The 43,377-nt window shown below is 64.8% G+C and carries 45 protein-coding genes; 21 read left to right on the forward strand and 24 right to left on the reverse strand.

All coding sequences use genetic code 11. The features are described from left to right. The 7 genes from AB0H36_RS39790 to AB0H36_RS39820 all read left to right on the forward strand — a co-directional run. Positions 1-795: citrate synthase 2 (locus tag AB0H36_RS39790; protein WP_360535772.1), on the forward strand; the 795-nt coding region annotated here is incomplete at its 5' end. A 144-nt stretch (positions 796-939) separates the two neighbouring features. Further along, positions 940-2,019, forward strand: coding sequence for a Gfo/Idh/MocA family oxidoreductase (locus AB0H36_RS39795; protein ID WP_360535774.1), 1,080 nt, complete (start codon positions 940-942; stop codon positions 2,017-2,019). A gap of 159 nt (positions 2,020-2,178) precedes the next feature. Next, on the forward strand, positions 2,179-3,162 hold the full coding sequence (locus AB0H36_RS39800; protein WP_360535776.1) for a PmoA family protein: 984 nt from the start codon (positions 2,179-2,181) through the stop codon (positions 3,160-3,162). Positions 3,163-3,317: 155 nt separating this feature from the next. Beyond that, positions 3,318-4,340, forward strand: coding sequence for a hypothetical protein (locus AB0H36_RS39805; protein ID WP_360535778.1), 1,023 nt, complete (start codon positions 3,318-3,320; stop codon positions 4,338-4,340). A 280-nt stretch (positions 4,341-4,620) separates the two neighbouring features. After that, on the forward strand, positions 4,621-4,749 hold the full coding sequence (locus tag AB0H36_RS39810; protein WP_360535780.1) for a hypothetical protein: 129 nt from the start codon (positions 4,621-4,623) through the stop codon (positions 4,747-4,749). Further along, positions 4,712-4,873, forward strand: a complete 162-nt coding sequence (locus AB0H36_RS39815) for a hypothetical protein (RefSeq protein ID WP_360535782.1) — start codon at positions 4,712-4,714, stop codon at positions 4,871-4,873. The genes AB0H36_RS39810 and AB0H36_RS39815 overlap by 38 nt, the downstream gene beginning before the upstream one ends. Positions 4,874-5,029: 156 nt before the next feature. Then, entirely contained in the window at positions 5,030-5,296 is a 267-nt protein-coding gene (locus tag AB0H36_RS39820; protein ID WP_360535784.1) for a hypothetical protein, read from the forward strand. 432 nt (positions 5,297-5,728) lie between these two features. On the opposite strand, the gene AB0H36_RS39825 is transcribed toward AB0H36_RS39820, so the two are convergent. The 4 genes from AB0H36_RS39825 to kduD all read right to left on the reverse strand — a co-directional run bounded on the left by AB0H36_RS39825 (position 5,729) and on the right by kduD (position 10,042). After that, the gene (locus AB0H36_RS39825; protein WP_360535786.1) at positions 5,729-6,076 is read right to left on the reverse strand and encodes a helix-turn-helix transcriptional regulator; all 348 of its coding nucleotides are present in this window, start codon (positions 6,074-6,076) and stop codon (positions 5,729-5,731) included. Then, the gene (locus AB0H36_RS39830) at positions 6,069-6,269 is read right to left on the reverse strand and encodes a hypothetical protein (protein ID WP_360535788.1); all 201 of its coding nucleotides are present in this window, start codon (positions 6,267-6,269) and stop codon (positions 6,069-6,071) included. The genes AB0H36_RS39825 and AB0H36_RS39830 overlap by 8 nt, the downstream gene beginning before the upstream one ends. A 1,343-nt stretch (positions 6,270-7,612) precedes the next feature. After that, entirely contained in the window at positions 7,613-8,830 is a 1,218-nt protein-coding gene (locus AB0H36_RS39835; RefSeq protein WP_360535790.1) for an alpha-hydroxy acid oxidase, read from the reverse strand. Between the two features lie 354 nt (positions 8,831-9,184). Further along, on the reverse strand, positions 9,185-10,042 hold the full coding sequence (gene kduD / locus AB0H36_RS39840; RefSeq protein WP_360535792.1) for a 2-dehydro-3-deoxy-D-gluconate 5-dehydrogenase KduD: 858 nt from the start codon (positions 10,040-10,042) through the stop codon (positions 9,185-9,187). A gap of 40 nt (positions 10,043-10,082) precedes the next feature. Here kduD and AB0H36_RS39845 point away from each other — a divergent pair, with 40 nt between their 5' ends. The 4 genes from AB0H36_RS39845 (at position 10,083) to AB0H36_RS39860 (ending at position 13,835) form a co-directional block, all read left to right on the forward strand. After that, positions 10,083-10,853: a FadR/GntR family transcriptional regulator gene (locus tag AB0H36_RS39845; RefSeq protein WP_360535794.1), complete on the forward strand. Its 771-nt coding sequence runs from the start codon at positions 10,083-10,085 to the stop codon at positions 10,851-10,853. Positions 10,854-10,897: 44 nt separating this feature from the next. After that, positions 10,898-11,731, forward strand: a complete 834-nt coding sequence (locus AB0H36_RS39850) for a 5-deoxy-glucuronate isomerase (RefSeq protein WP_360535796.1) — start codon at positions 10,898-10,900, stop codon at positions 11,729-11,731. A 28-nt stretch (positions 11,732-11,759) separates the two neighbouring features. After that, positions 11,760-12,491: an RraA family protein gene (locus AB0H36_RS39855; RefSeq protein WP_360535798.1), complete on the forward strand. Its 732-nt coding sequence runs from the start codon at positions 11,760-11,762 to the stop codon at positions 12,489-12,491. Positions 12,492-12,974: 483 nt separating this feature from the next. After that, the gene (locus AB0H36_RS39860; protein ID WP_360535800.1) at positions 12,975-13,835 is read left to right on the forward strand and encodes a LysR family transcriptional regulator; all 861 of its coding nucleotides are present in this window, start codon (positions 12,975-12,977) and stop codon (positions 13,833-13,835) included. Here AB0H36_RS39860 and AB0H36_RS39865 read toward each other — a convergent pair. The 10 genes from AB0H36_RS39865 to AB0H36_RS39910 form a co-directional block, all read right to left on the reverse strand. Then, entirely contained in the window at positions 13,825-14,307 is a 483-nt protein-coding gene (locus AB0H36_RS39865) for a 2,4'-dihydroxyacetophenone dioxygenase family protein (RefSeq protein WP_360535802.1), read from the reverse strand. The two genes, AB0H36_RS39860 and AB0H36_RS39865, sit on opposite strands and share 11 nt — an antisense overlap. Before the next feature lie 11 nt (positions 14,308-14,318). Continuing rightward, positions 14,319-15,023 (reverse strand): SDR family oxidoreductase, encoded by a 705-nt coding sequence (locus tag AB0H36_RS39870; RefSeq protein WP_360535804.1) that lies wholly within the window; start codon positions 15,021-15,023, stop codon positions 14,319-14,321. Positions 15,024-15,084: 61 nt separating this feature from the next. Beyond that, positions 15,085-15,480, reverse strand: coding sequence for a hypothetical protein (locus tag AB0H36_RS39875; RefSeq protein WP_360535806.1), 396 nt, complete (start codon positions 15,478-15,480; stop codon positions 15,085-15,087). Positions 15,481-15,937: 457 nt separating this feature from the next. After that, positions 15,938-17,044, reverse strand: a complete 1,107-nt coding sequence (locus AB0H36_RS39880; RefSeq protein WP_360535808.1) for an alcohol dehydrogenase catalytic domain-containing protein — start codon at positions 17,042-17,044, stop codon at positions 15,938-15,940. Between the two features lie 281 nt (positions 17,045-17,325). Continuing rightward, the gene (locus tag AB0H36_RS39885) at positions 17,326-18,519 is read right to left on the reverse strand and encodes a mandelate racemase/muconate lactonizing enzyme family protein (RefSeq protein WP_360535810.1); all 1,194 of its coding nucleotides are present in this window, start codon (positions 18,517-18,519) and stop codon (positions 17,326-17,328) included. Positions 18,520-18,625: 106 nt separating this feature from the next. Beyond that, entirely contained in the window at positions 18,626-20,779 is a 2,154-nt protein-coding gene (locus AB0H36_RS39890) for a glycosyl hydrolase 115 family protein (protein ID WP_360535812.1), read from the reverse strand. Between the two features lie 54 nt (positions 20,780-20,833). Next, a complete protein-coding gene (locus AB0H36_RS39895; protein ID WP_360535814.1) occupies positions 20,834-21,910 on the reverse strand; it encodes a hypothetical protein in 1,077 nt (358 codons plus the stop codon). A 207-nt stretch (positions 21,911-22,117) separates the two neighbouring features. Continuing rightward, positions 22,118-22,933, reverse strand: a complete 816-nt coding sequence (locus AB0H36_RS39900) for a carbohydrate ABC transporter permease (RefSeq protein ID WP_360535816.1) — start codon at positions 22,931-22,933, stop codon at positions 22,118-22,120. Then, positions 22,930-24,027, reverse strand: coding sequence for a sugar ABC transporter permease (locus tag AB0H36_RS39905; protein ID WP_360535818.1), 1,098 nt, complete (start codon positions 24,025-24,027; stop codon positions 22,930-22,932). Before AB0H36_RS39905 ends, AB0H36_RS39900 begins: the two co-directional genes overlap by 4 nt. After that, complete coding sequence (locus AB0H36_RS39910) at positions 23,961-25,301, reverse strand: extracellular solute-binding protein (protein WP_360535820.1); 1,341 nt, start codon at positions 25,299-25,301, stop codon at positions 23,961-23,963. Before AB0H36_RS39910 ends, AB0H36_RS39905 begins: the two co-directional genes overlap by 67 nt. A gap of 600 nt (positions 25,302-25,901) precedes the next feature. Between AB0H36_RS39910 and AB0H36_RS39915 the strand changes: the two genes are divergently transcribed. Genes AB0H36_RS39915 through AB0H36_RS39925 form a run of 3 tightly spaced genes read left to right on the forward strand, consistent with a single transcriptional unit; the run spans position 25,902 to position 27,816 of the window. Continuing rightward, complete coding sequence (locus AB0H36_RS39915; protein ID WP_360535822.1) at positions 25,902-26,798, forward strand: MurR/RpiR family transcriptional regulator; 897 nt, start codon at positions 25,902-25,904, stop codon at positions 26,796-26,798. Further along, complete coding sequence (locus tag AB0H36_RS39920) at positions 26,795-27,484, forward strand: HAD family hydrolase (protein WP_360535824.1); 690 nt, start codon at positions 26,795-26,797, stop codon at positions 27,482-27,484. Before AB0H36_RS39915 ends, AB0H36_RS39920 begins: the two co-directional genes overlap by 4 nt. Then, entirely contained in the window at positions 27,481-27,816 is a 336-nt protein-coding gene (locus AB0H36_RS39925; RefSeq protein ID WP_360535826.1) for a hypothetical protein, read from the forward strand. The genes AB0H36_RS39920 and AB0H36_RS39925 overlap by 4 nt, the downstream gene beginning before the upstream one ends. Before the next feature lie 11 nt (positions 27,817-27,827). Here the strand turns inward: AB0H36_RS39925 and AB0H36_RS39930 are convergent, their stop codons facing one another. Then, a complete protein-coding gene (locus tag AB0H36_RS39930) occupies positions 27,828-29,081 on the reverse strand; it encodes an IS110 family transposase (protein ID WP_360535828.1) in 1,254 nt (417 codons plus the stop codon). Between the two features lie 266 nt (positions 29,082-29,347). Between AB0H36_RS39930 and AB0H36_RS39935 the strand changes: the two genes are divergently transcribed. The 3 genes from AB0H36_RS39935 (at position 29,348) to AB0H36_RS39945 (ending at position 33,884) form a co-directional block, all read left to right on the forward strand. Next, on the forward strand, positions 29,348-30,016 hold the full coding sequence (locus tag AB0H36_RS39935) for an MgtC/SapB family protein (RefSeq protein WP_360535830.1): 669 nt from the start codon (positions 29,348-29,350) through the stop codon (positions 30,014-30,016). A 58-nt stretch (positions 30,017-30,074) separates the two neighbouring features. Continuing rightward, positions 30,075-32,426, forward strand: a complete 2,352-nt coding sequence (locus tag AB0H36_RS39940; RefSeq protein ID WP_360535832.1) for a pyruvate dehydrogenase — start codon at positions 30,075-30,077, stop codon at positions 32,424-32,426. Between the two features lie 528 nt (positions 32,427-32,954). Beyond that, a complete protein-coding gene (locus tag AB0H36_RS39945) occupies positions 32,955-33,884 on the forward strand; it encodes a MurR/RpiR family transcriptional regulator (RefSeq protein ID WP_360535834.1) in 930 nt (309 codons plus the stop codon). A 74-nt stretch (positions 33,885-33,958) separates the two neighbouring features. Here AB0H36_RS39945 and AB0H36_RS39950 read toward each other — a convergent pair whose 3' ends face one another. From AB0H36_RS39950 to AB0H36_RS39975, 6 genes are all read right to left on the reverse strand, one after another. Continuing rightward, the gene (locus tag AB0H36_RS39950) at positions 33,959-35,086 is read right to left on the reverse strand and encodes a PLP-dependent aminotransferase family protein (RefSeq protein ID WP_360535836.1); all 1,128 of its coding nucleotides are present in this window, start codon (positions 35,084-35,086) and stop codon (positions 33,959-33,961) included. Positions 35,087-35,128: 42 nt separating this feature from the next. Further along, entirely contained in the window at positions 35,129-35,572 is a 444-nt protein-coding gene (locus AB0H36_RS39955; RefSeq protein WP_360535838.1) for a hypothetical protein, read from the reverse strand. A gap of 97 nt (positions 35,573-35,669) precedes the next feature. Then, positions 35,670-35,795 (reverse strand): hypothetical protein, encoded by a 126-nt coding sequence (locus AB0H36_RS39960; protein ID WP_360535840.1) that lies wholly within the window; start codon positions 35,793-35,795, stop codon positions 35,670-35,672. A gap of 4 nt (positions 35,796-35,799) precedes the next feature. After that, the gene (locus tag AB0H36_RS39965; RefSeq protein ID WP_360535842.1) at positions 35,800-36,252 is read right to left on the reverse strand and encodes a hypothetical protein; all 453 of its coding nucleotides are present in this window, start codon (positions 36,250-36,252) and stop codon (positions 35,800-35,802) included. 2 nt (positions 36,253-36,254) lie between these two features. Next, positions 36,255-36,476, reverse strand: coding sequence for a hypothetical protein (locus AB0H36_RS39970; RefSeq protein WP_360535844.1), 222 nt, complete (start codon positions 36,474-36,476; stop codon positions 36,255-36,257). Between the two features lie 188 nt (positions 36,477-36,664). After that, positions 36,665-36,910 carry a hypothetical protein gene (locus AB0H36_RS39975; protein WP_360535846.1) on the reverse strand — a complete coding sequence of 82 codons (246 nt, stop codon included), beginning with the start codon at positions 36,908-36,910 and terminating at the stop codon, positions 36,665-36,667. A gap of 90 nt (positions 36,911-37,000) precedes the next feature. Between AB0H36_RS39975 and AB0H36_RS39980 the strand changes: the two genes are divergently transcribed. The 3 genes from AB0H36_RS39980 to AB0H36_RS39990 all read left to right on the forward strand — a co-directional run bounded on the left by AB0H36_RS39980 (position 37,001) and on the right by AB0H36_RS39990 (position 38,903). Beyond that, positions 37,001-37,309, forward strand: a complete 309-nt coding sequence (locus AB0H36_RS39980) for a recombinase family protein (protein ID WP_360535848.1) — start codon at positions 37,001-37,003, stop codon at positions 37,307-37,309. Next, the gene (locus tag AB0H36_RS39985) at positions 37,216-37,440 is read left to right on the forward strand and encodes a recombinase family protein (protein WP_360535850.1); all 225 of its coding nucleotides are present in this window, start codon (positions 37,216-37,218) and stop codon (positions 37,438-37,440) included. Before AB0H36_RS39980 ends, AB0H36_RS39985 begins: the two co-directional genes overlap by 94 nt. 30 nt (positions 37,441-37,470) lie before the next feature. After that, a protein-coding gene (locus AB0H36_RS39990; protein ID WP_360535852.1) for an IS3 family transposase occupies positions 37,471-38,903 on the forward strand; the annotation gives its coding sequence in 2 pieces (ribosomal slippage) (positions 37,471-37,804 and positions 37,804-38,903; 1,434 coding nt in all). Positions 38,904-39,018: 115 nt separating this feature from the next. Here AB0H36_RS39990 and AB0H36_RS39995 read toward each other — a convergent pair. From AB0H36_RS39995 to AB0H36_RS40005, 3 genes are read right to left on the reverse strand one after another with little or no spacing between them, the layout of a single operon-like run. Beyond that, complete coding sequence (locus AB0H36_RS39995) at positions 39,019-39,723, reverse strand: GntR family transcriptional regulator (RefSeq protein ID WP_360535854.1); 705 nt, start codon at positions 39,721-39,723, stop codon at positions 39,019-39,021. 7 nt (positions 39,724-39,730) lie between these two features. Then, positions 39,731-40,870, reverse strand: coding sequence for a mandelate racemase/muconate lactonizing enzyme family protein (locus AB0H36_RS40000; RefSeq protein WP_360535856.1), 1,140 nt, complete (start codon positions 40,868-40,870; stop codon positions 39,731-39,733). After that, positions 40,867-41,226 carry a nuclear transport factor 2 family protein gene (locus tag AB0H36_RS40005; RefSeq protein ID WP_360535858.1) on the reverse strand — a complete coding sequence of 120 codons (360 nt, stop codon included), beginning with the start codon at positions 41,224-41,226 and terminating at the stop codon, positions 40,867-40,869. The genes AB0H36_RS40000 and AB0H36_RS40005 overlap by 4 nt, the downstream gene beginning before the upstream one ends. Before the next feature lie 886 nt (positions 41,227-42,112). Here AB0H36_RS40005 and AB0H36_RS40010 point away from each other — a divergent pair. Continuing rightward, positions 42,113-43,234, forward strand: coding sequence for a DUF2961 domain-containing protein (locus AB0H36_RS40010; RefSeq protein WP_360535860.1), 1,122 nt, complete (start codon positions 42,113-42,115; stop codon positions 43,232-43,234). Positions 43,235-43,377: the final 143 nt, after the last annotated feature.

The following is a 43,377-nucleotide window of genomic DNA, read 5'->3' on the forward strand; positions in this document are numbered from 1 at the left end:
GCCCAGGCGGCTCGTGGCATCGGGCAACCGATGGTGCCGCAACGCGAGGTGGACAAGGCGAAGACGATCACCGAGCGGTTCATGATCCGCTGGCGGGGCGAGCCTGATCCGAAGCACGTGAAGGCGGTTGACGCGTACTGGACCTCAGCCGCCGAGCACGGCATGAACGCTTCCACGTTCACCGCCCGTGTGATCGCATCGACCGGTGCGGACGTGGCAGCTGCGCTGTCCGGTGCGATCGGCGCGATGTCCGGGCCGTTGCACGGTGGGGCACCGGCGCGGGTGCTGACGATGATCGAGGGTGTGGAGCGCAGCGGCGACGCCCGCGCGTACGTGAAGGGTCTGCTGGACGCTGGTGAGCGCTTGATGGGCTTCGGGCACCGCGTGTACCGCGCGGAGGACCCGCGGGCTCGCGTGCTTCGTCGTACGGCGCGAGAGCTCGCGGCACCGCGCTACGAGGTCGCGGAGGCGTTGGAGCAGGCGGCGCTGACCGAGCTGCGTGAGCGGCGGCCGGACCGGGTGCTGGAGACCAATGTGGAGTTCTGGGCGGCGATCGTCCTGGACTTCGCGGAGGTGCCGCCGCCGCTGTTCACCTCCATGTTCACCTGCGCACGGACCGCCGGGTGGAGTGCGCACGTCCTCGAGCAGAAGCGCATCGGCCGGCTGATCCGCCCGTCCGCGATCTACTCCGGCCCGAGCACCCGCCCGGCCGACTCCATCGAGGGCTGGAACCCGCACAGAGGCACGATGACCCCCCGACGCGGGACTGCAATTGCTGCTGGTCGGATTCGGTGACGATGCCCCGTGTTAGCACAGATTGTACTTACAGTAATTCAATCAATTCCCTTTTTGGAATGATCGCAGCAACGCGAGGATAGCGGCACATCCCACTCTGGAAAGCGCTATCCATACAGTGATACGTGAGAAAGGTGCGTAGCAGTGGAACCAATCCGCGTCGCCATCATCGGTACCGGAAGCGTCGCCCGAAGCCATGTTCAGTCGTTGCAGTCACGGGGAGACGAAGTGGAGGTCGTGGGCGCCGTCGATATTGATGGCGACCGTCTCTCCGCATTCTGCGAGCAGCACGGCATCCCGAATGGTTACGACAACGTTGCGGATCTCCTCGAGAAGGAGCAGCCTCAGCTCGTGCACGTGTGCACCCCTCCCGGAGCCCACGCCGAGGCGGCGCTGAAGTGCCTGGGGGCCGGCGTCAATGTGATCGTCGAGAAGCCACCCACCCTGACGCTGGCCGAGTTCGATACCCTCGTCGAGGCCGAGAAGGAGAGCAACGCCTGGCTCGCCACCCTCTTCCAGCACCGCTTCGGCTCCGGCGCGCTGCGGCTGCAGAAGCTGATGGCCGACGGCGTGCTCGGACGGCCTCTCGTGGCGATCTGCAACACCGTGTGGTTCCGTGACCAGGCCTACCTCGACGTGGAGTGGCGCGGCCGGTGGGACACCGAGGGCGGCGGCCCCACCATGGGCCACGGCATCCACCAGATCGACCTGCTCTCGGCCATCATGGGACAGTGGACCGAGGTGTCGGCCATCGCCCGCCGGCAGGCACGCACGACGGACACCGAGGACGTCACCATGGGCACCGTGGCCTTCGCCAACGGCGCCATCGCCAGCGTGGTCAATAGCATCCTCAGCCCGCGCGAGGAGAGCTACCTGCGCTTCGACTTCGAGTACGCCACCGTCGAGGTCTCCCACGTGTACGGCTACGGCGACGAGAACTGGACGATCACCCCGGCCAAGGGATACGAGGACAAAGTCATCCCCGCCTGGGAGGCCGGCCCGCACGGCACCCGCAGCGCCCACGTCGCCCAGTGCATCGAAGTCCTCAAGGCCGTCCGCGAAGGCACTCCGCCGCCCGTGACCTCCAGCGAGAGCCGGCGCACCCTGGAACTGGTCGCCGCCACCTACGCGTCGGCCTTCCAGCGCCGCCCGATCCGCCCCGAGGACCTCGGTCCGGACTCGCCGTTCTACCAGCGCATGGAAGGCGACGGTCCGCGCTGGTGACGCTGGCTGCGTTCCGTTCCGCTATGTCTACCAGCCGCACGACCGCCTGTGGCACAAGTGGCTGTTCTGGGGCCTCACCAACCTGGCTCGGAGAGCCTTCTTCGGTGGCCACACCTGTGTGCGCGACCGTCGCGCACCACGCCTGTAAGGAGATCAACGATGGCAAACCCCTTGGACCGCGGAGCGGGTGCCGGCGGCGCCGAGCCTGTGGCAGAAGGGCTGGGACTGCTGCATGAGGATGGCCGCTCGGTCCGGGCGACCTGGAACGGCAACGAGCTCTTCCGGTACGTCTACACGCCGTGGGAGCCGCAGCTCGAGTCGCCCAGGCCCTACTTCCACCCGCTGCGCACGCTCGGCGGCGACTTGGTCAGCGTCTACCGCCCTCACGACCACGTTTGGCACAAGGGCATCTCGTTCGCCCTGTCCAACGTGGGCACGGAGAACTTCTGGGGTGGAGTGACCTGCGTCCGGGACGAGAAGGAGGGCTACAAGTACAAGCAGCTCGACAACAACGGCGCCATGCGGCACCAGGGCCTTGACTTGCTCGCGCTGCGTGACGGCGTGCTGCGGTTCGACGAGGAGCTGCTCTGGATCACCCAGGGCGGCGAGAAGTACATCACCGAGAAGCGGCGCATCGGCGTCACGGCGTTCCCCGAGCTGGGAGCCTGGCAATTGACATTCGAGAGCACCATGGACAACGTCAGCGACGACATCATCGCCTTCGGCAGCCCGGGCACCAACGGGCGGGACAACGCCGGGTACAGCGGCCTGTTCTGGCGTGGCCCCCGGTCCTTCTCCCACGGCCAGATCGTCACGCCCGAGGGCACCGGTGGCGACGAGCTAATGGGCACCAGGGGCCCCTGGATGGGCTTCGTCGGCCGCCACGACGGCCAGGGCACGGCCTCCACGCTCGTCTTCCGGGACAACGCCGACAACTTCTGCCACCCCACCGAGTGGTTCGCCCGGACCGGCATTTACGCAGTGGTGTGCCCGGCCCCGTTCTTCAGCGAGGAGTACCCGCTCGCCTCTGACACGTCGTTCACACTGCGCTACGACGTCTCGATCGCAGATGGTCCGCTGGACCAGGAAGGCTGCGAGACGCTGGTCGACAAGGCCGCCTGCGTGGACCTGCTCGCAGACTGACCGGAGACCTTGGAGGCCTGAGCGTGCCGGCCGGTCGTGGACTTCCATGACCGACTGTGCTACCGAGCGGCAGGCCCACCATGTGCCGGCGCGTCCTGCGCTTCCGCTCGGAGCCGTTGACTGCGCTCGACATTCGTCTTTTAAGGAGCATCTGTATGACGCATTCGCAGATCGGTGAAGGCGATTTCGTCTTCGACTTTGACGACAGATGGTTCGAGGGCGACCACCACAGTGGTCAAACCGACGGGTGGGCACACCATGGCATCGTGGTCACGGCCGCAGGCGAAGTCGTCACCTTCGACGAGAAACTGCCGCGAGTCCAGGTGCTTAGTCGCAATGGCAGCCTGCTGCGCACCTTCGACGTCGACCTGACCGAAGGCCATGGAATGCTCTTAGTACGCGACGGGGACGAAGAGCTTCTCTGGATCTGCGACAACGGCTCGAAGCTGCGACGCCGAGACGACGGAAGCTATCAGCCCGACACCAAGCCGCTGCGGGGAAACGTCGCCAAGTTCAGGCTCGACGGCAGTGAGGTGTTTCGGCTGAAGAAGCCCGCGCTGCCGATGTATGACGACGCCGACTACTGCCCCACCCAAGTCGCCGTGGACCAGGAGCAGTTCGGCGGCAGCGGGCACATCTGGGTAGCCGACTGCTACGGCCAGGAGGTGGTGCACCGATTCGACAAGACCGGCACCCACCTGATGACGATCGACGGCACCACGGGGGCCGGCCGATTCAACCACCCACACGCCGTCCATATCGACAGGCGGCCTGGAACGCCCGAACTGCTCGTCGCTGACAGACGCAACAAGCGGATCCAGGTCTTCGATCTGGAGGGCCGGTTTCTGCGCTGCTTCGGTGAGGATTTCCTGGTTAGCCCGAGTGGCTTCGCAGGCTACGGAGACAACCTGTTGGTGACCGAACTGGACTCGCGCATCACAATACTTGGACCCGACAACGCGCCGAAGGCCGTCCTTGGTATTAGTGAACCGGCGATGCGGAACCGCCCGGGTTGGCCCAACGAAGCCAAGCGCGGAAAGACGTGCCGGCCACAGTTACGCGCCGGAACCTTCAACACACCGCACGGAGTCGCGGCAGATGCGGATGGCAGCATCTACGTGACCGAATGGCTCATCGGTGGCCGTCTGGTCAAGCTGACCCCGCAGAATTCAAAGTGATGGCTGTTCATGTGGACGGTCCACGTGTATGAGTCGGAGCCGCTGCGCACCAATCCGCGCGGTCGCGCAATCGCTGAGCTTCACCCGGGGCGTCACGTTCGGTCGGCATGGGATGTGTCGCCAGCTCGATACCTACGACGGCATCAGCGCCCATGACTGACTCATTTCCACTCCGCCTCATCGCCGCGGCTGGGTTTCGGGGTTGTACCGCGGCGGACCGGCGTACCGCCCTGAGAATGACGCGAGCCGGCACCGGAACGCGCCGAAGAGAGGCAAGACTGTGAACGAGCGACGTATCGGCATCGTGATGAACGGAGTCACCGGCCGGATGGGCCTGCGCCAGCACCTCGAGCGCTCCATCGTGGCGATCCGTGGGCAGGGTGGCATCCCGGCCGCCGACGGACCATGATCATCCCCGAGCCGACTTCGTTGAGGGCGCCAAGGGTGTGCAGCTCGCCGAGCTCGGCCTGCAGTCGTGGCGCGAGGGCCGCAAGCTCGAGGTGCCGCCGCTCGACCTCGAGGGCAAGCTGTGACGCTTTCACTGCGGTTGCCCGGCCCGGACGGCCTGAGCACCTACCAGCTGGCCGGCGAACCGGTTGCTCAGGGCACCTATGAGCCGGCGCGCAGCCGACTGGCCTTCGCAAGGTGATCGCGACCGTCACCTGCTGCTTGGCCCGCAGAAAGGCACCGTGAGTGGTGGGGTTCGGCGAGTCACGAAGGCGGCGTTGATGGTGCCAGGTGATGTAGCGGCGGATGGCATCGCGGTGCGCCGGGTCCGCCGCACGCTCGATCGCCTCGATCGACCAGCTCTCGAACCGGCTGAGCAGCTCGTCGCGCGGCGGCAACGCGCCGTACTCGACAAGCAGGCCACGGATGTAGGTCTTCGATTGCTGCCGGCCTGGGACCTGGTCGAGCAGTTCGTGCGTGAGCTCGTCGGCCGCGCAGAGTCTCTTTGACGTAGACCTGTTCGATCCAGGTGATGCCTCTGTTCGGCCGTCCCATCGCCTTGAGCGCGCTGGCCAACGGCACCAGCTGGTCGGAGATCGTGCCCGTCTCGGGATTGGCCAGCAGCTCGTCGACGAGATCGCCGAGCGAGCAGCGCCAGCATTTTCCTGTCGTCCTGAGCTCGGCTTCGGCACCGCAGCCTCGGCAGTCGAGGTTGAGGTGCTGCAGCCCTGAGCAGGTTCGGCAGGCCGGTGCACCGCCGACCTTGCCGGGTAGGACGCCAGCGTGTCCGCAGCGACAGGTCCCCGTGGTCCGCTTGGCCTTCTGGTAGCAGTAGGCGCAGATCTTCCCATCGGGCCAGTTCGCCACGAGCTCGTGGTGTTCGCCGCACCGAGCGCAGGGGGTCGGCCAGCGGTCCGGGTTGCTCGGGGTGCGGGGTCTAGTCATCGTCGCTCGGCACGATCCGGACGCGGCGGGCGATCGGGTCGCCGGGCCGGACGCCGAGGTCTTCGCTGCGCCGCGGGGCGTCGGCGGTGGCCGCAGCTCGCATCTCTACGAAGGGCTCGAACAGGTCGCCCGGGGGCGCAGTCGAGGATGTCGCACAGAGCGGCGAAGGTGCGCGCGGGGATGCGCTCGGGGGCGCCGGTGACGAGCCGGTAGACCTGGCTCTCGGACAGGTTGATGCCGCGGGACTTGAGCAGGGCGTGCAGTTCGGTGCTCTTCCAGAGGTTGCGGTGGGCCATCAGGTGACGCAGGTGCCACTTGAAGCCGATCCGGCGCTGTTCAGTCATGGGCGGGTCCTTCGAGTTGTCCGAGCCGGCGGGCGATCATCTGCCGGACACTGCGCTGTTTGAAGTCGGCCGAGACCGACGTGTAGAGGCCGGTAGTCGAGGCGTAGGCGTGACCGACCTGGGTCCGGATGAACGCGGGGTCGTAGCCGGCCTCGATCAGATGCGGCTCTCCGGACGCCCGCGAAGGAGTCACCGAGGCTGCCGAGATGAACCCGGTGGGATCGCTCGCTGGGCCAGAGCGCGCTCGAGCGCTCGGCGGTCTGGAACCGGCCACGTCCCTCGGGACTGACCCAATACTCCAGGAGTGGAACGGCCCAGGCGAACTCGGGCACCGTCAGCACCGTACGACGCCGGGGCCCGGATGCGGTCGTGCCCTTGGCCCAGCGCACCGTCGTCGCGCCGAACGGCCCGTAGTCGGGCAAGTGCGGGTTCGGGCCGAAGTCGTTGAGGTCGAGCATCGTCAGCTCGCGGCGGCGCAGCCCGTAGGCGTAGCAGGTCTTGAAAGCGATCGAGTCCCGCATCGCCGGCAACCACCGCTTCGACCCGGCGTACTCGCGGTCACGAAGTCGTCGATGAAGTCGAACAAGTCTGCAGCTCGGCTTGCGTGAACGACCGCCGTGCTGGTGGTACGGCGTCGTCGGTTGTGTGGCGTGGGGTGTTCCAGTCGAAGCAGATCTGGGTCGGTACGTTGCCGAAGGTCCGCTCGCACAACTCACCCCACCCGTACCCGGGGTGGGTTAGGTAGGCGCAGAACATCGATACCGCATTGCTGTAGGAGCGCAGCGTGGTCAGCCCGATCGGCCGGGCTGCGGGACCGCAGCTCGGCGAGGAAGTCTTCGATGTCGACCGGCCGCCACGTCCACGGATAGTCCCCGGTGAAAACCTGGAACCGTCCGACGACTCCGGTACGGGCCTTGATCGTGTCGAACCGCCAAGCTGCGGGCAAGCATCTGGCTGCGCCAGCCGTCGAGCATCGCCTCGAACACCCGGTCTTCGGCCCGGAACAAGCTGACATCCGGATCCCGTAAAACCCGCGGGACGAAGCCTGGAACACCGTCCACCAGCCACTCCTCAGCGTGGAAACCTGCAATAAACGCAGGAAACCCATGCCGACCAGCGCACTCGCGGGCTGGAGCGACACACCAACCGGCCGCCGAACTCGACCACAACCCGACTCTGATGACCTGCACAGATGCCGGAATCGCTCAGGAGTGGGAGTCCTTGCATTAGCTGCAACTCCCGTGGATTGCGCGCCGATAGCAGTTCTTATGTCAGGTCCAACCTGACCAAACGCTATTTACGGGTCTCGGCTGAGCCATGTTTTCGCAGGTCACACCGAAGACGGGTGGAAGAAGCTTCGCCGTGACTTGGCTTCGGGCGCGCGCCCGAAGTGCACCTCGGTGATCCCGACAGCCTCGGAGCTGACGCGCGACAACTGACGAACAAAGGCAACGCTCGATGAGGCGAGAGTAGTGGCCGTGTGTGGGCGCCAGGGCAACGGCACGCGGACGGCACCACCACAACATGTTGACGCTCTCAACACGACCCCGCTTGAGGGGGGAGCATGACGTGTTGGGGTTCGAGATCGGTGATGGCGCGGACGCCGAGGAGTTGCATTTGGCGTTGGGTTTCGGCGGTGAGGATGTCGATGGCACGTTCGACGCCGGACTGTCCGGCCGCCATGAGGCCGTAGAGAGGTGCGCGGCCGAGCAGGGTCAGGTTGGCGCCGAGTGCGTGCGCTGCGACGATGTCGGCACCGGTCGTGATGCCGGAGTCCAGCCACAGTTCGACCCGGTCGCCGACTAGGTCGCGGGCCTGGGGCAGCAGGCGTAGCGGGACGGGGCTGAGGTCGAGTTGGCGGCCGCCGTGGGTGGACAGCACCAGGGCGTCGGCGCCGGCTGCGGTGAGGCATTCGACGTCTTCGAGGGACATGACGCCTTTGACTACCAGGGGTCCGTCCCACAGGCCGCGCAGCCAGGCGAGGTCGTCGAGGCTCATTGTCGTGTCGAACAGGGTGTTGCCGATTTCGGCCAGTGGCCGGTTCCACGACTGGAGGCTGGCAAAGGTCAGCGGCTCGGTGGTCAAGAAGTTTATCCACCAGCGCGGGTAGCGGGCTGCGTTCAGCACGGTGCGAACAGTGAGTGCCGGTGGCATCGCGAACCCATTGCGTACGTCGCGGCGGCGCATCCCGACCACCGCTGAGTCGATGGTCAGGATCAACGCCTCGAACCCGGCTGCCTTGGCCCGCTGCACCAGGTCTTTGCTGCGTGCCCGGTCCTTCCACACGTAGAGCTGGAACCACCGACGAGCATCTGGCGCCGCGGCGGCCACATCCTCCGGTGTCGTGGTGCCGAGGGTCGACAAGGCGTACGGGATACTACGGGTGGCGGCGACCCGGGCCATCGCGCGTTCGCCCTCGTGGTGCATCATCCGGGTGAACCCGGTCGGCGCGAACGCGAACGGCAACGACGACCGCTGGCCCAATACCCGCACCGATAGGTCGGGCTGGGACACGTCGCGCAGACCGCGCGGGCGGAACTCCAGGTTCTCGAACACAGCCCGGGTACGAGCTAACCCCCGCTCTCTGTCCGCCGCGCCGTCGACGTAGTCGAACACCGACCGCGGCACCCGCCGCCGCGCCATCGCCCGTAGATCCCCGACCGTCACCGCCCGATCCAGTTGGCGCGCTGTCGGGGACCACACCACCGGCTCGAACCGCAGCAGATGCCGCAGAGTTCGCCACCGCGGAAACATCCGGCGGGTGTGTCGGCTGGCGGACTCGTTGGCCGGCTGTGCTGGGCGGTCGATAAAGCGAGGGCCCTCGGCTGCGTCTGCAGGGACCGGCGAGGATGTGCGATGCCTAGCCATTGGTAGTCAGGGGCGCGGTGCCGTGCGGGCCCGTTCCCCGTCCCCCTTTCAATCCGTGCGTGCGGTTTCCCGCACACGCCCTGTCGATGATCCTCTTCGCGTGATGACGCTGTCTGCGAGCACTGGAAGGTGTCTCGAGCAGATGCGGGCCATGCCTTGAATAGGTCCTCGTTCCACTGCTGGAGCACCTACGGCCCGAAGTATGGGCTGCCGAAATCCCGCCTTCACCCGACGCCGCGTTCACCGTGCTAGCCACCCTCCGTCGACCGGGATGATTGCGCCATGGATGTAGTCCGACGCCGCGGAGGCAAGGAATACCGCGGCGCCGGCGAGGTCGTCGGGATGGCCCCATCGGGCGGCTGGGATGCGGTTAAGGATCTGTGGCGAGCGGTCAGGGTCGGCTTGGAGCGCCTCGGTTGCGGGGGTCTGGATGTAGCCGGGTGCGATGGCGTTGACGTTGATCCGCGAAGGTGCCCACTCGTTGGCCAGCACGCGAGTCAGGCCAGCAAGTCCGCTCTTGCTTGCGGTGTACGCGGCCACGTTGATGCCGCCTTGGAACGAGAGCATCGAGGCGATGTTGATGACCTTGCCGCGGGCACCGTTGCCGTCCGTGTCGGGTCGTCTCATGAGGTGTCGGCCGACTGCCTGGGTCAGTAGGAACGCCGCTGTCAGGTTGGTGTGGAGGACCTTGTCCCAATCCTGCTTGGTGACGTCGAGCGCGGGCGATCTGGTGATCGTGCCGGCATTGTTGACGAGCACATCAATGCGTCCGGCCGCTCGAAGCGCTGTTTCGACAATCGATGCGCACTCGTCCGCACCCACTGTTTCCAGATCCACGGGGACGGGATAAAACCTGCGTCCCGTCTCCTCGACGGCTGTCTGTGTCGTGGCAACTCGTCCGCGGTGCAGGCCCACAATGTCAGCGCCAGCCTGGGCGAGGGCGACCGCGATGGCTGCCCCCAGGCCACTGGTCGGGCCGGTGATGGCAGCCACTTTGCCGTCGAGCCTGAACTGATCGAGGACCACGTCGGCATCACCCTCAACGTCGGAGACGGTTGCCTGTGCGGTGACGCTAAACGTCGCCAGGTCACCTGTCAACCTGTTTGACAGGTTCTCGGTTCCAACTCAAACTGGTTACATGTCGTCGTCCACCGGTAGCTCGCAGGGTGTGTCCGCGGCGTTCGAGAAGATCCAGGTTCAGACCCGCAGCGAGAAGGTCGCTGCAGAGCTGGCGCGGTACATCGAGGCGGCCGACCTGAGACCCGGTGACCAGTTGCCGGGAGAGACCACGCTCGCGGCCGAGTTCGGCGTCAGCCGATCGGTGGTGCGAGAGGCGATCCGTGACCTCGCCGGCAAGGGAGTCGTCCAAGTCTCCAATGGGCGCCGCGCCATCATCCGTCCTGTTGAGATCGGCCCGCTGCAGGACTTCTTTGACCGCGCCACGCTGATGGGCAGTGACGACACCGTCCTCGAGTTGATGGAGGTGCGACGCGGACTCGAGAACGTGAGCGCCACCCTCGCCGCGACCCGGCGAAGCAGTAGCGATGTAGCCAGGCTCAAAGAGCTGGCTCGCGCGATGGCCGCCAACATCGACAACGAAGACCGCTACGTCGACCTGGACGTGGAGTTCCATGTGCAGATCACCAAGGCAGCGGGCAACGTCATGCTCGGGCTGCTCGTCGAGTCAGTCCGGGAAGCCGTGCGAGGAGCTGTCCAGCGAGGGATGCGCCCGCGCCGCGAGCATTCCGAGCGAGAGCACGTCCAGCGACTCCACGAGAAGGTCTTACGCGCCATCATCGATGGCGACGCCGAGGCAGCCAGGCAAGCAATGAACCGCCACTTCGATGTGGCCATCGCAACCATCAATGCTGACCAAGCCAGCCTGGATACAGACGTCGACGCCCAGTGAGAGCCATCGACCGAGCTCATGCAGTTTGAAAGGAGCCCAACACCGTGACCACTGCCTACTTCGAGGCTGTCTCCACGTCACCGGGTATGAACGATCTCAAGGGAAATACGTGCAGTCTGCTGAACTTCGCCCTCGTCATCCTCGAGACGGGTCAGTCGCACCGATTCCTTACCGCAGATCGCGAGTACGCGATTGTCGTACTCACCGGAACAGTGGACATCGCCGTAGGCGACGGAGACTTCAAGGCAGTCGGTGGTCGAACTAACGTTCTTGCCGGGAAGCCGTCGATGGTCTATGCGCCGGCGCAGACCGAGGTGACTGTCACTGCGACACAAGCCGCCGAAGTCTCCCTCTGTTCGGCGCCCAGTACGACCACAACAATCGAGCCTTATCTTGTGGGACCGGATGAGGCTACGTCGGGCACGTGGGGCACGTTCAACACGACACGGGACTACAACTTCCTCATCGACGACCAGCCCGCCAGTGAGCGGCTTTATGTCGCTGAGGTGACCGTCGAGAGCGGCAACTGGGCAACATACCTGCCACATCGCCATGAGATCGATGACCCCGGCACCGGCGAGGCTTTCCAGGAAGAAATGTACTTCTACCGCGTAGCCCCATCCAGCGGCTTCGGCTTTGCCGGACTCTATGGAGACCGAGTCGGCGGAGACAACGCGTTCATTGTCCGCCACAACACCATTCACAAAATGCCCGCCGGTTATCACACCGTCGTCGCGGCTCCCGGCTACCGCACTTGGTACCTGGCTCTGTTTGCCGGCGGTAACAAGAGCAGAGGCCCTCTGACTGATCCAGAGCACGCCTGGTACCACCACGTTGAAACTGCTCTACGAACCCTGCAGCGATCACATCACGACTGATCACTCCGGCCCGCCGAGGAGCACCCACATGCCAGATTCACTACACAGCACTCCCGCGATCTCACCAGACAATCACCGCGACCGGGCCGACGAAGAAACGTTCGCCATGATCCGGCGTGAACTTTTCACCGCCGTCATCGGTGACGTCATGGACGCGGCAGGACTGACCAGTCAGTTCCTCTCACCGCAACTGCGGCCTCTGCGGCCAGACATGATCGTTGTCGGTCGCGCAATGCCGGTTCTCGAGGCCGACTGCGGCGACCCGCACGTCGCCCACGAAGGCGCCCAGAAGCCGTTTGGGCTAATGATGGAGGCACTCGACGATCTCAAACCCGGTGAGATCTACATATGTTCGGGCGCCTCACCGAGATACGCACTCTGGGGCGCACTCATGTCTGCGCGTGCCATCCGCCTCGGCGCTGCAGGAGCGGTGGTCGACGGCTACTCGAGAGACACTCGCGAAGTCGCCAAGCTTCCCCACTTTCCCACGTTCTCCTGGGGCTCCTACGGACAAGACCAGGGCGTCCGCGGCCGTGTCATCGACTACCGCTGCACCATCCGATTCTCCAACGGGACCGTCGTCCGGCCAGGAGACCTCATCGTCGGCGACATCGACGGCGTGCTCGCCGTACCCTCCGAACACGCGGCCGGCATCTTGGCCGCTGCCGCTGCCAAGGTACGAGGCGAGAACAAGGTCCAGGCCGCGATCGAGGCCGGGATGTCGGCCAAACACGCCTACGACACCTTCGGAATCATGTGACCACTTGCCACTCGGGACCACCTGGACCGAAGCGAGACGTCCCCGCCCAACCGATCCGCCGACCGTGCGACGCCGTACCACGTTCGGGTCGCTGCGCGACTCGTGGAACTCCAGCGCGGCGCTGCCTCACTGACGGCGAGCTGACTGGCTGCGCATCACCGTCGCCCGGCTCGCCCGGTGCCTATCCCGCATTGGCCACGTCATCTCCGACCACGCGCCAACCCGCCCAGCAACTGTCGCAGCGGTGGCCATGATGCCGCCCCCGGACGGGTCAACCGTGACGCCTGCCACGTTGAAGCCTCGACCGCCTCGTAAGCCAAGGCGTGCTCCCCGAAGGCTTCAGCACTACCCACGACCAACCAGCTCGCCACAACCGGGCCTGTCCCCCACCGATCACCACCACCTGGGTCCGCTTCACACTGAGCCCATTCCGCACCCGCGAGCTGGGGCGGCATGGATCTGACAGCGGCATACGGCTACCGAATGGACTGGATCGTAAGCTTCGTCGCGGTCGCCCGCCACGGCGGCTTCTCCGCGGCCGGCAAGGCGGTCTTCCGCGGCCAGTCGCGGATCAGCGAACACGTCGCCGAGCTGGAGCGTGCCCTCGGTGTACGACTCTTTGACCGCACAGCCCATCCGGCCCGGCTCACGCCTGAAGGACGGGCGCTCGTGCCGTACGCCGAGATGATCCTCACCCGGCTGAACGACCTGTCGTCCGGCGGCGCAGAGGTCCGGTTCGGCACATACCCGAGCGCGGCCGCCTGGCTCTTCCCCCAGGTCGTACAGCGGTTGCCCGCCAAGATCCGGTTGATGCTGGTCGAGGGACCGAGCATCGACCTGGAGAGCGCGCTGCTCCGCGGCGACATCGACCTGGCGATTCGCCCGGTCCATCCGCTGGTCGCCGCCGAATCCCTGGAACACGAGATCCTGTGGCGCGAACCGCTCGTCGCAGTCTTCACCGAATCACACCCTCTCGCGGCAAGAGATTCCATCGGCATCGAGCAGTTGGCCGAGCTGCCACTCATCTCGATCGGCGACAGCTCAGGCCCGCGCCAGTTCGAGTCGCACCTCGCATTCGCTTCGGCCGGCCTGACCCCAGCGTCCGCGTTCCGCACCAACCAGCCACAGACCCTGCTCTCGCTGGTTCGGCACGGCCTCGGTGTTGGCGTCACCAACGAACTCGCGGTCACCACGGCGAATCTGACCGGCGTACGGCGCGTCCCCATCGACGACGCGGGCGTCGAGCGGCAAGTCGCACTCTTCTGTCGTGCGGAGCAGCCCCGATCACCAGCACTCAACCGCGTCATCGAGGTGGTCCGCTCGATACCTCCGCCTACCGGATGAACTGGTCGACGTAGTCCGCGCCCAGGCCGTTCGCGCCGTAGTGGTCGCGGCAGAGCTGGATCTTTGTCAAGGTGTCCTCGTAGCCGGTCTGGTTGCCCTGGTCGTCGACGTAGATTATCGCCCCGGAGATGTTGAAGAACGTGATCATCTCGGTGCAGTCCTCCGGCACCCGCAGCGTGTGGATCTCGCCCGGCGGCTCGTACACGAACGACCCGGTCTCGGCGACCCAGTCGTGCTCGTCGTACTGCCACTTGCCCTTGATCACGTAGCCGAACACCGCGCCGGGGTGCCGGTGCCGGGACACGATGCCGGACCGGGTCACCTTGAGCAGGTTGCACCACTGCCCGGTGATCGTGTTCAGCATCAGCGGCCGGAACCACACGTCCGGCGCCTGCGGCACCCACAGCCGCTCGTCGTCCGGGACTGCCTGGACGGCGATCTCCGCGGGCACTCCTGCTGAAACCGGGATCATTCGGATGCTCCTTACATGCTGTGGTAGCCGCCGTCCACGGGCAGGACGGCGCCGGTGATGAAGCCCGCGTCGGGGCCGGTCAGGAAGGCGATTGCGCCGGCTACCTCTTCCGGCGTGCCCCAGCGGGCCATCGGCGTACGGGAGATGATCCGGGCGGCGGCGTCCGGATCGGCTTGCAGGGCGGCGGTCAGGTCGGTGGCGATCCAGCCGGGAGCGACCGCGTTCACCCGGATGCCCTCGGGCGCCCAGGCGACCGCGAGCGACTTGGTGAGCTGCACGATCCCGCCCTTCGAAGCGCTATACGCCGGGACCAGCGGCCCGCCGAAGTAGCTCAGCATCGACGCGACGTTGACGATGCAGCCCCGGCTCGCGGCGAGCAGGTCGTGCGCGGCCTCGGCCGCGCGCATCGCACCGGTCAGGTTGATCTCGACGACCTCGCGGAACACCTCGGGCCGGTGCTCGTCGCCGCGCCGGATGATGCCTGCCGCGTTGACCAGTACATCGAGCCGGTCGCAGGACGTGATTAGGTCTTCGAGGGCATGTGGCTCGCGGAAGTCGATCTCGTGGAGCTGCGCGACTCGCCGGAGTTCGGCCGGGGCGGCCGACGTGTTCAGCCCGGCCGCGATCACGGTCGTGCCCTCAATCACGAGCCGGAGCGCGGTGGCCATGCCGATGCCGCTCGTACCTCCGATAACGAGCGCGCTGCGGGACGTCATGCTCGGATCCTGCTCTCGGGCGGCGGCCTCGGGCAATGAAGATACGGATGGCGAATAGGGGTCATCCGCCATCCGGCCGCTGTCGATGTGGCGGTGGCTGCGCCGTCGGGCATTGCAGCCGACCATCGCCCATGAACAGCGGAATCATGACAGCCACGCCGAGGACGATCAGCCCCTGGCTTTCAGCGTCTTGTCGGCGATCGGCACCGATTGCGGGCCCCCCGGGCAGTACGTCGTACTGAGAACCAGCCGAGGCCGCGATCGGCTCGAGGACGGCAGGCACGAGTCCGCCGGCACACTCCATGTCCTCAACCGATGCGGCAGCGATCGTGCTCGGCCGGGCGCTCGACGGTCTCGGCGTCCGGCGGCCGACCTCGGCGAGCGGGGCATCCAGATCGACGTGCTGGCCAACGACGCGGCCCAGCTCGCGGGGTGCCATCTCGTCCAGCGTGTGCATCGACGAGGTCGCGCGACTCATCCGTCAGGATCCCGGGCGTGGCTGGACCGTCGCACAGATGGCTAACCACTCGGTGCTGTCGCGGGCACAGTTCACCCCGCAGGTTCGTCTCACCCCGCAGGTTCGTCGCCTGGCTCGGCAGGCCACCTGTGCAGTACCTGATCCAGGCCAGGATCGACCGCGCTCACCAGTTGCTGACAGAGACAGGCCTGTCGTGACCCAAACGTCGCCGCACTCGGCTACACCGACGTTGCCTACTTCAGCCGCCTGTAAAAGCAACTCGCCGGCGTCTCACCCGGCACGACCTCCGCTGAACCCAGCGGAACCCTCGAGTCCGACGCTCGATCCGGTCCACGCATCTGTACCACAACCCAGCGCGACGAATTCCGGTACAGATCGAAGTCCCTCTGCGGATAGGCATCCTTCGGTGGAGAGGTCGCGGCGGGCCGGGGCATCGTCAACCCGCCGCGCAGTCGATTAGCACCTTGAGGACCCGTTGCTCGCGGCTGGCCAGCAGCTCGAACGCCTCCGGCGCCTCGTCGAGGCGACGAACGTGTGTAATCAAAGCCCCGACTTTGACTGCGCCGGATTCGAGGAGGCTGACCGCTGTGATGACGTCGTCATCCCACATGTGAGCAGTGGAACCCTTGACGAGCTTCTCGCCGAGTACGAGTCCGGTGAGGTCGATTGCGGATTCCTGGGAGACGACGCCAAGGATGACCACCGTGCCTCCCGACCGCGCGATTCGAACAGACTCCGCGGCTGTACCGGGAGCGCCGGCGCACTCGATTACAGCATCGGCGCCGCGCTCCGGCAGTAGGGCTGCGATCAGCGCACGGCGGCTCACCTCATCGTCAGCCCACTCGGCCCGCAAGCCAAGCGCAGTCGCGACGTCCCGCCGCCAGCCGGCCGGTTCCAGAATGACCACGGGCGTCGCCCCGGCGTGTCGGAGAACCTGCGCGACAAGAAGGCCCACTGTCCCGCCGCCGACGACTACGACGCTTCGTCCGAGCACGCCGCCCGCCTGTCCGACTGCTCTTACCGCGACGGCCGTGGGCTCCGCCATGGCCGCGTGGCGGATGTCGAGAGTGGGAGGAACGGGGATGAGTCGGCGTGCCCGAGCTGCGACGTATTGAGCCAATCCACCATCGACATGCTGTCCTGTTATGTCCAGATCGGGACAGAGCCCTTCTTCGTGGCGCTTACACCAATAGCAATCGCCACAGCCGGTCACCACATCAACCACCACATCTGTGCCTGTCGACGGACCTGAGCCGTCCCCAGCTGGGCGCACGACACGGCCGACGATCTCATGGCCCAAGGTGATCGGTCCACGGATGACGACCGGTCCGTGCTCGTACTCCTCCAAGTCGCTGCCACACACTCCGGTGAAGCGCACGCCGACAAGTGCCTCGTCCGGCGCCAGAGCGGGGACCGGGATCTGTTCGAGCCTGATGTCGCGTTGTCCATGCCAGCGTGCCGCTGTCATCTCCGCGAGTTGTGCCTCACGCATGTCACGTGTCGGCGAACGGCCCGCCGATACCACCTCAGGTCGGCTGGCCATCAGCGGCTCCCCGTTTGCTTGAGTTCCCGACAGCAGGTGAGGGGTCGACTCTGTGTCTTTCTCCAACGTGACTCTCCTATTTGTCGACAACGATCCCCATATGCTTTGTCCAAGACCTGTGGATGCGAGGGCTTGGGCACGGGGTGGGTGGAGTGCGGCATCCGATGGCGCTACTGCGCCGCGAGTCGTAGTCGGTGCTGGAGAGCGGCGTGCTTGGTCGAACGTTGCTCGTGAAGTGTCCGACGAGGACGCCGAGCCCGGAGGGCGCGTGCGTTGGTTGGTCATAGCGTGGTTTCGCGGCGCGTCACTCCAGGACGGTCGGCGAGATCGGGGACGAGGTCGATGCCGAGGCCGGGAGCGCGGGTGGGTGCGATGTGGCCGTCCGTGATCTGTGGCAGGCCTTCGACGAGTGCGCCGTACCAGGTGTTCAGGAATGCCCGCACTGTTTCTTGGACGAGCCCGTTGGGTTGGCTGGCCACAAGGTGGACGCAGGCCGCGAACGAGACCGGCCCGGTACAGTCGTGGGGCGCGATCGGCACGCCGAACGTGTCCGCCAAGCTGGCCACCTTCCGAGCCTCGGTGAGACCGCCCGCCCATTGAGGGTCGACTGTGACGACGTCGAGCGCGCCACTTTGCAGCAGTGGGAGGAATCCGCGACGGCCTCCGGCGGTCTCTCCGACGGCGATCGGTACGTCGACCGCAGCGGCCAGGCGCGCCAGTGCATCGGCTCCGTCGGCGCGGATCGGATCCTCCACCCAGAACGGCTGGTAAGGCGTCAGCGCGGCGCAGATCTTCTCGGCGGCCGGCCGGTACCACAGGCCGTGCAGCTCGATCATGATCCGGATCTGCAGCCCCACCGCATCGCGGATGGCGGCGACGACGGCGATCGCTTCGTCGAGGCTCTGCTGACTGATGTCGGTGCCGCCGGTCGCTTCGGCCGCGAGGTCAAACGGCCAGATCTTCATCGCGTTGATGCCATCGGCAAGGAGTTCCTCGGCGAGCTCTGCAGGCCTGTGCAGGAAGGCGTCCAGGTCCTCGAACCTTCCGTCGGCGGCGATCCCCCAGTTTGCCGACTCCTGCCGTGACGTCGTGCTCACGTAACCCGGCCCGGCGCAGGTGTTGTACACCGGTATCCGATCGCGGACCGCGCCGCCGAGCAGATCGACGACGGGCAGGCCAGCCCGTTTCCCGGTCAGGTCCCAGATCGCCAGGTCGACAGCACCCTTCGCGCGAGTCTCCACGCCGCCGCCTTGATAGCCCACGTACGGTGTCAGCACCCGCGCGGTCCATTCGGGCGTCGGATCGCTGACGCCGAGCAGCACCTCGGCGATCGTCTCGTGCAGATAGCTCTCGACTGGCGCCGGCGCGTAAAAGGCGTCGCCGAGGCCGACCAGGCCTTCATCGGTGTGCAGACGCAGGAGGACCAGGTTCGGCTGAATGTCGGTCCGGAGTGTTTCGATCGCGGTGATCTTCATGGTTTTGGTCCTCGTCTTGCCTGGGTGCCGCTCCTGTGGCGACGAAGGCTTCCGCGATGGCCAAGCGGATGCCGGTACCGCCGCCGGTGACTTTAGCGTTTTGCCATCAAGCATTGCTGTTTGCATCAGTCACTAGCGAGTGTCCCGATTGGCTGCTTTTCGCTCCATAGAGCAGCGGGAAATTCTGGTGGAAGCGTTCCTGGTACTGATACATTCTGCTAAAACTTTGAGATCTAGGGACGTTGCGGCTTGGCGGTGCGGGCTCGCCGCGCAAAGCGGCCAGAGACAGACGAATTTGGTCGCGACTGAACTCGAGTCCGTTGTGGCCCTCCCCGATATACCAGACCGCCCACTTGCCCTGCTGTGCCAGGGGTAGCGAGCCAAACACAGCGTCGATCGCCGCCAGCGCCCGTTCGAGATGGTGGATCGGATCGCCATGGTCTCCACGGCCGACGCTCTGGAGCGCGTGGCAATAATGTTCAAGCATTTCGTTCGAATGTAAATTGATGCCGATCGCGGCCAATACATGGGCTTGGTAGAAGTCCCGGCGGTCGGGTGGGATGCTCCCGGCCAGCGCCTCGGCTCTGTGGAGCAACGGCGCAAAATAGCGGCTGTTCGTTTGCGCGAACTGCAGGTGTTTGGCGGCGTTCTCCAACACCGCGCTCGACAGTGGCTGGCCGCGTTGCATGAGCGGCAGCGCCTCAGTGCACAGATCTTGGAGGTGAGCATGGGGCGCGTTGTCGCCCCGCGGCACGGCACCGGAGACCTCAGTCTTCGTTGCTTGATCGGAGGCCGATGGAGCACTAATCGGCTCCCAATACGGCATCTTTGGCTGTCGACCCGGGATGGCAAAATACTCCTGGTAGAGGTCTGCGACCGCGGAGGAGACTTCCGCGCCAAATTGGCGGCGAGTCCACTCCAACAGAAAGGCGCGCTGATTGTCCTGATCGGACCGGGAGAGATAGGGGCGCGCGTCCCAGGCCATCCTCATGGCGCATTCGGTGCTGAGCGGGGCCGGCCGTACTTCACCGACGTTGAGGAGGAAGTACTCCGTCGCGCCGGCACGTATGCAACGTCCCATCTCATGGTAGATCCGTTCGGGCGGAGCAAATTCGCTCAGTCCGTTGGCAAAGTTCCACTTCATGGTGTGATACAACATGCCGGTGCCGGCCCGGACTTGGCCAGCATCGCGCATGAAACCGGCGCCGTCGTCGGTCCAGACCACGGTGACGCCTGTTGGGAGCTGGATGAAACCGTCAAGATAGAGTTTCACCCGCTCCTTCCACAAATTGAAGACGATGGGCGCGTCGGGTTGGACCTTGCGAATCATCTCTACCTGCTTGGCAATGGCTCGCGTGAACAACTGGCCGCGGGCCTCGGGCGTGTCCACGCCGGGTTCGTCGCTCCAGGACGGTCGAAACGATCGATATATGCCGTTGTAGCAGACGCTCCAGACCACTTCCTTGTCTTTGAACTCATCGATGCACTCCTGCCAATACCGTTCTATGATCTCCGGGTGCTTGGAGTAGGAGTACGGCACGTCCTCAGGCCAACGAAGCATGTTCATGCCCACGGGCCAATACATGCCAATCGCTAGGCCCCGGCGGGCGACGAATTCATAGCAGCGCTCGTCCGGGAACGGCCACGTGGCCGGCACGAGCACGTTGCCGCGGAGGCGCAGCAGGGTTTCGCAGATCCGATCCAGCAGTTCGAGCGAAAACACGTTCTCGCGCAGCGGGTCTGGGCTGAATCCGCTGAGCAGATCCTCGTCGTTGATGTACCAGCCGCGATATTTGCAGGTCGGGGAAGCGGCATGCTGGCGGAACTCCGCTGGTACCGCGATGTTCTCGCGCCGAGCCGGCTCCTTGTCTGCCCAATACCACCACGGGTCAACGCCGAGGAGCTGCTCGCTGAACGCGTAGACGGCGTAGAGTGCGCCGCGCAAATCGGCGGCGCTGGCCACGATCGCTTGAGCGCTGCCGCCGCTCGACCGGACCTCGAGGGTGAAACTCTCACGACCCATCGCCGGCAAGGACGCCCGATCCGCCGATTTCTGAGTTAGGAGCCTGAAGTCAACTGCCAAACCGTTCCACGAGGCTGGAAGTTCGTTAACGATCACGGGCGTGTGGCCGAACACCTTGTACCAATCCCGCTGCACATCTTCGAGCGCGCGTCGAAGCGGCTCCGGTTCCTTGCCAGAGACCATCCACGGCGTATCCGCCGTCAGGATCAATCCACACTCCGAAATTTCCTTCAGCAAAGCAGTCCACCTTTCAAGATCTAGTTTGTAATGAACCTTGACTCGCCAGGCAAGTTAAGGTTTTTCCAGACCGGCCAGAGCCTTGATCTTTTCTTCGAGCTTTGCCACCTCGAGAACTAACTCATCAATATACTGAGCACTTACTGACGCGCCTTTTTTTCCGAGGAAAAAGAAGTGTCCACCGGGACTATAGCGAGTAAGCCGCTGTGGAATTGATGTCACGAGATCTCGCAGTTCATCCCAGGCGATCTCTGACAATTCCATAAGATTGCGCCCTGCAAATCGTCCCAGAACGATTGAATAAATGGTGTAAAATGCCCATGATACGCCATCAGTCAACGCATGTCTGGAATCTAATGGATATGCTGGCGCGATTGCAGCACATATTGGGAATTGGGAGTAGTCGAATGGACGAACGTCATTGATAGCAAGTTCAGTCGAAACAAACCGGGCCCCGTTTTGGAACCGGTCTGCTTCGCCACGCAACTGAATGGGGTTATTGCAACGGTAAAAAGCCCTATAGTCTTCCAGTGAGATGACGGGGTGTCCTTCTGTGCGGTTTATCTCTTCAATATTCTTTTCCCAGACTGCGGGGCGCCATGTGCCTTCAAAATCCCATAGGCCTTCCGGAGTCAGTGGTTCTACACCGGTCTGACGCTGCAAAATTCCTGGCATTGGAATTGAAGCCGCCAGCGAAATAAAGCACATCGATTCCAACTTCAATTCGCGGGCTGCTTGGGCGAACGTACTGACGAGCCTCCCAGACATACTCCACCCCACAAGTATGATCCTTGGGGATAGCTCCTTCTCATCAATGAATGCGGCAACTACGGAGGCCAAGCTCTTTCCCCAGTCCGAAACCGACATTTCAGGATATGGTCGCTCGAAAATGGGATGATCAGAAGGATAGGAAATTGCTAGCAAGCCATAGCCGAGTGATTCGAGCCAGTAATCGAGAAAATCTTCCCTATTTGCACCATCATGTCCATAGACAACTCGGGCGAGATGCCCCCCGCCGGGAGAAAAGATCACCAATGGTTTGTCCTTCGAGCCGGCTCGGTAATAGGTGAGATACGGAAAGCCCGCTCTTTCGCATAAACTTTCTCCGGCAAACAGTTTCGGCTGTCTCATTTTATATCCTCCTAATCGCAGTGCGGCCATAGCGGTCACTGAGGCTTGGTCGTAGCGGCAACGAGCCTTCCCCACGGGGGGTCGGTCTGCCATCGTTCATGCGCACGTCCGGCAGGTTGCGCAGAAGCGGATTCGGTGGGCGGACCCGAACGGGTGAACCTCAGCGGCAACCTCGGCGTGTGTCGTCCGTGGTGCTGACATAGCCGATCACTTGCCAACTCCTAGCGCCAGACCATTGGACAGTCGGCGCGCGATGAGCACGAACAGCACGATGGTCGGGATCGATCCGATCACCGCGAGTGCCATCATGTTGTTGTACAGATTGCCGTAAATGGTCTGTTGCTGGGTAAGCAGTACTGTCAGCGGGTAGAGGTTGTTCTTGTTCAGGAATGAGACTGAGTAGAGCAGGTCGCCCCAGGCTCCGATAAAGACCAGCACTGACACGACCGACACGCCGTTTCGCGCCAGTGGCAGACAGACAGACAGGAAGGTCCGCCACTCGCCGGCACCATCGAGTTGGGCCGCCTCGTCTACCTCCTGAGGCACGCTCAAGAAGAACGGGCGCATCAGCAGAACGGCGAACGGCAAGGTGTGGGCCGCGATCGCGACGGACACCCCGAATGTGGTCCCGAGGATGCCGAGTGCGCCGAGTATCGCAAACAGCGGAATGACCGAGGTCGCCGCAGGTGTCATCTGCAGCAGGATCAGCACGGCAAGCATCAAACCGATCCACCGAAACCGGAGCCGGGCAAGAACGTAGGCCAGTGGTGTGCCGAGCGCCATGCAGACGAGCGTCGCACCGCCGGCGATCCGCAGCGAGTTCAGCGTCGCGGTTGCTAGATCGGCATTGATGACGGTGCGGAACGCATCCAGCGAGTACCGGAAGATCACCGCGGTCGGGTGGTTGGTGATGTCATCGTTGGTCTTCAACGCTCCGAGGAGCACCAGCAGCAGCGGCGCCGCATACAGGAGGAACACGATGGCGAGCGGGGATCGTCTGAGGGCGGCAGAGTGGTACTTCATGACCGCTCCTCGGTGCGGACGGTACGGATGTAGAGGGCTGCGATGAGTGCGACGAACATCATTGCGATCACCGACATCGCGGCGGCCTGTCCGAAGTTGAAGAAGGTGAACGCGGTGAGGTAGCCCAGGAATGGAATGGTTGAGCTGCTCGTCCCTGGACCGCCCTGGGTCATGACGTAGATGTAGTCGAAGGCCTTGAACGCGGCGACGATGTTGAGCACGGTCATGATGAGAAGTGTGGGGCGCAGGAGCGGCAAGATGACGTGCCAGAGGACCCGCATCCGGCCGGCGCCGTCCATGGAGGCGGCTTCCTGAAGGTCGACGGGCACGTCGAGGATTGCCGATTTCAGCACCATCGTGGTGAATGGGACGCTTGCCCACACGGTGGCGACGCCGACGCAGATCAGCGCCGTCCCAGGCTGTGCGAGGAACGCGACCGGGTGATCGGCCAGATGCAGGAGCTGGAACAGTCTGCTGATCGCGCTGTCGCTGGCGAGCAGGAACTTCCATAGGCTCCCGATCACTACCGGTGGCAGGATCGAGACGAGGATCATCGTGGCTTGCGTTATGTGATTCGCGTGGCTGGCCGCGCGCAGGAGCATCGCGGTCGCGAAGGAGATGGTCATTGTGAACGCGACGACGCCGGCGACGAAGATGAACGTCTGATTGACGGCTGACCGGAACTGCTGATCGTTCAAGATCTCCTGGAAGTTGCGCAATCCGACGGCTGGCCAGTAGCCGAGGATGTTGGTGATCTTGACGTCGCTGAGGCTGAGCCGGAGGAGGACGTAGAGCGGATAGAGCGCGAAGGTGGCCAGGAACGCGATGGCTGGTGCCGCGAAGGCGATGTTCGCTGCGAGGCGTCGGTGCTTGCACGACAGCGTCCTTCGCTGCCGTTGCTCGTTCGGCCTCGGCGCAGCCTCGAGTTCGACGTGTGAGGTCGCTTGGCCGTCTTCCGCGCGACCTGGTTCGGCCTGGAGAAGCGTGATGTCTCTCTTCACTGGAGCCTCCCTTCCCGGGTGGCGGTCTAGAGCTTGCTGCACTGCGCGATGATCTGCTCTGCGCCGGCCAACGGAGTGGCCTGACCACTGCATACGGCGCTGAAAACATTGCTGACGACGACGAGATACTCGCTGATCAAGGGGCTGCCGGGTCGCGCGCCCAGGTTGGCTACAACCTCGACGAAGGCCTTTAGATTGGGATCCTTGGCCTCAGGCAGTCCCGAGATACCGTCCTTACGCGCCGGGAGCCTTCCCTTGGCGCGGAAGATCGTCTGCTCGGTGCTCTTGGTAAGGAGCCCTTGCTCGAAGAAGCGCCAGGCGAGCGCAGGGTTGCTCGCCTGGGAACCGATGGAGAACCCACCGCCGCCGCCGATGCTATGACTACCGGCAGAGCCGGCCGGGATGGGAGCCGCGCCCCAATCAAAGGAGAGCGCCTTGGCCTCGGTCAGCTTCCAGTTGCCGTTCTGCCCGAAGGCAAAGTTGCCGCCTGCGAACTTGCTCCAGGCATCCGCCCGACTCCACGTGACGGCATCCTGCGGGATGTACCCGGCCGTGATCCAGTCGCGGAATCGTTGGAGCAAGGCAGTGAGTTTGTCCTTGTCCCAGGACCCATAGTTGAGCCCTTCGCCGAGACACCAGGGGAAGAAGTCGAACTCCGAGCGCCCTTTGTCAGCGGACATCGCGAATCCCTGATAGCCAGCCGCCTTGATCTTCTCGAGTTGTGCTGTGAACTCGTCCACGGTCCCAGGCGGTGCGCTCAAGCCGGCTTTGGCGAGGATGGTCTTGTTGTAGAACAGTGCGGTCGTGGTGATGTAGCCCTGCACAGAAATGACCTGCTCGTTGTACTTCCACACGACGGAGTCGGGGAACTGGCCCTTGTCCGGGAACGCGTCCCAGTAGGGATTCAGGCCGGCGAGCAGCCCCGCCTGGGCCAGGTTGGCACCGTCGGACGCGTTGTACCAGAAGCCATCCGGCTTTTGCCCAGTGGCGGAGGCGCCGAGGGCCTTCTGGACGAAACTGTCGGGGGGCACATAGGTGTACTCGATCTTGACGTTCGGGTACTCGGCCTTCAGCGCCGCGATGGTCCGTGGGATCCATCCGCTGGTGTCCGCGGGCTCGTATCCCCAGATGTTCAGTGTTGCGGCGGTGTCCTTGGGTGGCAGTGCGGGCGCATCACCCGACGTTGTGCCGACTGTGCTGCTCGAAGACGCGGACCCCGGATTGCCTCCCACGCAGGCCGTCAGACCAAGCAGGGCAGTCGCACCGATGAACGAGCGGCGGCTGTACCTTGCCGCACCGACGGACCAGCGCTGGCCCTGCTCGGATCGACCGGGCGCCGACGTTGCGTCGTCGCTGTATGGACTCATGGCGGCTCCGCGGACGCGCTCGTCAGCCGCCCAGAGTGTGGTGCGAGGCAGTGTGGAGGGGTTGTGCGGTGGGGTTGTCTCGGTCATGGGTCATGTTCCTGTCTTGGGGATCCAAACCTGCGTTGTCTCGACCTGGCAGACGGTTCGCCGCCGGGCTGCTTCAGCCAGCGCCGCAGCAGCATGCCTCCCGTCCTTCGCGACGCCGAGCCGGGCACGATCAGGCCAACGGGCTACCCTCCGGGGCCTAGGTGAAGTCCATCTATCGCACGTTCTTGTCTCCTCATCGCAATGCCCGACCTGAACGATCTGGGCCAACCGGTCTGACCACGCGGTGTTGCCCTTGATGGCAGTCAATGTTCCGGCCGATCGGCCGTGCGCCTCCGGCAACGGCCCACGGGTTGCGAGGAACCTTTGGGGTGTGTGGGGGGAGCCTGCTGCGATCCATCGGTCGATGGATCTTCCCAACCCGTGGAATTCTGCTAGATGCGTACGCCTCGAGTCTGTAGTAGAGTTTCATGCAGCGTCAAGAGGGGGATGATCCGACGATCCTGTGAACTTCCGGGGAATCGCCGGTATCAAGACTTGAGGAGGATCCGCCACGTGCCTTCCGCAGAGACCAATGATGATCTTGAGCGGTCTGTCGCCGCTCCTCGCGGTGTGTTCGCGAGAGTTCAGGCTGTATACGAGTCCCTTGGGCCGCAGGAGCGGAAGCTGGCTGACCTCTTGCTCCGTGAACCTGATGTCGCTGTTCGGCTCTCGACCCGTGAGCTTGCCAGCAGGATCAACGTCAGCGACGCAACGGTCGTGCGCTGCAGTCAGTCGTTGGGCTATGACGGCTTCAAGGCGCTCAAGCTCGCGTTGGCCCGGGAGTCATCGCCATCGACGTGGCTTGTCAGGGAGGCGGTGGACCAGCGCGACGGTGCTCTGGCAGTCGCCAAGAAGGTGTTCAGCTCCGACATGCAGGCGATCTCTGACACCCTCGCGGTTCTGGATGAGGAGTCGCTGGAGCGCGCCGTCGACGCCATCCTGGCTGCGCCGCGGGTGGAGTTCTATGGGGTTGGCAGTTCGGTACCCGTGGCAATGGACGCGTACTACCGGATCGTGCGGCTTGGTCTGCCGGCGACCGTGGTCACCGATCCACATATGCAGGCAATCTCCGCGGCCCATCTGCCGCCTGGGAGTCTGGCGTTCGCGGTGTCACATACGGGTCGCTCATTTGAGACGCGAGCGGCGATGCAGCGCGCCCGACAGGCAGGCGCGACCGTCCTGCTCCTGACCAGCTACCGGAATACCAAGCTGGGGCAATTGGCCGACATCCAGATCGTTACTGCCACGCCTGAATCCACCTTGCGGCCCGAGGCGCTGTCCTGCCGCATCGCGCATCTGGCGGTCGTCGACGCACTCTCGGTCGCCGTCGCTCTACGGAGCGCCGACAGCGCGCGCGACGCGCTTCTCAAAGACGACGAAATCATCGCTGAGCGGGAGATCGCCCCATGACCGTCACCGAAAGGAACCTGCAGGTCGCGGTTCTCGATATGGCCGGTACGACCATCGACGAACGAGGATCCGTCCGCGTGGCCGTCGAGAGCGCAGTCCGTCAAGTCACAGGTGGCCGGCTACCCGACAACTTCGACGACACGTTCCACAGCGCCCGCGGCGGCGCAAAGACGGCCATGTTCGAGGCCTTGCTGGGCGACGTCTACGCCGCGCGCGTGGCGCATGCCATTTTCGAGACAGAGCTCATCAGACTGATCGGCGAGGACCGCGTGCAGGTCCTGCCCGGCGCCACGGAGACGATCAACGTGCTCCGTAGTAGTGGGGTAAAGGTGGCTCTCACGACCGGCTTCTCCGCGCGCGTGCGCCAGGTCCTGCTGACGCAACTGGGATGGACTGAAATGGTCGACCTCATCTTGTCGCCCGAGGATGTTGGCCGGGGCCGCCCGTATCCCGACACGGTCTTGACCGCGATCCTGCGGCTGCGGGCACCGTCGGTCCAGTCCGTCGCCGTCGTGGGCGACACCCTGAACGACCTCTACTGCGGTACCCGGGCCGGAGCGTCGATCGTCGCCGGAGTGCTCACCGGCGCCCACGACAAAGCGACCCTCGAGACTGCCCCCCACACGCACCTCATCAACAGCATCGCCGATCTGCCGGCGATCATCGACAGCTGGGAGCGCCCGTGATTCCCACCTCCGACAGGATGCTAAGCATTGGCGGGGCGACCACCAGCACAGCGGTCAAAACAAGAGAGCTGCGAGCAGCGAGCCACCGCATCAACAGCTTCGCCGCCGGTGAATTGGATGTCGCGTCGAGCGCGGTCAGTGCAGCCATCGCGGCCGCCGCCTCCGAGAGGCTCCAGCACTACGGTCCGCCGGGTGGTCTCCTGACTCTTAGTAAAGCTGTGGCTGGTCAACTCAGCCGCTCGGACCGCACCCTTGAGGACTCGAACCTGGTCGTTGCTGGCACGGGCATCAAGGACGGTCTGACCAGGCTTGTCGGGTTGCTCGCCGCATGAGAAGCCCTGTGTCAACCCGCCTGCCGATTGGTGGGGTTGAGGATGCGTTGGAGGGCCTTGTGTTGGGTGGGGTCGTAGGCGGCGCGGTCTTGCCAGCAGTGCCAGATGACGAACAGCCAGGCGCGGGCGAGGATGCGGACGGCGTGGGGGTGGTCGTGGCCTCTGGCTCGGGCCTGTTGGTAGAGGTCGGCTGCCCAGGCGTTGTCGTGTCGGGTGTCGGCGGCGAAGTCGGTGACGGCGTCGCGGAGTTGTTTGTCGCAGGCCCAGCGGAAGTTGACGGTGCGGAGCTGGCCGGACTTGCGGGTCGAGGGGGCGGCGCCGGCCAGGCAGGCCAGCGACTCCGGGGTGGGGAATCGGGCGCGGCAGTCGCCGATCTCGCCGAGCAGGCGGGCGGCGCGGACCCGGCCGGAGCGGGGCAGGCTGGTGAAGATGTGCTGGTCGGCGTGCGCGGTGAGCTGGTCGGCGATCTGGCCGGACAGCGTCTTGATCTGCTCGGCGAGGGTGGTGAGCACGGCCACGAGGGCGTGGGTGATGTGGGCCTCGGCCTCGGCGTGGGTGCCGGTGGCGCCGCGGGGTGCCGCCCTCAGGTGGGCGTGCAGCACGGCGGGGTCCTTCTTGCCGGAGTAGCCGACCGATGCCAGCCAGGCCGCGAGGCGCTTCGGCGACAGCCAGTCGGCGCGGTCTTGGGTGTCGAAGCGGGTCAGGAACGCCAGGCTGATCGGCGAGTCGATGTCGGCGAACAGGCCGACCGCGCCGGGGAAGGCGTTGCGCAGGTGGGCGCGCAGCTGGTTGGCGACCGCGACCCGGTGCGCGACCAGGTCCTTGCGGGCCCGGCAGGCGCGGCGCAGCGCGACCGTGGCCGGGTCGTCCGGGGTCAGCGGTGCCAGGCGGGCCCGGTCGGTGCGCAGCGTGTCGGCCAGCACGAACGCGTCGAACCGGTCGTCCTTGTTCCCGGCCGCCCCGTAGCGGCCGCGCAGGTTCTTGACCTGGTTCGGGCTGATCACCACCACGGTGACACCGGCCCGCAGAAGGGCGTCGACGACCGGGCCGTCGGGACGTTCGATCGCGACCTCACCGACCCCGTTGCGGCCCAGCATCGTGACCAGGTCGCGCAGCCCGGCGGCAGAGTGCTCCACCGTGCACCGGTCGATCTCACGGCCGCGGGCGTTCACCACCGACACGGCATGATCGTCGCGGGCCCAGTCGATCCCAGCGGTCACATCGTTGACGGGTTCTTCGGGCAGGGTGTTTCTGGCAGACTTCACGTCAGCCTCCTCGCTGCTAGACCCAGTGGGGAGGCACCCTCATGCGGTGCCGGGACGCGGCTGCCTGTCCGCTCACTGATCGGCGCTCGCAGCATCAAGCCCTGGCGCTCAGCCCTGTCGACGGTCGGCACGCCCCGGATAACCACCCAGCCCTGCAGATCTCATGCTGGACGTCCAACGCGTCAAGCGAGCAGGGCAGTGACCGGGCGGCACCTCGGGTGCATCAGCAGTCCATCCGGAACCACCGACCAGAGGATGGTGCACCAGTGAGCACCCTTCAGGTCGTGCTCGCCGTTGGCGTCGCGGCGCTACTCGGTGCAGTGGTGGGCCTTGAGCGTGAGGTCAGCGGTCAACACGCGGGCATGCGAACCCACGCACTGGTCGCGATGGGCGCGGCGCTGTTCACCTTAGTAGGTGCTTACGGGTTCCCAGACATGTACAGGAGCATCAACGTCGACCCGATGCGCGTGGGCGCACAGATCGTGTCGGGTATCGGATTCGTCGGGGCGGGTGCGATTCTTCGCGACGCGGGCTCCGTCCGGGGCGTCACGACCGCGGCCGCCTTGTGGACGAGCGCAGCGCTGGGCATGGCGTGTGGCGCCCACCTCTATATCCCCGCGGTCATCGGAACAGTCATGATCCTCACGGCACTAACCGGTTTGCGTCTTGTGAAGCAGCATGGCGTGGCGTCGTTTGTTGGCAGGGAACACGTCGTTGAGGCCATATACAGTCGCGGGCACGGCACGCTGGGGCCGATCCTGCAAGCCATGGAGAACGTCGGAGTCTCCGTCCGGGCCATCCAGATCGACGACGAGCCGCACGATCGGCACGTCACCATGACCATCAAGACTCGAGACATCGACCCCGTCCGCGAGGAGATCGACGCTCTGACCGAACGGCCAGAGATCAGACACCTCGCTGTCCGAACGGCATGACGGCTCGCCGTGCTCGACACGGGTCTCATCCAACGCGCGACACCCCAGGGAACCAACCATGGATTCACAAGCTGAGCCCCAGCCGGGCAACGACGCCAGTACCCCGCGCCCAGACATCGCGGTCTTGCGGCGGCTCTCGCAAAGAGTGCTGTGGCTGGCGACTGCGATTGTCGATGCAGCCAACCGTGGCCGGCCGAACCCGTCCGGTGTCAAGGTCGGTGGGCACCAGACGTCGTCGGCCTCGATGGTCGACATCATGGTGGCACTGTGGTTCCACGAACTCACTGCCCACGACCGCGTCTCGGTCAAGCCCCACGCGTCGCCGGTGCTGCACGCCATCAACTACCTCATCGGTGACCTGAAGCCAGAGTTCCTGACCACTCTGCGGGCGAAGGGGGGACTCCAGAGCTACCCAAGTCGTCTCAAGGACCCGGACACGGTCGACTTCTCGACGGGGTCGGTGGGAATCGGTGCCACCGCGGCGCTCTGGGCAGCCGTCTCCCACCGCTACCTGTCCTCACACTTCTCCTCGACGCCCAAAGCGGCCAGGTTCATTAGCCTCCTGGGCGACGCAGAGCTCGACGAAGGCGCCATCTGGGAGGCCATCGCTGACCCCACCATGACCAAGCTTGGCGAGGTCCTTTGGGTGGTGGACCTCAACAGGCAGTCGCTGGATCGGGTGGTCCCCGATATCCAGATCGAGCGACTGCAAGGGATGTTCTCCGCCGCAGGCTGGGAGGTTCTCACGCTGAAGTGGGGTCGCGAAATCTCGGAGGTCTTCGCGCGGCCCGGCGGACAGGCTCTGCGCCGTCGGCTCGAGGAGATGCCCAACGAGGAATACCAGCGTCTGCTTCGGGCGGACTCAGGGGAATTGGTGGACAGGATCCTTGCCCAGCACGACACCCCTGAGTTGCGTGAGCTTCTCACCAGGCTGTCGGCTCACGAGGTTGCGGCGCTGATCCGTGACCTCGGCGGCCACGACCTTGAGTTGCTCATCGACACGTTCGGCGCGGCGGACCAGACACGGCCCACTGTTGTCTTCGCCTACACCATCAAGGGACGGGGCCTGCCCACCGAAGGACACCCGAACAATCACTCGGCTTTGCTGAGCGGAGACCAGATGCAGCTGCTCGCCCAGCAATGCGGCACCTCGCTCGACGATCCCTGGCAAGGGTTCGACCCCGACAGCCAGGAAGCTCGCCTCTGCCGCGCACGCGGAGAGCGCCTGCAGCGAAATTTCTTCGGCGCGACGCCGGACCTGAAGATCCCTACGTCATTGGGGCACCCGCACCGCAAGCCCACTTCGACGCAGGCCGCGCTGGGTCGGCTGCTTGCCGATCTGTACCACGACGCGCCGACGGCAGCGAGCCGGATCGTGACCTGCAGTCCCGACGTTGCCTCGTCGACGAATCTAGGTGGTTGGATCAACAAGACCGGTGTTTGGTCCGTCCAGGACCGGCGTGACTGGTTCGCTGACGACCGGCAGCGTGTGCTGCGCTGGGCTGAGCGCGAGAGCGGTCAGCACGTCGAGCTCGGCATCGCCGAAGTCAACCTGGTAGGTCTGGCCGGTGAGCTGGGTGCGACATGGAGCCGTTGGGGAGAACGCCTCATCCCGGTCGCAACGCTCTACGACCCGTTCGTGTCGCGTGCCTTGGAGCCATGGGCCTACGGCATCTACGCGGGAGGTCAATCCATCCTGGTCGGCACGCCCTCGGGCGTGACCCTGGCCCCCGAAGGCGGAGCACACCAGTCCATCACCACACCATCCATCGGGCTCGAGCAACCCGGTTGCGTCGCCTGGGAACCGGCCTTCGCGAAAGACCTTGAATGGTGCTTCCTGCACGCCATGAAACACGTAGGCATCCCCGGAGGAGCCTCGGCGTACTTCCGTCTGTCCACGCGACCCATCGACCCAGCACTGGCCAAACTGCCCGACGACCCGGTCATGCTCGAACGCCGGCGGAATCAGTCTGTCGCCGGCGGCTACCGACTGACCGGTCACGAGGCGGCCCTCGAACAGGTCACGCTGGTCGGCGTAGGCGCCATCATGCCCGAGGTGATCGCTGCGGCTGCAGAGCTCGCCAAGCACCACGTCACTGCCGGAGTGGTCTGCCTTACGAGTCCCGACCTCGTCTTCCGCTCCCTGCAGCGACGCGGCAGTCTCCGATCTGAGGGCGGCAGCGACATCGTCGAGGTGTTGTTCCCCTCCTCTCACCCCGCGCCCTTAGTGACCGTGCTAGACGGACACCCGCACACGCTCTCGTTTCTCGGCGGGGCTCGAGGTGACCGAATCCGATGCCTCGGCGTCACCGAGTTCGGCCAATCATCGAGCCTCGACGACGCCTACAAGATCCACGGCATCGATATCGCAAGCATCGTGAATGCAGCGCTGGCACTCATTGGACGCTAGATGCGCGGTGCTAGCAGTTGAACGCACGCCGGATCCACTGCCGAAACTCCGGGGTCGCTGACCGGTCGGCCGGATGTCGTGTTAGCCCTGCGTGCCGACGGCAAGCCGTTCCAGGGAGGCTCTCTCTGGCCGACGTGAGCCGAGGCATGTTGCCCTTGGCCCCTTGTACGCCCTGCCGGGACCGACCAGAGTGACGTGCTCGCCTCCGGCGACGGCCAGTCTGGCCTCGCACAGGCCATCCCATTCAGGGATGGGAGTAGGAGTAGCGCTCGGTGACACACGACAGGGCCGATCACGTTGGAGATGGACCAACTGCACCTGGTCCTGGTAGAGGCTGACGCCAGTTCTCCGCGTAGCCGGCTTCAGCGTGCATCTGCGGGCGCGGGTCTGGCTGGCCGTCGACCAACGCGTCTCCCAGCCGTATTGGACTATGCTCAGGAGGGATCGCCACTGCCTAGATCGGGCCTCATCAAGCAATCGCGTTCCCTGATATCTAAGCTTCACCCGAAACACTCGGAGAGGCAACAGATGAGCACAGAGCAGGCGGGCCGAAGCAAGGCGGCGGGACGCCCTGACAAGCCAGCCGAAACGCCGAAGCCGTTGATGAGCGGTACAGTCCTGGCGCGGATCAAGTCGGCGATGCCGTCGCTGGTCCCCAGCGCCGCTAGGGCTATGGACGTCGTCCTGAGCGATCCCGAGGCGGTTGTGCACTACGCGACCGCCGATCTGGCCGAACGTGCTGGAACGGCCGCGTCCACAGTGATCCGGGCATGCCAGCAAGCCGGCTTCGATGGTTTCCAGGACCTCAAGCTCGCACTCGTGCGCGATCTTGCCCAGGCGAGCACCCAGCCACTCGTCCATGCTCAGGGCCTGAACCAGTCCTCCACACCCACCGAGGTGCTTCACGCAATGCTGCATGCGAGCAGCACCGCGCTCACAGATGCCGTGGCCACGGTCAGCACCGATGCCTTCAGCGAGGCCACCGCCGAATTGTCGACGAGGTCGGCAGTGTTGGTGATCGGGAACGGTCAGTCTGCAGCTCCGGCACGCGATGCTGCCTATCGCTTGCGCATGCTGGGCCTCGTGACCTCCGCGCCGGCGGATGCACTGGCCCAGCACCTTGCCGCCCGGCAGTTGGACGCCTCAGGGCTATGCCTGGCGGTATCGCATACGGGGGCGACTCGGGAGACGCTGCTGGCCGCCGAGACGGCTCGCTCCCGCGGCGCCTATGTCCTGTCGATCACGAGCTTCGTCCATTCCCCGCTCGCACTGGCGTCCCATGCCGCGTTGGTCGCGGGTAGTTCCGAACAGGGCTTCCGCCTCGAGGCGAGCGCAAGCCGGCTCGCACACCTCGCCGTGGTTGACGCGCTGTTCGTGGCCGTGGCCCTCCGACATCCGGATCGGTCGCGCAAGTACCTCGACGCGATGGCCGATATCAGCGCAGCACACTCCGTGTGACCCCAGACTGCGGCCGCACTGCGGCACAATCCCTTCTCGAGCTTCAGGATGCGCCGGGTACACACGACGACCAGTCAGATAAGACTGGCAATCACGTCGAGGCCGGCGGCGACTTCATCGCGTGAGCGCGGGGTGCTCAGCGATAGCCGCACCTTGTTTGGCTGGGCATTCTCCCCGACACAGAACAGCGAACTCGGGCGCACGTGCACCCCGAGTTGCCGCGCTCCGCGCGCAAACTCGTCGGCGTTCTGTCCCTCCGGGACGGTGAGCCACAGGTGTAACGAATCAGCGCCTGCCCGATACCGTGCTGACGGGAGTGCCTGTGCCGCGAGCGCTTGTCGCTTGACCGCCTCGGCGCGGATGGACGCGGTGATGCTCTCCGCGCGACCGTCTTCGATCCACCGTCTCACGATAGAGGTTGCCAGTGGGTTGGCCACCCAATCGGACAAGCGAGCAGTCGGCGCCGTTAGCTCATTGCGTCGGGCAACAGAGGGACATACGAGATATCCGACCCGCAGCCCCTGTGCTAGGCATTTCGTCAGGCCCATCGAGTACCACGTCAGATCCGGATGGCTGGCGGCAATCGGTGGCGGAGCATCGGGGTGCAGACGCCCGAGCACGTCATCCTCGAAGATCTGGATCCCGTATCGCTCGGCAATCCTGCCGATGTGGAGCCGCCGCTCGGCCGACATGATCGCGGTGGTTGGATTATGGTTCGTCGGATTGCAGTACAGCAGTTGGCCCGCACCGGCACGTGCCGCCTGCTCGAACGCGTCCGGGACAAGCCCTTCTTCGTCGATCGCCAGCGGAACAAGGCGCACGCCCACGCTGTAGGCCAGTTCATCGATGACCCCGTAAGTGAGCTGCTCGGTCAGGACTGCACCTCCGATGCCGGCGACGTGACGCGCCACCAACTGGAATGAGCTCTGATTGCCGTTGGTCAGCAGGATCCGCCCGGGATCAGGCGAAAGAACGAAACGTGGTGCAATCCACCGACTCGCCTGCTCTCGATCCCTCTGATCTCCTCCGGACTTCGTCTCCCGTAGAACCAAGCCGTCGCTGTGCTCGACGGCCATCTCCGTCATTGCGTCAGCAAGCCCAGCACCGAGCTCAGCGGTCAACGGCGGGATGGACCGGGTGAAGTCAGCGACCATCGGCTCGGATGGCCTGGCGGGCCTCAACTGCGCACTCGGAGTCGTCATGTAGGGAATCTTAGTCCCTGAATGTCATCTCTGCCAGCAATCTCATTCCCTCACCAAGCCGTCATCGCGAGACCTCGCTCGATGCCGGCCCGGATCAGCGGGTAGTCGGCACCGAGTGCTGGCCAGTCGACCGCCGACTCGGTGCCGAGGGTCGCAACCGCGATACCCGGGACGATCGCAACCTCGGAACACAGATGCTCGCTCGCCGGGGTCGAGCTGTCCGCGCGATGCGTGCACCACCGACATGGAGTCCTCCGCCGTGATGAACTGCGGGCCGGCGGCCTGGTCGTCGCGTTCGGTGCGTCCCTGGGTGGGCAGGATGAGCGCGGTCCGGCCGGTGATCAGGTGGGATCGGTTGAGCTTGGTCGAGATCTGCACGGTGAGCGCCGTACGCTGCAACGCCTCGGCAGTCACGGCGGTGTCGGGTGCGGCATGCAGGAAGTTGCCGCCTAGGGCAACGAACACGGAGGTCTTGCCGGCCAGCATCGCGTGGATGCACTCGACGGTGTCGTAGCCGTGATGCCGCGGGGCTCGAATCGGTACTCAGCGGCCAGGGCGTCAAGGAAGTCCGCCGGCGGTTTTCCTAGATCCCGATGGTTCGGTCGCCCTGGACGTTCGAGTGTCCGCGGACCGGGCAGAGGCCCGCACCTGGTTTTCCGATGTCGCCACGGGCGAAGGCGAGGATGACGACGTCCTTGATGGTGGCCACAGCGCTACGGTGCTGGGTCAGGCCCCATCGCCCAGCAGTACACGGTGGCGTTGGAGTCGGCGACCATGCGCGCCGCCTGCGTGATCTCGTCGCGGGTCAGACCGGTGAGCGTCAGTACCTGTTCCCAGTCCACCTTCGTGACCTGGTCGCGCCAATCGTCGAATCCCGTGGTGCAGGCCGCGATGAAGTCGTGGTCGAGGGCGTCCCATTCCGCCAGAAGCGCCCCGATGGCCTGGAAGAGCGCGAGGTCGCCGTTGAGCCGGACTTGCAGGTGCAGGTCGGTCGGGTCGGTTCCGCGTCCGAGGACACCGCGAGCGTTATGGGGGTTGTGGAAGTTCACCAGCCCCGCCTCGCGCAGCGGGTTGATCGAGATGGTGCGCGCACCGCGCTTCTTCGCGGTCTCCAGGGCGGAGAGCATCCGCGGATGGTTCGTCCCGGGATTCTGGCCGGCGAGCACGATCAGGTCGGCTCGGTACAGGTCTCGAGACCGACGCTGCCTTCGCCGATGCCGATGCCGATGCCGATGCCGATGCGATGGTGTCGATGAGCGCGACGCCCGCTGGACTCGTGGCACATGTTCGAGCAGTCGGGCAGGTTGTTGGTCCCGAACGCGCGGACGAACAGCTGACAGACGAACGCCGCCTCGTCCGGCGACGGCAGCTCACGCAGATGATCGGCCACCACCGGTCCCAGGAGATCGGTTCGTAGTGATCGGCGCCGGGCCACCTGACCATCGGATGGGTGAGCCGGCCCTGCTTGCCGAGCCAGTGGTCGGTCCGGCCGAGCAGGTCGCTGATGCAGTGCCCGGCGAAGAAATCCAGGGGTGACCCGTGCCTTGGTCGCCTCCTCGGCAGCCGCCTTGGCGCCGTTTAGCAGAACTCGGCACGATGCCTGTGCTCGGGGTCTGGATCGGGCCAGGCGCAGCTAATGCAGTCGAACCCATCGGCCTGGTTGGGCCGCAACAACGTCCGCGCGGTCCGGACTGGGCCCATCTCCTTGAGGGCTCGTCGCATCGCCACCCTGACCGCTGTCAGGCCGGCGGCGTGGTCGTGCGGGTGGTCAACCTCGAGGCGGGACTCGTCCGGGGACCCGAGCAGATTGTCGTCGGTGCCCATCAGCACTCGATGACGTTGACGGCATAGGGTGTCCGGCGACTTGTCCGGTGAACGGGGGCTATCCGTTACAACGCCGGTACAGTGCTGGGCATGCTGATCGGCTACGCGCGCGGCTCGACAGACAAGCAGGACCTCGAGGCCAACCGGCGGATCCTGCTCGAGCTCGGCGTCACAGCCGACCACGTCTACCTCGACAAGGCCTGCTCCGGCACCACCCGCGCCCGGCCGGGACTCGACCAAGCCCTGGTCGCGGTCCGGGCCGACGACACCCTCGTCACCCGAAACTCGACCGGCTCGCTCGCTCGGTGCCCGACGCCCGCGAGATCGGCGACTCCCTCGCCGCACGCTCCACCCGGCTCCAGCTCGGCACCATGGTCTACGACCCCACCGACCCGATGAGCAAGATGTTCTTCAACATCCTCGCCACCTTCGCCGAGTTCGAGATCGACCTGCTCCGGATGCGCACCGCGAAGGCATGGCGCCCTCTGTGTCAAGGTTGCCTGAGGCAAGATTTGATCTTGAAACCTTGAGTTGAGGGCGAGCGAGGAGTCTTACCCGAGGTGAGTTCGATAAGTGAGCGGGTGCCTGATCCGGAGGTGCCGGCGAAGGCGCGGTCGCGGAGGTATTCGGCGTCGTACAAGGCCAGGATCCTGGCCGAGTATGAGGAGCTGGACAAGGCCGGGAAGGGTGCCTTGTTGCGGCGGGAGGGCCTGTACTCGTCGTTGATCTCGGCGTGGCGAGACCAGCGGGACAAGGGTGCGATGGCGGCGTTGGCCACGCCGGCGGGCCGGCCGCCGGCCGATCCGAAGGATCGGGAAAACGTCAGGCTGCGGCGGGAGAACGAACGGCTGGCCGCGGAGCTGGAGAAGGCGCGGAAGGTGATCGAGGTGCAGGGAAAGCTCTCCGCGCTGTTGGGTCAGCTCGCGACCGACAACCCGGCCAGCGGGAGCGAGCCCACGCCATGATCGATGAAGCGATCACCGAGCTTGAACCGTTGATCGGGACCCGGAAGGCCTGCGAGGCGACCGGGCGGCCGCAGGCCAGCCACTACCGGCGCCACCGCCAGAGCCCGCTTCCGGCGCGGCCGCCTAAACCGCAGCCGCGGGCGCTGACGCGATCGGAACGCGATGAGGTGCGGGCGGTGCTCAACAGTCCCGAGCACGTCGACAAGGCCCCAGCAGCCGTCTATCACGAGTTGCTCGACGCCGGGATCTACCTGGCCTCGATCTCGACGATGTACCGGATCCTGCGCGAGCACGACGAGGTGCACGAGCGGCGCCGCCAAGCCACGCATCCGGCGCGGGTCAAGCCCGAACTCGTCGCCACCAGGCCGAACATGTGCTGGTCGTGGGACATCACCAAGCTGCGCGGCCCGGCGAACTGGACCTACTACTACTACCTGTACGTGATCATCGACATCTACTCCCGCTACGTCGTCGGCTGGCTGCTCGCCGAGTGCGAGTCCGCCGCGTTGGCCGAGCAGCTGCTCGCCGATTCGATCACCAAGCAGAACGCCGAACCCGACACGCTGACCATCCACGCCGACAACGGCTCCTCGATGGCCTCCAAACCGGTCGCGTTCCTGCTCGCCGACCTCGGCGTCACCAAGACCCACTCCCGGCCCCACGTCAGCAACGACAACCCCTACTCAGAGGCCCAGTTTAAGACGATGAAGTACCGGCCCGACTTTCCCGAACAGTTCGGCTCGATGGCCGACGCACGGTCGTTCTGCCAACGTTTCTTCACCTGGTACAACGCCGAGCACTACCACTCCGGCATCGGCTGGCACCACCCCATCGACGTCCACTACGGACACGCCGACACCATCCGCACCGGCCGGGCCGAAGTGCTCACCGCCGCCTACACCCGCAACCCCGAACGGTTCGTGCGCAAACACCCCGAACCACCCGTCCTGCCCACCAGCGCCTGGATCAACAAACCCAGCGACCCCGACGACAAGGAGCACCAACCGGTTGACTCAATGAATCCCTGACCAACCCGCCTCAAAAATCTTGACACGCAGCGACGCCCCAACACGCCACAAACAGCCCACCATCAAGCCAATCCGGAATCAGCGCCTCACGGCAAGCCGATCGGTGGATCGAGGTTTAGTGGTGCCGGCTGCGCAGTCGATCGCGTGCCGACTCCAAGTGCACGGTCATGGCGTTGACGGCCGCATCGGTATCCCCGGATGCGATCGCCTGGTACAAGGCGCGGTGCTCCTTCACGGTCGCCTCACCGGTGGCACTCTCATAGCCGAATCGGAAGAGGTGCAGGTGGCAGTGCAGTCGGGCCAACGCCTGCGTCACCATCTGGTTTCCAGACGCGACGTGAATCGCTTGATGGAAAACCGCATCGTGAAGCATGAGCGCCCGAAACCCGTCGTAACCGGTGAGGCTCGTCTCTGCCGGCAATTCGTCCAGCAGCGTACGGAGCCGCTGACCGATGCCAGTCGAAAGTCGCTGCGCAGCACGCCCGGCCGCGGCCGGTTCGAGGTACAGCCTGAGTTCGTACATGTCCTCGAACTCTTGCTCCGAGAGAAGCGGGGTGGTGAAGATTCCCTTCAGCGGCTGCTTCTCCACCAGCCCGTCGGACTCCAGCCGCGAAAGAGCCTCTCGAATCGGTGTGATCGACACACCCAGCCGCCTGGCCAGCGCGTCGACGTTGATCCGGGCCGACGGTGGGAACTCCATGTCCATGATCAGGCCTTTGATCACCTCGTAGACATCGTCGGCCAGCACGGCTCGTCGTGACAGCTTTGCCTGCAGCGGGTCCGTCTCGTGAGCCAAGCCGGCGGCAGGCTCCTCTAACATGGGCTGGTCACTGGACAACTGGATCGACCTCCCGAATCTCGCGGGATACCCCGCTGCCGGCGCAACTGGCCAGACTGCTGATCATCGATAGATCCCAATCGATGCCAAGCCCCGGCCTGTTCGGTGCTACCGCTGCACCTTCCTCAATGCGCAGGCGCGAGGACGTGATCAGATCCAACTGCGGAATGTGCTCGACATAGGGCGCGTTCGGCACAGCTGCGGCAAGGCTGACATGGAGCTCCATCAAGAAGTGCGGGCACACCTCGACGTTCGCAACCTCGGCGGCGTGTGCGACCTTGAGCCATGGGGTGATGCCCCCGACCCTGGCGACGTCAACCTGAACGATGGTGGCTGCGCCTCTGGCCAAGTAATCCCCGAACTGCCCCACGGAGTACATGGACTCGCCGACCGCGACCGGTATCGAAGTCGATTCGCGGAGCATCTGGTGACCGACGACATCATCGGCACGCATGGGCTCCTCGAACCAGCGCAAGTCGTACGGCCCGAACGCCGCAGCCCGCCGGATCGCCTCTGATCGGCTGAAGGCCTGGTTAGCGTCCACCATCAAGTCAATCTCGTCGCCGATGGCGTCACGGACCGCGGCGATCCGAGCGACATCTTCGGCGACTGACGGTTTGCCCACCTTGATCTTGATGCCGCGCCATCCTGCGTCACGGGAGGCTTTGGCATTGCGGACCAGTTCGTCGACGGGAAGCTGTAGCCAACCACCCTCGGTGTCGTAGAGCCGGACGCGGGGACGCGCGCCGCCCGCCTGAATCCATAGCGGTTCGTCGGCCCTCAGACAACGCAGGTCCCAGAGTGCCGTGTCCACCGCCGCCAAGGCCAGAGACGTGATCGCTCCTACGGTAGTGGCCAGGGTCGAAGCCCACAGCATTCGCCAGATTGCCTCGATTTCGGTCGCGTCGTGACCAATCAACTGCGGAAGCAGGTGCTCTTGGAGCATGGCGAGGACCGCGCTTCCCCCGTTCCCGATGGTGTAGCTGTACCCGATGCCGAGTAGGCCGTCGGTGGTCACGAGTTCGACCAGGATCGTTTCCTGCTTGACGAAACTCTGGATAGCGTCATGTCGGGGCGTCTTGACCGGCAGGTCGATCAGGTAGGCGCGCGCGCTCTCGATACTGGTCATGACGGCAGGTAGGCGCTGGAGTCGTAGTAAGAGCGAACCTCAGCGATCCGCCCGCCCTCAAAACGGGTGACGTTCACGCCCTGGAGGCGCAATTCCCCCGTGTCAGGTCCCGACATGGTCGCGTCCCACTCGCCGTCCGCCCAGTCGCCTCGGTCAAAGGCGTTGACGATGGTTACATCCAGGTGGGGGAAACGGTGAGCCGCGTCCTCGTAGAAAGATCGGATCTCGGCCCGGCCTCGGCGGATCCGCTCCGGGGTCTGGAAGGTGGCGTCCGGCGCGTAGAGATCAAGTACCGCATCGATATCGCGGGTCATCTCGACCTTGAAGTAGTTGCGCAGGAGTTCTTCGGAACTCACGTCAGCCTCCATTGATCGACGCTGTTGGGTCTTTGGTCGCCCCAAGTGATGACGGTCTGTGTTCCACCCCGATCGAAGGCGGGGATTGCCTCGAGACCTTCTCGATCGAGCAAGTCGTGGTGATGCCTCTCCCGCTGGAACAATTATCCGGTATCCTGCAGGATAAGTCAATGAAGTTTTCCCACCAGGGGATGACCGGGTGGCGGTTCGCTGTTGCCTGATGCAACGTTGCGGTGATGGGGCGTGTCGTGGCCCCGGGCGTTGGGGTCCTGATTGACAAGGGTCGGTTAACGCCTTGGCGGCCACGATCGAGCTGGGCGTGATCCTCTCGATGCGGTGTTCGAGCATCGGTCTGCTCGGCGACCCGGCACTCCTGCTCGCAGGATCCCAATTGCCGGACCCTGGCCCTCAGCTCCCTGATCTCGGCCAGCTCCTCGCTCGTCGATGCACTCCCGCTGGCCACCAGCGCGGACCGCATCGACCTGTCCATGGGTGCGGTGGACGTGCGACCGGCGGATCGGCAGCCAGCTCTCGAACGCGCCGTCGATCCGTGTGGGACGCCGCCAAAGTGCGCGGACGCGCAGTGGTGGCAGAACCACAGGATCGCGCAGTAATCGCGCGGTCGGGATCAAGTTCCCCCGGCAGCTTGCTCCGAGCCCAAGCCTTGACGCACTATCCAGTATCCTGCAGGATCACCAGCGAACCACGTGGGTTGCAGCGTTCGCGACATCGGCGCATCGGGGCAGGACTGGTTGACGGAGATCCACCACGACGGCTCGACGGCTCTGGCTCGCACGGCTTGGGTCGGGTCTCCGGTGGGATCGCCTACGCATTAGTTAGGTCGTTCGGGGCTTCGTGTAAAAGAAGAATGAAAGGTAGATAGAGGGTGACGACATTGGACTTGATGAAAGACAGCCTCGGACCTGCACGGATTCGGCGCCTTCGCACCGGGGCGGCAAATGGCGGTTGGGCTAATGACCGCTATCCGCAGCTTGAGACGCTTGACGCAGGAGCCACCATCACGATCGCGGACCTCGACGGACCGGGCGTGATTCGTTCCCTGCATTTCACGCAGCATCCTGCCGAGTACATCAAAGGTCTCCCTTCCGACGTGAGCCGTGAGCAGGCGCACGCGATGATCTCCCGCGGCGTTGTGCTTGAGATCGAGTTCGAGCACTCCGGGAGGCCTTCGGTGCTCGTGCCGCTCGCGGACTTCTTTGCCGACGGATGCAGCGGCCGTGCGTCCCACTTCACAACCCCCTACATCGAGAAGGCGCCTGAGTCCTACAACTGCTTCATCCCAATGCCCTTCGAGCAGCACGCAACCGTACGGCTCCGCAACGAGACACCTTGGGATCTGTGGAACTACAGCTTCGTCGAGTGGGAGGAGTTGGAAGACTGGGAACCGGAACTCGGCCGCTTCCACGCTACCTGGCGGCGCTTTGGCTTTCAGCTGAACGGCGAGAGCGACGAGCTCTTCTGCAAGATCGAGGGCGACGGGCATTTCGTTGGCCAGTCTTGGAGCGTGGCCACTGACGAGCGGGCTTTCGGGGAATTCAAGCATGTGATGGAAGGCAACCAGGAGATTCGAATCGACGGCGCCACCGAACCACAGCATGAGTATCTCGGCACCGAGGACTCATTCGGCCTCTCATGGGGATTTCAGAAGGAGTTCAACGGTCTCCGCAACGGAATCAACTTCGTGCGACCAAGTTGGCCCGCTCTGCTGAGCGTTTATCGTCTTCGATTTGATGAGCCAATTCGGTTTACGGAACAGCTCGAGATGCGCACCAACTGGCAGTACGAGTATTCAGGGCGCATTAAGCGCATGCTTCCGCTGAAAGAGGGGCGCGGCTGGGTCGACTACGCGACGACCTTCTACTGGTATCAGCGCGAACCCGGATACGACCACGAGCCGATGGCATCCTTGGACGTTCGAGCAAGGCCCGTGCTGAACCAGAACGAGAATCCTTCGGCCTCCGGCGTCGAACAGCCTCCCGTCTGGTAATCAGCTAAGACTTCATCCGCCGGCACGCCCCCTGGCGGCGGATGCCCTCTAGTACGGCAGCCGGACTTCGTGATGTTGGGCGTGGTGGCGGGACACGAGGCGGCCACCGCGTGATCATTCCGAGTTTGTGTGGAACACGGATG

The organism is Kribbella sp. NPDC050820, from assembly GCF_040653975.1.
Classification (GTDB): Bacteria; Actinomycetota; Actinomycetes; order Propionibacteriales; family Kribbellaceae; genus Kribbella.

What these genes read in the sequence shown, in the direction of transcription:
- AB0H36_RS39800 (WP_360535776.1), top strand. Translation starts at nt 2,179, where the DNA reads ATGGCAAACCCCTTGGACCGCGGAGCGGGTGCCGGCGGCGCCGAGCCT.
- AB0H36_RS39900 (WP_360535816.1), bottom strand. Translation starts at nt 22,933, where the DNA reads ATGAAGTACCACTCTGCCGCCCTCAGACGATCCCCGCTCGCCATCGTG.
- AB0H36_RS39885 (WP_360535810.1), bottom strand. Translation starts at nt 18,519, where the DNA reads ATGAAGATCACCGCGATCGAAACACTCCGGACCGACATTCAGCCGAAC.
- AB0H36_RS39995 (WP_360535854.1), bottom strand. Translation starts at nt 39,723, where the DNA reads ATGTTAGAGGAGCCTGCCGCCGGCTTGGCTCACGAGACGGACCCGCTG.
- AB0H36_RS39920 (WP_360535824.1), top strand. Translation starts at nt 26,795, where the DNA reads ATGACCGTCACCGAAAGGAACCTGCAGGTCGCGGTTCTCGATATGGCC.
- AB0H36_RS39865 (WP_360535802.1), bottom strand. Translation starts at nt 14,307, where the DNA reads ATGATCCCGGTTTCAGCAGGAGTGCCCGCGGAGATCGCCGTCCAGGCA.
- AB0H36_RS39870 (WP_360535804.1), bottom strand. Translation starts at nt 15,023, where the DNA reads ATGACGTCCCGCAGCGCGCTCGTTATCGGAGGTACGAGCGGCATCGGC.
- AB0H36_RS39955 (WP_360535838.1), bottom strand. Translation starts at nt 35,572, where the DNA reads ATGCTGGCCGGCAAGACCTCCGTGTTCGTTGCCCTAGGCGGCAACTTC.
- AB0H36_RS39805 (WP_360535778.1), top strand. Translation starts at nt 3,318, where the DNA reads ATGACGCATTCGCAGATCGGTGAAGGCGATTTCGTCTTCGACTTTGAC.
- AB0H36_RS39975 (WP_360535846.1), bottom strand. Translation starts at nt 36,910, where the DNA reads ATGGGCACCGACGACAATCTGCTCGGGTCCCCGGACGAGTCCCGCCTC.
- AB0H36_RS39905 (WP_360535818.1), bottom strand. Translation starts at nt 24,027, where the DNA reads ATGCAGTGGTCAGGCCACTCCGTTGGCCGGCGCAGAGCAGATCATCGC.
- AB0H36_RS39825 (WP_360535786.1), bottom strand. Translation starts at nt 6,076, where the DNA reads ATGACTGAACAGCGCCGGATCGGCTTCAAGTGGCACCTGCGTCACCTG.
- AB0H36_RS39845 (WP_360535794.1), top strand. Translation starts at nt 10,083, where the DNA reads ATGTCGTCGTCCACCGGTAGCTCGCAGGGTGTGTCCGCGGCGTTCGAG.
- AB0H36_RS39910 (WP_360535820.1), bottom strand. Translation starts at nt 25,301, where the DNA reads ATGAGTCCATACAGCGACGACGCAACGTCGGCGCCCGGTCGATCCGAG.
- AB0H36_RS39940 (WP_360535832.1), top strand. Translation starts at nt 30,075, where the DNA reads ATGGATTCACAAGCTGAGCCCCAGCCGGGCAACGACGCCAGTACCCCG.
- AB0H36_RS39860 (WP_360535800.1), top strand. Translation starts at nt 12,975, where the DNA reads ATGGACTGGATCGTAAGCTTCGTCGCGGTCGCCCGCCACGGCGGCTTC.
- AB0H36_RS39855 (WP_360535798.1), top strand. Translation starts at nt 11,760, where the DNA reads ATGCCAGATTCACTACACAGCACTCCCGCGATCTCACCAGACAATCAC.
- AB0H36_RS39950 (WP_360535836.1), bottom strand. Translation starts at nt 35,086, where the DNA reads ATGACGACTCCGAGTGCGCAGTTGAGGCCCGCCAGGCCATCCGAGCCG.
- AB0H36_RS39945 (WP_360535834.1), top strand. Translation starts at nt 32,955, where the DNA reads ATGAGCACAGAGCAGGCGGGCCGAAGCAAGGCGGCGGGACGCCCTGAC.
- AB0H36_RS39835 (WP_360535790.1), bottom strand. Translation starts at nt 8,830, where the DNA reads ATGTTTCCGCGGTGGCGAACTCTGCGGCATCTGCTGCGGTTCGAGCCG.
- AB0H36_RS39880 (WP_360535808.1), bottom strand. Translation starts at nt 17,044, where the DNA reads ATGGCCAGCCGACCTGAGGTGGTATCGGCGGGCCGTTCGCCGACACGT.
- AB0H36_RS40000 (WP_360535856.1), bottom strand. Translation starts at nt 40,870, where the DNA reads ATGACCAGTATCGAGAGCGCGCGCGCCTACCTGATCGACCTGCCGGTC.
- AB0H36_RS39980 (WP_360535848.1), top strand. Translation starts at nt 37,001, where the DNA reads ATGCTGATCGGCTACGCGCGCGGCTCGACAGACAAGCAGGACCTCGAG.
- AB0H36_RS39895 (WP_360535814.1), bottom strand. Translation starts at nt 21,910, where the DNA reads ATGAGACAGCCGAAACTGTTTGCCGGAGAAAGTTTATGCGAAAGAGCG.
- AB0H36_RS39875 (WP_360535806.1), bottom strand. Translation starts at nt 15,480, where the DNA reads ATGCACACGCTGGACGAGATGGCACCCCGCGAGCTGGGCCGCGTCGTT.